Consider the following 57,547-nt stretch of genomic DNA (forward strand, 5'->3'; position numbering starts at 1 on the left):
GCATCTTGTGGATCGCCCTTGTGGTGAACGCCGCGATGTTCGTGATCGAAATCGGCGCCGGTCTCGCCTCGGGATCGCAAGCGTTGATGGCCGATGCGCTCGACTTTCTGGGCGATGCGGCAAATTATGCGATCAGTCTGGGCGTCGCGGGCATGGCGCTTGCCTGGCGCGCGCGTGCCGCGCTGGTCAAGGGCTGGACGCTGGTCGCCTTCGGCGCGTTCGTACTGGTCAGCACCGTGTGGGCGGTCTGGAATGGAGACCCTCCGCAAGCCGAAGTCATGGGTATGGTCGGGATTGCGGCGCTGATCGCCAATGCCGTCGTCGCGCTGCTGCTGTTTCGGTATCGCAGCGGCGACGCCAATATGCGGTCGGTTTGGATATGCTCGCGCAACGACGTGATCGGCAACGCCGCCGTCGTCCTGGCCGCGATCGGCGTGTTTGGGACCGGCACGGCGTGGCCCGATCTGATCGTCGCTGCGGTGATGGCGGCGCTGGGCCTTGGCGGCGGATGGCAGATCATTCGGCAGGCGCGTGGCGAACTTGCCCATTTGCCGTCAAGCGACACGCTGGTCACACACCGGAATTGAATGCTATGGCGCGCGTCGTGATCAAGCTGTGGGCAACTCTGGTCGGTGCATTGCTCGTCCTGTCTCTCGGGATGGGATCGGTCGTGCATGCGATGGAGCCGGTCGCCTGTATCGAGGATACGGCGCCAGCCTCCGGATCTGACCATGCCAGCGAAAAGCCGGTGCCTGCCGATGACTCCAAGGGCGATCCAGCGATGCACGCTCACAATGGTTGCCACGGCCATCATCTCGCAACGCCGGAACTTGAGGCCAAGTCGGGTGAAGTGATGTTGCTGGCGTCGTTGCGATCGCTGCGCGCTATCGACTCGATGACTGCGATCGATCCCGATCGGACGTTGCGCCCTCCGATCGCCTGACGAACTTCGCGCCCGCGATCCGCTCGCGGGATGTGACCTCGTTCGTCAGGAGTTTTATCCATGTATCTTCGCTGTGCGGCCATGCTGGTCGCCGCGTCCTGCGCATCCATTGCACAGGCGCAAACCCTAACGGTCGAGCAATCGCCCGAACGGTCAACCCCGGTGTTCAACCTGCGACAGGCGCTTGCACAGGCCGAAGTCGCCGCCCCGGCGCGTGCCGAGGCAGAAGCGGGGCTGCGGGCCGCGCAAGCGTCCCGTACAGGTGCCGCCCTTCGCCCCAATCCACGCGCTTTTGCCGATGTGGAGAATTTCATCGGCAGCGGAAGCTATTCGGGGCTGGGCGAAACAGAAGTCACGATCGGTGTCGAACTGCCGATCGAACGCGGGGGCAAACGGTCGGCACGGATCGCGCTTGCCAACGCCCAAGGCATTACCGCCAGGATCGCCGCCGCCATCGCTATCGCCGATTTGCGGGCCGAAGTGACGCAGGCCTATGCCGATGCCGCTGCCGCCGACCAGCGCCTTGCGAACGCCATTCGCCAGCGGGAGATCGCATCGGAAGGATTGCGGGCCGCTCAGGTTCGGGTCCGCGCCGGCCGGGCATCGCCGCTTGAGGCGCAGCGCGCGGAAGTGGTGAGGATCAATGCCGAAACCGACGTCGCCCAGCAGGAACGGCTGCTTTCCACCGCGCGCGACAATCTCGGACGGCTTGTCGGTCGGCCCGTTACCGACGCGCTCGACTCCGCCTGGTTCGGGCGGATCGACGCAGGCGCATCTCCGATATCGGTGCGATCCGGCGAGACGCTGGCGCTCGCAGCGGCTCAGGCCGAACTGACCACAGCGGACGCGAGGGTCAGACTGGCGGATGCGCAGCGCATTCCCGACCTCAGCATCAGCGCCGGGGCACGACATTTCCAGGGAAGCGGAGATGTCGCCGCGACAGTCGGCGTTTCGATCCCGCTGCAGTTATTCAACACCGGTCGGGCTGCACTCGACCAGGCGCGCGCCGAGAGGGATCGGGTAGCAGCGCAGCGACAGACCGCTTTGCTTCGCGCCAGCAACGACATGGCGACAGCGCAAACCTCGGTTGCCAATGCCGCCGATCGCGCATCGGCAGCCAGCGGTCCTGCGCTTGCGGCTGCCGAGGAGGCGGCGCGCATCGCGCGTATCGGGTATCGCGAAGGCAAGTTCGGCCAGCTCGATCTGCTGGAAGCCGAACGCACGCTTGCCGAAACCCGTGCTGCGGCGATCGATGCGCTTGCCGATTATCATGCCGCCCAGGCGCGGCTCGCGCGGCTCACCGCCGCCGTTCCCGAAGGATTCAACTGATATGCGTTCCGTCCGTGCAACCCGCGCGGCGCTCTCCGCGCTCGCGCTTACCCTGTCGCTTGCTGCCTGTGGCGGCGAATCCGAAACCGACAACACCGAAGCCGTCGCCGAGGAAGGCGACGACCATGACGGTGAGGAAGAAGAAGGCGCGGTCGAGATGACCGCCGAGCAGATCCAGGCGGCGGGCATCACACTGGTTGCTGCACGCGTCGGCGGATCGGCAGCTGCAATCGATGTGCCGGCGACAATCGCGGGCGACCCGCAGGCGATCCAGATCGTCTCGGCCGCCATCGGCGGTCGCCTCGTCTCGCTCAATCGCAACCTCGGCCAAGACGTTTCGCGCGGCGATGTATTGGCCGTTGTCGAAAGCCGAGAGGCCGCCGAGCTGACGGGCACGGTGGAGGCCGCACGCGCGCGACTTCGACTTGCCAACTCGAATTTGGCACGCGAACAGCGATTATTTGCTGAACGCGTATCGCCCGAGCAGGATCTGATCGCCGCCCGGACGGCGGCTACCGAAGCGCGCATCGCATTGCGCCAGGCGGAACAGGCATTGGGCGCTGCAGGCACCAGTGCCGGAGCACTCAACCGCATCGCAATCCGTTCACCGATCGCGGGCCAGATCATCGCGCGCCCGGCGATGCTCGGCCAGACCGTCGCCGCCGATGCCGAACTGTTCCGCGTCGCCAATCTTGGGCAGGTGTCGGTAGAATTCTCGCTCGATCCAGCCACCGCCGGGCAAGTGCGGCCCGGGGCGGTCGTCGAAATCTCCGCTCCCGGCAGAATCGGCACCGGGCGGGTCACCTTCGTTTCCCCCGCCCTCGACCTCGAACGGCGACTGGTGCCTGCCATCGCGACGCTCGACAATGGCGGACGCGAATGGCGGATCGGCGAAACCGTAGAGGCGTCGGTCAAGCTGGCCGATGGCGACGGCACATCGATCTCCGTGCCGCAGACCGCAATCCAGACCGTCGACGGACGAACGGTCGTATTCGTACGAACGCCGTCGGGCTTCCGCGCGGTTCCCGTAACGCTTGGCGAACGCGGCGGCGACCGTGTCGTCGTCCGCGCGGGCCTCGAAGGCAACGAGCGCATTGCCGCTGCCAACAGTTTCATCCTCAAGGCCGAGCTCGGGAAGGGCGAAGCCGAGCACGGACATTGATCATGATCGACCGTATCGTCACCTTTTCGGTGGAGCGGCGCTGGTTCGTGCTGTTCATCACCCTCCTCGCCGCGATCGGCGGGGCATTCGCACTCGGTCGGCTTCCAATCGACGCCGTACCGGACATCACCAACAACCAAGTGCAGATCAATGTACGTGCGCCATCGCTTTCGACCGAGCTGGTCGAAAAGCAGGTCGCCTTTCCGATCGAAACCGCACTCGCAGGCGTGCCGGGGCTCGAATATTCCCGCTCGCTGAGCCGGAACGGCTTTGCCCAGGTCACTGCGGTATTCACCGATTCGACCGACATCTATTTCGCGCGTCAGCAAGTGGCCGAACGCTTGCGGTCGGCGGAGGAAGATCTGCCCGAAGGTGCAGTCCCCGAAATGGGGCCGATCGCGACCGGTCTGGGCGAAGTCTATATGTGGACGGTGCGAATGGCGCATCGCCGCGATGACGCGCATCAAGCGGGAGAGCCTGGGCTTCAGCCCGATGGCAGCTACATCACGCCCGAAGGCGAACGATTGGTCGGCGAAGCGGATCAGGCGACCTATCTGCGGACCGCGCAGGACTGGATCATCGCGCCGTTGCTCAAGACGACGCCGGGCGTTGCGGGAATCGATTCGATCGGCGGCTATGCCAAGCAATTCCTGGTCGTGCCCGACGTGCAGCGATTGGCCGCGCTTGATCTCAGCCTGGGTGATCTGGCCGATGCGCTGGAGGCCAACAACACCAGCACCGGCGGGGGGATCGTCGATCGCAACGGCGAGGGTCTGTCGGTTCGCGCCGATGCTCGACTTACCGATGCCGCCGATCTTTCCCGAACCGTCATCGCCAGTCGTGAAGGCGTACCAATCCTGCTGAGTCAGGTCGCAGCGGTTCGTACCGGACAGGAAATTCGCACCGGCTCCGCCTCCGAGAATGGACGCGAGGTGGTGGTGGGAACCGCGATCATGCGAATTGGGGAGAATAGCCGAGAGGTCGCATCGGCCGTCGCCGAACGTCTTGACGAGATCAACGCGTCGCTGCCAACCGACGTTATCGTGGAGCCGGTCCTCGACCGCACCAAGCTCGTCAATTCGACAATCAAGACCGTGGCCAAGAACCTGACCGAGGGCGCGCTGCTGGTCATCGTCATCCTGTTCCTGCTGCTCGGTAACGTGCGCGCCGCGATCATTGCTGCGCTCGTCATTCCAATTACCATGTTGTTGACCGGGGCCGGAATGCTGGAAGTCGGGGTGTCGGCCAACCTGATGAGTCTCGGCGCACTGGACTTCGGCCTGATCGTCGACGGTGCAGTCATCATCGTCGAGAATGCGCTGAGGCGCATAGCTGAAGCGCAGCATCGGCGTGGGCACGTGCTCGATACCAGCGAGCGGCTGGAAATCGTCGCAAGGGCCGCTCGCGAAATGATCCGCCCATCGGTTTATGGACAGGCGATTATCATCCTCGTCTATGCACCGTTGCTCACACTGACCGGGGTCGAGGGCAAGACGTTTGCGCCGATGGCAATGACGGTGATGATGGCACTCGGCTTTGCGTTCGTCCTGTCCCTAACCTTTGTCCCTGCCGCGATTGCGATCTGGATCAGCAAGCGGGTTGATGAGAAGGAAGGACGGTTCATTGCCGCGCTGAAGCGACGCTACGAACCGGGTCTGTCCAAGGCCATGAAACGGCCCAGCTTCACGTTGGGAGTCGCAGTAGGCGCGTTGGCATTGGCCGCAGCGGCCTTCACGACCCTGGGCTCTGAATTTCTACCTCAGCTCGACGAAGGCGATCTCACCGTTCAGGCGATCCGCGTGCCCGGCACGTCGGTCGACCAGTCGCAGTCGATGCAGAGCAGGCTCGAAAAGTCGATCGCGCAGATGTCTGAGGTGGCGGTGGTGTTCTCGAAGACCGGGACAGCCGAACTCGCGGCAGACCCCATGCCGCCCAACATCAGCGATACGTTTATAATCATGAAACCGCGCTCCGAATGGCCGAACCCGAAGCTTTCCAAGGCCGATCTCGTGGCGCAACTCGAGGAGAGGCTCGAAGCCCAGCCCGGCAGTGCCTACGAGATCACACAGCCGATCCAGATGCGGTTCAACGAACTGATCTCGGGTGTGCGCGGCGACGTGGCGGTGAAAGTGTTTGGCGAGGACTTCGCAACAATGAACGCGACCGCCGAACAGATCGCCGATATCCTGCGCTCGACCGAAGGTGCCGTCGATGTGAAGGTCGAGCAGACCGAAGGCCTGCCGATCCTCGATATCCGTCCACGCCGGGCTGCGATGGCGCAGCTTGGTGTGACGGCACGCGATGTGCAGGACGTGGTTGCTGCGGCCATCGGTGGCCGAGAGGCCGGGTTGATCTTCGAGGGCGATCGGCGGTTCCCGGTGGTGATCCGGTTGGACGACAAGTCGCGCGCCGATTTCGACACGCTGGGACAAATACCGGTGCCAACGCCGTCTGGTAGCTTCGTGCCGCTCAAGAGCGTGGCGGACATCGTCGTGGTCGATGGGCCGAACCAGATCAGCCGCGAAAACGGCAAGCGGCGGATCGTCGTCCAAGCCAATGTGCGCGGCCGAGACGTGGCGAGCGTGGTCACCGATGCACAGGCGCTGATCGCACGAGATGTCCGTCTGCCCGCAGGCAGCTTCCTCGAATGGGGAGGTCAGTTCGAGAATCTCGAATCGGCGCGCGCGACCCTCGCGATCGTGGTGCCGGCCTGTTTCGCGCTGATCATCTTCCTGCTCTACGGGGCGCTGAGATCGGCCCGCGATGCTGCAATCGTGTTTACCGGCGTTCCGTTTGCGCTGGTGGGTGGGGTGTTCGCGCTCGTTTTGCGCGATATGCCGTTTTCAATTTCGGCAGCCGTCGGGTTCATCGCCCTTTCGGGCATTGCCGTTCTCAACGGACTGGTGATGGTGACCTCGATCCAGGAACTGATCCGGGATGGAATTGACCGCACCACGGCGGCGCACCAGGGCGCCATGATGCGGTTGCGACCGGTCATCATGACGGCGCTGGTGGCATCGCTCGGGTTCGTTCCGATGGCCATCGCAAGTGGCGCCGGAGCCGAAGTGCAAAAGCCATTGGCGACGGTCGTGATCGGCGGTCTGATCTCGGCCACGTTGCTGACGCTGTTCGTGTTGCCCACACTTTATGCCCGCTACGGAATGCGGGAGGAGCCGGTAACTTCGGACGGCAAGGACGCCTCGAGCGCAACGGTGCCGGCATGAGCGGCGAGATCGATGTGTCAGCGTCCGATCGACCGGAAACCAGACGCACCTTATGGCTCGTCTTGTGGTTGAACCTCGCGCTTGCGGCGGGGTTTGGCATTACCGGCACGTTTGCGGATTCCAGCGCACTGATCGCCAATGGGCTAGACAATGCGTCCGATGCGCTAGTCTATGCGATAAGCTTGTTTGCCCTCTCACGCGGTATAGCATGGAAGGTGCGGGCCGCACGCTTGTCAGGTGTGCTGTTGCTGATCTTCGCCGTCGGCGTCCTAATTGACGTTGGCCGCCGTTACTTTCAGGGCAGCGAACCGATCGGTCCAACCATGATGGCGATGGCGTTCATAGCGGCGATCGTCAATGCGGTCTGCTTGTGGCGACTTCGCCGCCTTGAACAGTCTGACGTGAACCTCCGCGCGGCGACTACCTTCAGCTTCAACGACTTTGTGTCTAATGGCGGAATCCTGATTGCCGGCCTGCTCGTATTATGGCTCGACAGCAATGTTCCCGATCTCGTCGTAGGATTGGGAACGGCAGTAATCGCTGCGGTCGGTGGTATCCGGATCATCCGGGACGCTGCGGCCTCCGCGTCAGTATGACGCACGCTGGTTCTGCCGGAGTGCTGGTAGTGCGACGGCGTTTTCACGGATTATGCTCGTTTTCCTCCTGAAGGCTCGCGAATTGGCATAAATCGAGCGATGGGTGGATGACAGCCGGTGATTGGGACGGTCGGGCCATCCGCTCGCTGCGCTGGCGACCATCGCCGTGACGGCATCCCAGCAACGGCCATCTGGTTGACCAAGATAGGACTGGCGGCTCGACCGACCGCTACAGTACGAGAGCGTTCTGATAGCTGATAATCTGCTTTCGGCCCATAAGCCGTTAGGCTGGTTTTGGCGTGGTCTGCCAGTCTGCAACGCGCCCCAGTATCAGCCGCTCACACATATCGTTCGAAAGCCCAAAAACTGCCATAAGCTGGGAGTAAGAGCTTGCGTCCGCTGTTGGGTGGGGAGTCAGCCAATGCTCCTCGTCAGTCTTCGCTGCGAAAACTGTTCGATATTTATGGAGGGCCCATGATTACAACCGTTGCAACATTGCTCTTGACGGCCTCGGCACCCGCTGTTGCGCAACCCCACTGCTCATCATTTGCCACGTTGTCGGCAGCGGATCAGAAGCAGTACGGTTCGCGCTACCGTTTCCGCGTGCGCACGAAAGGTAGGGCGGTAGCAGAAGACTGGGTTCGGACGCGGGTGTGCCCCGAGGCTCGTGCGGAAATTAAACAAAAACGGCGAGTGCCACCGACTAATAAAAATGGTCGCCCTTGCACCAAGGCGCGAACCGAGATGCGCGCCATCACGAGTGGCGGAAGCATGACGATGATCCCACACGAGGTTTGCGTCAGGTGAAAAAGCGATCTCAACAAAGGGCCGGCGGGAATTTCGGCCATTGGGTCGCGGTTGCCGTTTGACCGTTTAATTTCGGGATCGGCTGCCATGTGCGCCTAATCGGGCGCTCATCTTAGCCAGTTCAAGAAGCTGACTTCTCGGTGGGCATCGCTTCGACCGCTAGGCTGGGCGTTAAATTGGACGGCAGGTGATGGTGGCGGCTGCCACTGCTCATTAGCGCAGGCGCTTACATGCCTGTTGATCGCCGCGGCTGCGCTGATAAACCATTTGGCGCAGCTGGTTGGGGCGAACGACTAAGCGCGCGTGTGACTGCGTAATGCTGAGCAAGGTTTCAACTTTGCCTAATTGTCATTTGTTTCTTGGGGGACAACCATGCGTTTCATAAGCCTCGCGGCAATCGCAGCTGCTATCGTTCTTTTGCCATCCGCAACGGCTCTGGCTCAAAAGCCTTACCAATCCTCGGCTCGCAAAGCGCAAGCCAGTGGCACCGCCAATATCCCAGTTTGCACAAAGCGTCTCGGCACCATCGCCATTGTCGAACCCGACAATCAATGGTGGCGCGAGTTTAACCTGGGCAGCCCGGAGGCGATCCTCCGCGTCATGGTCCAGAAGTCTGGCTGCTTCACACTGGTCAACCGCGGCCGCTCAATGGGGAATCGCGCGATGGAGCGAGCGCTCGCCGATCAGGGCGAATTGCAGGAAGGTTCGAACATCGGTCGCGGACAAGTTCGCGCCGCGGATTATTTTCTGCAACCCGACATCGTTTCAAGTAACCGCAATGCGGGTGGTAATGCACTCGGAGGCGTCGTCGGCGGCCTGCTTGGCGGTCGTATCGGACGCATGGCCAGCGGGATCAATACACGGCGCAGCGAAGCCAACGTCACGTTGTCGATCGTCAATGCCCGCACCACGGAGGAGGAAGCGCTTACCGAGGGCTTTGCACGCAAAAGCGACTTGAGTTTCAATGCGAGCGGCGCGCTTTGGGGCAGCGGCGGGTTTGGCGGCGTAAGCGGGGGCGGTTACGAGAATACGGAGATCGGCCAGGTTATCGTGCTCGCGTATCTCGATGCCTATACCCAGCTTGTAACCCAGCTTGGCGGTTTGCCCACCAACGCATCGGCGGCGGCCCCGCGCGCCAAATAACGTAACCGGGGCGGAGAAGGCATCGCCAGAAATGCGGCGATGGAGCTTATGAAACGGCGTGCAGTGATCTCGGACGGGAAAACTGCGCCCGTTTCGTACTGTTTCATCCGGCTTGCTACAAATGCCGTGTAGCAAAGACAGGGGCCAAAAGCAGCTTGCCTTTGTATTCAACAGTCGCAAGTTGCGTGGATGACCTATTTGCCCAGCACCCATATCGGCAGATTCTGGCTGGTCGCGTTGCTTGCGCTGGGAGTAGTCGGCTGCGAGGATCAAACCATGGCGGTCGAACCGAATAACGGCATGAACCAGGCCGAGAGTATTACTGAGCAATCGCCTGATTCATTGATGGCGCGCGCCGAAACGCTCCAACCCGCCGAACTCTACATGCTTGCAGCCAAGCTTATGGGCGCAGGCCGCACGGACGAGGCGGTGAAGTGGTTCTATATCGGTCAGTTGCGCTATCGCTTTCACCTCGCCGCGACCCAGCCACCCCCCGGATCGAACGACCGGGTGCTGTTTTCGGCGCTTTCTGAAAGCGTCGGGCGCCCGATCAACGAATATGCGTTCGGTGATGTCGATGCAGCCGTCGCCCAAATCGATGGGGCGCTGGCATGGGACGAGGCAAACGACAACGGCTTTACCTCAAAGACGCGGTATTCGTCCGAACTCGCCGAGACCCGCAACGGCCTCCAAGCCATGCGTGACGACATGATCGCGAAGAAGGATGAGATTCGCACCATTCGTGAAAATAACGGGTTGCCTAATCGATAAGTGCTTCAACGACTGTACATGTCGGGGCCGTATCCTGGGCATGGAGGGAAGACTGAAATGCTCTGGCTGATGGCTCCGCTGATTGCGGTTACGGCACCTCAGGAAGCGCCGCCACCGTTCGTCGCAAACGATTCCAAGGCACCCGGCGCTCGACTGCATATCGGCGATACCGGAATCCGCTGCGTCCGGATGCCGTGTCCCAGCCGCGCGGTGTTCGAACCGGATGCGCAAGGCCATGCTGTGAAGGATCGCATGCTGTTCGTCGATGCGGACGGCAAAGCCTCGTTGCCGCCCCTAATTGCAAAGGATGCTGATCGCGCCGTGATCGTCGAGGCATGGGAAGACCACCAGTGCGTCGCGATCGACGGCAGGCTTATTCCCGGCGAAGAAGACCGTCCAATCCTGCGGGTCGATCGTGTGTTGGGGCCGTGCGACGGCACATCCTGAAATAGTGATGATGCGCGGCACTTGACCGCAACACTGCAGCGTCTCTTGGAGTGGCAGCTTCTAGTCTGCGCAAACTGGCACCAGGCCGAGCGTCATCCCCCGCCACCCACATTGGCAATCGGTCGGTTCTCCGCCGGGTCTTCGTGCAGACCCTGCCGTTCTTATCGCGTACTTCTCGCTTTTTCCTGTCGCCGCCCACCGCCGCGCTGCGATCAGCTTTTCCTGGTGCCGCACAAACACCATCGGCAACCAGTTTTTGGTGGAAGCGAATGCCCTGTTCGCGCACCCAAGCGTCCGCGCTCGCCTTACCGTCCGCGCGTGCCCGTCGCACATATTCGGCTTCCATGCGTTGCGCCGGGCTAGCCCCGACGGTCGGCCGCCAAAGACGAATAAGCAGCTTGTCTGGAATGCGCCCGAATGTCGATCATTCAGCAAAAGCGTTGATTGCACTGAAAGCGGCCATTAGCAGATTTAGACCAACCAGATCCTTGGCAAAGCTGAGGTCGTGAGTTCAATCCTCACCGGTCGCACCATTCTCTTATGTCGTATCAGTGACTTAGCCTTTCTATGGTGGTACTTTTTTAAATGCTCGGCCAGTCGCATTTAGGTCACCAGCGAAATCTCTAGATCGAGCGCGATGCCAACGGTAATGCGTTTTCAATGCACCAACTGGCAATTTACGACCTGGATCGGACAATCACTCGAGTGCCCACTTGGACGCCTTTTCTGATCCATAACGCACTCCGCCGCGGGCGTTGGCGGCTTGCGCTCCTTCCATTCGGAGTCGTCGCCGCGCTCTTGCATATTGCTGGCTTTTACGATCGCGGAAAGCTTAAGGAGATCATGCACCGCATTATGCTCGGTCCGCGCCTTAGCCCTCAAGCTGCTAAGCTGCGCGCGCGGTCTTACGCTGACTGGCTCGTCCCGGGCAAAGTGTATGCCGGTTCAATTGCGCAGATAGACGAGGATCGCCGCGCAGGCCGCCGCGTGATTATCGCAACAGCCTCCTATCGCTTCTACGCCGAGGAGGTCGCTGAACGGTTGGGAATTACCGAAGTCGTCGGAACCGAAGCGCTAGTTGATACCTCTGGTGCGATACTTCCAATCATAAAGGGGAGCAATTGTTATGGAGCAGTCAAGCTTTCGATGATCCAAGATTGGTTAAAGCGCGAGGGGATTGCCCGCGAGGCCGCGCACATCCGTTTCTATTCCGATCATGTATCAGACGCGCCGACGCTCGATTGGGCGGACGAGCCGTTCGCCGTCAACGCGCACGGACCGCTTTTGCTGCTTGCCGCCAGGCATGGCTGGCCTGTGCTCAATTGGGACGGCCTTGCTCCACGGAGCCCACGTTGATAGCAGTCATTCTTAGCGCCGGCAGCGGATCGCGGCTGCTTCCGCTCACCCGGCATATTCCCAAATGTCTGGTCACGCTCGGCGGTCGAGCAATTCTTGACCTTCAGCTTGATGCACTGGCACAAGCGGGGGTGCGCGAGGCGGTCGTCGTCGGCGGCTACCGGATCGATCAGGTAGCGCAGCATTTGAAGGATACGCCGCCGCCGCTCTTGGTTGAGCTGCGCTATAACCCGTTTTGGGCGGTGGCGAGCAGCATTGGCAGCGTGTGGGCGGCGCGCGAGTTCCTCGACCGTCCATTCTGCCTGATGAATGGCGACACCGTATTTGATGTCGGTGTGGTCGCCGCCGCGTTAGGCCGCGCGCAGTCTATCGGGTTGCTCGTCGAGCCGCTTATCGCGCACCAACATGACGATATGCTCGTGCGGGTCGCGGACGGCGCGGTAGCTGCGGTCGCCAAGACACTCTATCCGGAAAGCGCGACCCACCGCTCGCTCGGCCTAATCGTCGCGCCCGAACCCGGCCACGCCTACGCTGATGCGCTGTCGGCGGTGATCAGGGGTGAGGACGGCACCGCCGCCTTCCACCACGCCATCGTCGATCGGCTCGCTCGGTGGGGCCGGGTCGAGGCGATCGAGCGCGCGCCGGGCTGCTGGCGCGAAGTGGATCAACCCAAGGACATCGCTGGCTGGGAAGCGGACCATGCAGGTTGCTGAGGGGCGCGCACAGAACGAACCCGCATCAATCGCATTCCTGTTCCTAGGCGAGACGTTGCTGATCCCGCATCTCTGGCCGATCGCCGAGGCTTTGGCGGCGGAGGCTCCCGACTGCGCGATCGATCTGTGGGCAGCAACGTCGGCACACGAGGCACTGCTCGCGCAGTTTGTCGGTGAACGGTCGAGCAACGGACTGCGAGTTCGCCAGACACCCGGCTTTCGTCACGTCGGCGATGATTTCGCGGTCGGACGCAATCCACCGCTGCCGCCGAAGCTTCCGATGCTCGCGAGGTTGGCTTCGCGACTGCGCGGCACCAATGTCGCGGTCTGCGCGGAACAGACAAGCCTGTGGCTGCCGACGCTCCTTCCGATGCGCACCCGCTTCGTAAAGACCTCGCACGGCGTCGGATCGATGAGCGCTCGCGACGATCGCCGACGCCGATCGGCCGCGCTCACGCTGGTGCCAAGCGAGCGCGAGCGCCGGACATATCTTGACCGCGGAATGGACCCTGATCGCATCCGCGCCACCGGCTACGTTAAGTCGGGGTTCCGCCATCGTACTCACACGCGGCCGTTCTTTGCGAACGATCGGCCGGTGCTGCTCTATGCCCCGCATTGGCAAAGGCATCGCTCGTCTTGGTGGCAATGGGGACGGGCGCTGGTCGAACAGCTTGCGCGGCAGGATTCATGGAACGTGATCCTAGCGCCACACCAGCGCTTGGCTGAGCGCGCTAGCAACCTCCGTGCGGTGTTGGAAAGCGTGGCAGCGCTGCCGCACGTTCATGTCGATCTCGACAGCTTCGCTATGGTCGACGGCAGCTACACCGCAGCGGCAGACCTTTATCTCGGGGACACTTCCAGCCAGTTCGTCGAATTTGCGGCGCGGCCGCGACCAGCCGTGTTCCTCAATCCCGATGGCGTGGACTGGCGCGCCGACCCCTCTTACGCGATGTGGGCCTGTGGAACGGTAATAGACCGGCTTGACGGAGTATTGCCGGCGATCGCGGAGGCACCGAAGCTTGCGGACCGCTATCGCAACATCCAGGGGGCCTATGCCCAGGATTCGCTGGGTGACATGAGCGGCGCGGCGCCCGCGGTCGCGGCGGCGGCGATCGTCGATCTGCTGCAAGTGTCGCGCTGATCTTCGCTTTTAGGGAACGAGCCGCTATCGCCTCGCGGATGGCCTATCTCGACCCGAACCCGCCCAAGCCGCGCCTTATTGCGGTTGGCAGCAACTCCACCCTGATCTGGGGCATGTCCGCGGAGGAACGGGTACGGCGCATCGCTGACGCGCAGGGGCTATGCGGGGACGGCGGCACAGCAAGCGGCGTGCTGCTAGCCGATCTCGCTTTCGCGTTTGATCCTGCCTGGACTGCCCACCTCGCTGTCCGGCCCGACACCGTGCTGACGGTCGCAGGCGTTGCTGTACTCGCGCATGTCGGCGCAGAGAACGCGGAGGAGGTGCAGGCGGCGATGCTCCGTGGAGGGGCGTTGCCGACCGGCTTGGCGGAGATCCGCGCCGAGGACGAGGCGGGAATCTTCGACGAGGCGCTGCGCAAGCGTGAGCGGCCGTTCGCAATGCGGCTGGTGCCAGAAACCGTCGCAGCAATCGAGCGTGCGAGCTATGTTGGTGCGTACAAGGGCGTCACCGACCTCCTCACCAAGTATCTCTGGCCTAAATGGGCGTTCCACCTGACGCGGCTGGCCTCGCGGATCGGGATGACGCCCAATCAAGTCACCGCGATCGGGAGCGTGCTGTGCATCGTTGCAACGGTCGCGTTCTGGCATGGCTGGTTCTGGACCGGCCTTGCCACCGGACTGGCGTTCATGGTGCTCGACACCGTCGACGGCAAGCTCGCACGCTGCACCATTACGTCATCGAAGCTGGGCAATGCCTGGGACCACGGCGTCGACCTGATTCACCCGCCCTTCTGGTGGTGGGCCTGGGCAGCGGGATGTGCGCCTTATGGCCGCCCGCTCGACGATGCGACCTTCTGGGCCGTGATCGGCGCGCTACTGTTCGGTTACGTCGCGCAACGGCTCATCGAAGGCGCGTTCATCGTACGTTTTGGCATGCATATCCATGTATGGCGCCGCTTCGACAGTCGATTCCGGCTGATTACTGCGCGGCGCAATCCGAATATGGTGATCCTGTTTGCGTCATTGCTGATTGCGCGGCCCGACTGGGGCATCGTTGGGGTAGCAATATGGACGTTGTTGTCACTGGTGGTTCACCTGATCCGACTGGGTCAGGCGATGTCCGCGCAGCACCGCGGCGAAGCGATCGAGAGTTGGCTCGCCTGACTCACCTGGGTTGCGCTGGCGCGGCAGTGACCCGAAATCGATGTTAGACGAACGAGTTGGATCAAGTTGATGACGATTGCAGCATTTCCCCTCCTTCTCGCGCTGGCGGCTCCCCCGCCAGCGCAAGCGGCCGATTGCGAAGGCCAGCCCGGTCCGAGCAAGGTCAAGCTGACGCTGGTCGCAGATGGCGTCCGCAGCAGCGATGGCGAAGTGGCGTTCACCATCTATCCCGACGACCGCTCGCGATTTTTGAAGGGCGGCGCGAAGTTCGCCCGCGCGCGGGTTCCGTCGCGGGCGGGATCGACGAAGGCATGCTTTTGGCTGGAGCCGAAGGGCTATGCCGTTGCGGTCTATCACGACGCAAATCGCGACCGTGATTTCAACCGGACGCTATTCTCGGTGAAAGAAGGGTTTGCCTTCTCCAACGATCCGTCGACCACGCTTGGCATTCCGTCGTTCCGTGCAACGCGATTTGTGGTGCCAGCGGCGGGCAGCACCGTTCGGATGAAGATGCGCTATCCCGACTAACGGCGCAGCGAACGCTGATGTTCAGGAACCGCCATTTTCTTGTCATCACTGCGTCAACCACTAGTAATATCACCGTCATCGTTTACATAGTTGGCCTTGGTGAGCGCCAGCAAACTCTGCGTCGCGCCAGCAGGATGGAATGCGGCATTCGCTGTCGCGCGATATCAGGAGCCGACGCGGTTGGATCGATGTCTACAGCTTCGAACTACCCAAGGCGTTGGGACGGTCAGAGTTGACGCTCCCGGCACTCTATCATCCAGCGCACGCGGCCGGTGGCGAAGCGTTTCACCGATCGCTCCGACAGAGCCCAGCGTCGGTCTGATTTACAACGAGCGCAGCCATCACAACCGCGAGCGCGGTCAGCAACTCGGTCCGTTTCGAAATTCGATCGATGCGCGGATGCCTGCAGATCGGGGCGAACTGGACGAGATCCTCGCCGATTTTGCCGCGAGCGGTATCAAGTTATTGGTCGTCGATGGAGGTGACGGCACCGTTCGCGACGTGCTGACTGCGGCGTCGCGCGTGTTTGGCTCGGCCATGCCAGACATCGCGGTGCTGCCGTCGGGCAAGACAAACGCACTGGCAATCGATCTGGGCGTCCCGGCGGGCTGGACAGTGGAGGACGCGATCGCCGCGGCGGCACTTGGGAACAGCGCGTTACGGTCGCCGATCGAGGTGGAGACGTTTGGGCATAGCGAAGCGCCACTGCGCGGCTTCCTGCTGGGCGCAGGCGCGTTCGTGCGCGCGACGTCGCTTGCGCAGCACACACATCGCTGGGGTCTGTTTGCCGGCTTGGCGGTTGGTGTGTCGCTGATGCTAGTGCTGTGCCAGACCTTTTTCGGCTCGACGGGCAATAGTTGGCGGCGAGGTGAATCGATGACGCTTCGATTAGACAACGGCAGCGTCATCGCCGGGAAGCGTTATCTGTTTCTTGCCTCGACGCTTGAAACTTTGCCCCTGGGACTGAAGCCGTTCGGAACTGTGCGTCCGGGACTTAAGCTCCTCAGCGTCGACGCGCCGCCTCGGCGCATGTTACTGGCTGTGCCGGCGATCGTTGCCGGCTGGAGTGCGCCTTGGCTTGAACGTCTAGGCTACCATCGGCGCGACATCGATCACATGGCGGTTGAGCTACCAGGTGGCTTCATTCTCGATGGCGAAAAGTTTGCAGGCGGTTCGATGGTGCTTCGCCGGGGAGCGCCGATCCGGTTCGTTGTGCCGTGAGCGACGGCGGCCCCGCGTTAGTACAGTACATCGCCACGCGATTGGCGCATCCGGTTTTGCCACCAATCGAAACGGCGGCACTAACGATCGCCGATCGCCTGGGTGGAGTGGCAGTGCTTTTCTACGGGTCCATGCTGCGGACCGGTGAGCTTGATGGCGTAGCGGACTTTTACGTGTTGACCAAAGCCGCGCCGGAACACGGGGCAGCGGCATTGCGGGCCCGACTGCTGTGGCCAGACGTCAGCTATCACGAAGTCACAGTCGACGGCCAAACGATTCGCGCCAAGGTCGCAACGATGCCGATTGACCTTTTCGCACGCGCGGCAAGGGGGGCGACGCTCGACACAACCATCTGGGCGCGCTTCGTGCAACGAGCTGCTCTGATATGGGCAGCGACGGGCGCGGTGCAGATATGTGTGGTGGGAGCGGTCGCGGCCGCCGCGATCACGTCGGCGCGCTTCGCGGCAGTGATTGGCCCCCGTAGCGGCGCTCCAGCTGCATTCTGGAAAGCATTATTCCAGGAAACCTACCAGACCGAACTGCGCTTTGAGAAGCCTGGGCGCGAAGTTCAGATTCTCGACTTCGACGCTGAACATTACGATCGGCTGTTGCCGCTCGCCTGGGCGGCGGACGGTCTTTCTTTCGATACCTCGACAGACGGAGCGTTGTCGCCAAGGCTCGATGGTAAACGGAGCGCCTACCTGTTCGAATCTTGGCGCGCGTGCGCGGTGGCGGCCAAGCCGCTCAACGTCGCGCGGCTGGTCAAGGCAGCCTTCACCTTCGAGGGCGCGACGCGCTACGCGCTCTGGAAGATCCATCGGCACACCGGTATCCGCGTGCCAGTGACGCCGTTTCGCGAGCGACATCCGATCCTCGCCGCGCCCGGCGTATTATGGCGCGTGTGGCTAGCAACCGCGGCGCGATGAGCTTTACCGCACTGGTTCTTGCAGGTTCGCGAGGCGAGCACGACACGCTCGCGGCGTATGCCGGGACCACCGACAAGGCGCTGATTGAGATTGACGGGCGCTCGATGCTCGCGCGAGCGGCAGAAGCGCTGACGCAGGCTGGGGGAAGTCGTATTGTTGCTTCCGTCTCAAGCGACGCCGTCGCAGTGCACGCCCGCTCGCTCGGTATCGAGGTGCTAAAAGCAGCGTCGGGACCGAGCCGGAGCACAAGTGAGGCACTAGCGGCACTGGGTGCTCCGCTCCTGGTAACGACGGCCGATCATGCGCTGCTGCAGCCTGATTGGGTTACCCGTTTTCTGAACGATATCCCTGCTGAAGCCGACGTCGCGGTGTTGTTGGCCGAACGCGGCACGATCGAGCGCGAGATCCCGAAGACCCGCCGGACCTATCTGCGCTTTGCCGACGGCGACTGGTCGGGGTGCAATCTCTTCTATCTAGCTACGCCGCAGGCTGCGCGTGCCATCGCGTTGTGGGAGCGTGTCGAGGCGGACCGCAAGCGGCCTTGGCGGATCGTCTGGAGACTGGGTCCCAAACTTTTGGCACGCTATCTCACGCGTCGTTTGACCCTGGGCGACGCAGTCTCCGCGCTGGGCCGCCGCGTGGGTATTCGAGCGGCGGCGGTGGTAAGTCCTTTCGGTCTGGCTGCAGTCGATGTCGACAATCCTGACGACCTCGAGCTCGTTAGCGAGCTTCTGGAGGCGCGGGCATATCTTTGCCGAAGCGCAGAATAGCGATCCCAAGCAGTAAGGCCGTAACAGTTGATCCTACCATTACGCCGATGCTGACGCCGAGCGCGCCGATCGTTGGCAGAAGCGCAAGCGAGAGGACGAGTTGGATCGCAACCGCGGTTGTGCGCGCCGCCAGCGCCGTCCAGGCGCGGTGGACTGCGAGCAGCACGGGCTCGAACCCAACGGTTGCGAGATCGACGCACCCCGCAGCGGCAAGCCAAACCAGCCAAAGGTAAGCCGGAGCATATTCTTCGCCTCCGATCAGCACGAGCACCTCTTCGCCCAGCGCGGTCACCACCAGTAGTATGACAATGCCAGCCAGCGTCGAGACTGCAAGCACTTGGCCGAGCACTCGGCGCAGGCGCGCAGGATCGGCATTGCGGGCAAGCCGCACGATTTCAGGAAATGCAGCACGGGCAAGCAGCTGGGACAGCTTGGCCAGCGCGTTGGCGAGTTGAACCGCGAGCCGGAAGGCACCCGCTGCCGCCGGGCCAGCAAAACCTCCGACAAGAAGTAACGGAAGTTGTTTGGCCGAAAGTCCCAACGTCGAACCTGCGTTAGTGCTGAGCATGAAGCCGGCGAGACCCGGATGCTCGGCGCGCAACGACCCGTGATGCTGTGCGCGCCGAAACAAGGCAAGATCCCCTGTTCGGGCAAGGATAATCCAATAAGCGAGCGCCGTCGCCAGTTCGGCCGCTGCCCACGCGATCAGAAAGCCTGTTATATCCGGCATGACAAACGCGACAATGATTGCGCCCGCGCAGCGTACGGTAGGGGTCACGCTATCCGCCAACGCGGCGAGCCCGAACCGGTCGCGAAGGCGCAAAACGCCAACCGGAGTAGCACGAATGGTGAAAAGCTGCACCGCGACGAAGGCAAGCGTTTCGCCGGCCAGCTCAGGCGTAATGCCAATCGGCTCGCCAAACAAAGCGATGATCGCAACCGCGATCACAAATCCGGCGACGGCACTAAAGAGGTCCAAGCCCAGGCATGCCCGCACCAAACGGCGAAGCGCGTTGCCGTTGCCGCTCGCATCATGATCGATACCGTAGCGGACGATCACCTGCCACGTCTGGAATCCGACCAATGTTGCGATTGCTTGCGCCGCTCCCGAGATCAGCGCGAACCGACCAAAGTCGGCAATACCCAGTGTCCTCGCCGCGATTGCCAGATAAATCAGCGACAAGGCGGCCAGAACGCCGCGGCTCGCGAGCAGCCAGCCTAAATTGCGCGCAACCGCACGCAGCGCGCTAGGTACCGGTGACGCAGACGGGCGTACGAGATCGGATCGGTCGCGGTCGCCCATCGCGCGAGCGACTAGGCCGGGCGCAAGCGGTTGGCAAGGGAGCAGGGATGACAAGCCGATGGCCATAACGTAGTCGGTTTTGGGAGCAGTGGGAGGTGCGGTCGTCATCTGTGGAATTGCGGGCATCTATCGACGCGGCACCGGCGCGGCGGACGAAGCAACGTTGCGCGCACAGCTCACCACGATCGCGCATCGTGGGCCCCACCATGAAGGGGTGCTGGTCGACAAGGACCTTGCGATGGGCATGCGCCGGCTTAGCATCATTGATGTTGCCGGTAGCAATCAGCCAATCGATACAGCAGATGGCCGCCGCACGATCGTGTTTAATGGCGAGATCTACAACTTTCCCGCGCTACGCCGCGAGCTGGCGCTGCTTGGTCATCGCTTCGCCACTGAGGGTGATACCGAAACAATCCTGGCCGCTTGGACCGAGTGGGGCGATCGCGCTTGGAGCCGGCTCGACGGCATGTTCGCGGTTGCGATCTGGGATCACGAGCGGCGCGAACTGACGCTGGCACGCGATCCAGTCGGCATAAAACCACTCTACATCAGCGAACAAGGCGGCGTGATCGCCTTCGCATCCGAGCTGAAGGCGTTGCTCGTGGTGCCCGACCTGGATTTCGACGTCGATCCGCGCGGAGTGCAGGACTTCTTCACCTTTGGCCATGTCCGCGGGCCGCGGTCGATCTACCAACTGGTCCGTACATTGCCGCCGGGTCATTTCCTGCGCGCCGGGCCGGACGGGCCGATCACGATCAAGCCCTATTGGATGCCAGCCTACCACATCGAGCCCGGCATCGGCGAAATGGAGTGGATCGAGCGCTTCCGTGCAACCTGGCTCGAAACGGTGGAAAGCCAGATGCTCGCCGATGTCGAACTTGGCGCGTTTCTATCAGGTGGCGTCGATTCATCAGCGGTCGTCGCGGCTATGGCGCGGATTGCCAACCGCCCGATCAAGACTTTCACAATCGGATTTCCAGATCCGCGCTACGACGAATCGCCGCATGCACAGGCGGTAGCGAGACACCTTGGCTGCGATCACCGGACGCGCATGGTGGAATTGAAGGATGCAACAGATATTTTACCGGTGATCCAAGGCTGCTACGACGAACCGTTCGCCGACCCTTCCGCGGTGCCGACCTGGTATTTATCACAACTGGCGGCGAGCGAGGTGAAAGTGGCGCTGTCGGGCGACGGCGGCGACGAGCTGTTCTTTGGCTATAAGCGTCACGCGACCGAGCGGCGGATCGGACAGATGCCGGCGCAACTGCGACGGGCCGCTCGCGGCTTCGCGGCATTGCCGCCGCTTAGCCCTGCGATGCAGCGCTGGCAGAAGACCGCCTGGAGCGCAGGGCTGCCCAATGGCGCTGCCCGCTTCTTTGCCAAGACCCAAATTAGCTCGGCAGCGCTGCGTGACCGCCTGTTCGCGAGCACGCCGCTCGCCGAGAGCGGTGACGCAACTATCGCGCGTCTCTGCGCGGAATATGTGCCTGATCCAAAGGCGATTTCCGACGACACGCTTGAGCAGTTTGCGTTGTGCGATCTCGTCCACAACTTACCCGGCGCGATGCTTACAAAGATCGACCGTGCGAGTATGGCCCATTCGTTAGAGGTCCGCGTGCCGATGCTCGGGATGGCAATGATCGACCTTGCGCTCGCCATGCCTTCGTCAATGAAAATGCGCGGAACGACGGGCAAATACGTGATTCGAAAGGCGATTGCTCCATGGCTCCCGCCAGGCATCCTCGACCGCCGCAAGCAAGGCTTTCAAATGCCCTTGGGCGATTGGTTCGCTGGTGATTTTGGTCGTCATGTCGAAGGACTGTGGCGCGACAGCGGCGCGGCACAATCTAACCTAATTAACCCCCGCGCGGTCGAGATGCTGTTCGCGGAGCAGCGCACAGGAAGACGCGACCACGGACGCATGATTTATGCCATCGCGATGTTCAGCTTATGGTGGGCCGCCGATCGCGGACGAAGGAACCTAAGGGTATGATCGCTTCGCTTGTATGCAGTGCGCCGATCCTCAAGATGTGAGCGACACGCCGGAGTAACCGATGAGGGTCCGACCGCTCTCAGCGGGTTTGGAGCGCGAGGTCCTTGAATGCGGCAAGACGGACAAACTACCCCCCTTGCACTCAATACATATTTTGCCGCGATTACGGGCGGCATGTGAGCGTTCATCAACGCTAGTGCGGTCGCTGTCTCCACATTTTCGAGTAGCCCGTAGTTTGGCCGGGCGTAGGCCTCGGCCTTCCCTTTCGAGCCCCGTTCAGGTTGTTAAATAGCCTAACCCGAGATGTGAGAGCCTTTATGCATCCATCAGGTTATCGAGCATCCACCATCATCCGCGGCAATGTTGCATGATGTGACACACTTGCCGCTAATACCGTCGATGTTGTCTTGCCGGCCAGAGCACCTACTTCTGATTTAGGCGAGCGGCTATTCAGTTACAGCCTACAATGACGGGTTCAACCTAATCACCGAGCAAGCAAGTATATGCGCAAGCATGACTTCAGCCTTGCCATCGGTGGGGAGGGATCGACCATCCACACCGGCTACGACCCGCCGCGTGAGACGCGCGATGGTCTCGAAACGCATGTCGAGGCACGCAAATATGCCTGTCGCGCCGACCAGTGGTTTGCAGCTACCGCTCTCGTCCGTGGGACGCGGAGATCATCCAATCTGCAAAGGCTTTTTTTATTGAAGACACCAAAATTACAGATGAGGAAGCTGGAAGGCTTTTGCTGGTCAATGTTTTGAATTGAGAAATTCCCGCTGTGTCCGCTTTATCCTCCGGGTGTATACGAGGGATCGTTTCTTTATTGCTTCGATATCCGCAATCCCGAGCGAATTACGCATCAGCGCCAAGTTGGGCAGTGAGCTAACTGTGTGTCGGCTAACAACCAGTTGCTGCCGTTAGACGTCCTCCTGGCAGTCGCCTGAAAGCCGACCTGCAGCTAAGCCCCATTTCCTAGCCAGAACCTGCCATTCTGCAACCGGCCCACAAGCAGCCGTGCTTTACGTCAGCAGCAGGCAGCCTGCATGGCTCGCTTACGCCATACACTTGCCCGCATTGGAAGCGCAGATGTTCCTGATCGCCAAGTGGCAGTGGTAACTGGATAAGACGTCTCCTACCCGGCACCCGTCCGGATAAGGCCATTTAGCGAACTCGGCGTCAAAACCAGCCACGCTCCATCCATGCGCGTTTAAGTTTGTCCATATCACTCGATGGCGGATAGAGCCCCGGCGCTGAGCCAAGCCAATCAAGATAAGTCAGCACGTTCGCTCGATTGATCGAATCGAAATGGCGAAATCTGCCAATCTTAAATTCTGTATTTGGCAATTCGTCATTGTAACTGTTGAGTAGGATTGCGCCCGCTGCTCGGGCTGTGTCTGTGAGATGGACAAGAGCATGGTTCAACAGGTAACGATATGCGGCCGATTGACGCGGGGTCATTTGCATCAGGGATCTCCGAGGTGGGAAACGATCCTTGGCTGATCGCTACGATTAAGCCCTCGAAAGGCAAATTCGGCGCTGCCCGAGCGCCCAATTTTGACTTCGCCAAGTCTGCCATCCCGCATCTCAACCCGCGTGACGCAGCACACCGGACGGCTTTATGCATCGCCAAGACTGGCGGGGACAATCGTTACGTCGGTGCGTGCTAGCATGTTGTCAAGCGGCAGGCACCGTTGGGTCAATTTTGTAACGTCGCCGCCTTTAACACCTCAAAACTTTTAAACCCTGGGTCCACTTCCTGCCCAGTTCTTGCTGGGGTCGATGCTCAGATATCGAACGATGGCAAATTTAGACGGTGTTCGGGTTTACACTCCAGGTTGTTGGCGAAAATTACACGGGCCCCTTGTCGCCAAGCTGTGATGCCGGTAACTGCAGCCAGTCGGTGTAGCCACTGACGAACGATGACAGCCGTATCTGGCAGAAATCAGCCATTTGGCGCAGTGTAGGCAGCCTTACCTGAGGTCCCTGCCGCCCCAGCCAATTTCTTCGTCGCTAACCGCGCGCGCTTCGCAGGCTCTTGACCCTGCACGGCTCTGCGACGATGCAGAGGGCGCGTGCGCGGCCCCGTAGCTCAGCCGGATAGAGCATCAGATTCCTAATCTGGGGGCCACTGGTTCGAATCCAGTCGGGGTCACCACGCAGATGCCCAGTCAGGCGCGGCTTTTACCGCAAATGCGCGTCGAGATGCTGGTTGATGTCGAACATACTCGCGCGTGCGCTGCCGAAAACCCGACCCAGCGCCTCGTCGGCAACGATCTGGCGTTTGTCGTTGGGATCCTGCAGCCCGTTGGTGCGGATATAGTCCCATAGGCGGTTCAGCGCTTCGGCGCGGGTCATCCGCCCCGTTCCGACAATGCCCGCCAGTTCGACCGAGGGGCGCACCGTGGCGGTGCGTCGCAAAATTTCGTCCTCGCCATCCGATCGCAACATCCCTGGCCCCCCAAGGCGATCGCGACACCTCCTTGCGCGCGACTCGTAACCATCATCACCGATCGTTCGATTTCTGTCGATCAACCGGATCAAGGTTCAGACGGGCAATTCGCACGAAAAAGCGCCGCCGGGAGTTTTCCCGACGGCGCCCTTGTCGCGAACCGCCCCCGTCCGGCCGTGGGCTTAGAAGCCGAACCGTGCCTTCACGCCGTAGAAACGCGGTGCCGACGGATAGGCGGCGTAGTTGCCGGTCTGTTCGGGCACCGCAAATCCGGTGACGTGATAATATTGGTTGGTCAGGTTTTCGACGAATAATTCCAGGCTCTTCGACCGATCGGCGGTCTGTACACCGACGCGCGCGCCGACCAGCGGATATCCCTGGTTGAACAGGATCGTGCGGCCCGTCGCCGGATCGGTATTGCTCGACGGGATGTTGACTTCGCTATTGTAACGCATGTCGACGTGGATCAGCGCGTTTAGGGTCGACGTGATCGGCGGGGTCCAGGTGCCGGCGATGGTCACCGTGTGGAGCGGCTGATTCGAGATCTTGTCGCCTTCCTGCCCCTGAAGCGGGGTGCCGGTGAAGTCGTTGCTGTCATCATATTTGGCGTCGATATAGCTGTAGCCCATGCGGAAGATCAGCTCGCGCACCGGCTGGACGATCGATTCGACCTCGATCCCCTTGCTGGTGGTGCTTTCGACGTTCTGGACAACGAAATTGTTGCCGCTGAACACCAGCGACTGGAGGTCCGAGAATTTCTGATAGAAACCCGACACGTTGAGCGTGAATTCCCGTGTGATGCTGGTCTTTATACCGACTTCATAGGCATCGACGCTTTCCGAACCGAAGCGAAGGTCCGACGCACGCGGACCCGTGCCACCCAGGAGTACGGACGTGAACGTCGCCTGGTCGAGGTTGTAGCCACCCGACTTATAGCCGCGATCATAGCCGCCATAGAGCAGGATGTCGGGATTGACCTTGTACGCCAGCTTGGCAGTGCCGGTGACCTTGCTCTCGCTGAAATCGTCTTCGTAATTGCCGTTGAACTCGGTGTTTACCGCCGGGTTGCAGCTCAGCAGGAACAGGTTGTTGAACAGCGCATTGTTGGGTGCCGCACCCCGAAGCAGCGCGGCATAGGTCGCCGCGGCGGGATTGCCCGCGCGAACCTGTTCGAAGAACCCGCAGCTGCCCAGATTGTTGTTGATCGAGGCCGTGAGTTCCTTTTTCTCGTAATTCCAGCGCGCGCCCAGCGTCAGCGACAGATCGTCGGTGATGTTGATGATGTTGTGCGTGAATGCGGCAAAGGCATTGGTCTTGACGCGGAAATCGTCGTTGTTGTTGCCTTGGCCCGGTTGGGCGCCAGGCAGCGGGCTGTTGAGCAGCGCAAACAGCGGCGATCCCGGAGGCGCGATCTGCTGGAGGCGAATTGGCCCTAATCCGGGCGCGGGCGGGGGGGCCACGACCGGGTTCTGTGCCAGCAGTACCTGACCGAATAGCGGGATCGTCGGCCCCAATGTGCCGAAAAACTGTGCGCCCGTCGGCAGCAAGGCCGAGCGCGTACCCCCGTTCAGGACGGTGTCGACATAACGATTACCGTCATTGCCGATCCGCACCGTATCGCGCAGATCGTTGGTTTCGTTGAGATAGAAGCCGCCGACCAGCCAGTCGAGCGCGCCGCCGAACGCCGACCCCTGAAGCCGCAGTTCCTGGGTGAAGTTGGTCAGTTTGTTCTCGTAACCTTCGCGATACGCGCGATCGATGCCCGAGAAATCGATGTCCTGGTTCCGAAGCGCCCGCCAGTTGCGATAGGCCGTGATCGAGGTCGCGGACATTTCGCCCAAGTTGAAATTGAACTCGCCCGAAATGCCCCAGTCGCGCACCTGTTCACTGAAATCGCGGTTGGGCGATGTCGCCATCTTGCGTTCCAGCGGAAGGATGCTGGCGTTGAACGTCGTCGGCACATATTGCCCGGCGGCGTTCAGGATCGGGAAGGTGATGTTCCGGTTTGCACCCTGGTAAAGTCCGTCGAGCCCCTGTGCGCCAGCGATCAGCTCGATCGCGGGGGCCAGCGCACCCCGCACCGCGCTGACGGCACCACAGCATTGCTCGTCGGTTTCGTAATAGTCGCCAATCAGGCGGAAGGTCAGGTTTCCGGTGTCGAGCAGCGCCTGACCGCGGGCGTACCAGCGATCGACGTCGTTGAACGCGCGGTCGCTGTTCACATCCTCGATATAGCCGTCGCGCTTGCGGTATCCGCCGTCGAAACGCAGCGCGATCTGTTCGCTGACCGGGCCGGTCACCGCGCCCTTGATCTCATAGGCGTCGTAATTGCCGTAGCTGCCCTCAACATAACCGCCCAGGTCGAATTCGGGGCGCGCGGTAAAGATCGACAGCGCACCCGCCGAGGTGTTGCGACCGAACAATGTGCCCTGCGGCCCGCGCAGAATTTCGACGCGCTCCAGTTCGGGCAGTTCGGAAACCGCGACACCCGCACGGGCACGATAGACGCCGTCGATGAACACGCCGACCGCAGGCTCGAAACCGGGATTATCACCAGCGGTGGTGATGCCGCGGATATAAAGGGTGGTGCCGGTTGCCGACGACTGGCCCGTCGAGCTTTGCAGCGAGGGGGCAAGCTGTTCGAGCCCGCGAATATCCTGAACGCCGGCATTTTCGAGCAGTTCGGTGCCGACGGCGGTAATCGCGATCGGCACGTCCTGTACGGTTTCGTCACGGCGCGTCGCGGTGACGACGATGTCGTTGGCGTTGGTGAACTCGCCTTCCTGCGTTTCTGCCGGAACCGCTGCTTCTTGGGCAAAGGCGGGTGTCGCGATCGCCATCGTTAGCGCGGTCGCCGCGAGCAGATTGAATTTCTTCATGCCGGTATCCTCCCCATGATCCGCTTATCGCGCGGATTTCGACAAGGACTACGCCTGCGTTTCCGCTTGCGTCAATCGCCTAAAGCTAGGATTGCCGCGGATTATCGGGACTTGTGGCGCGCGTGCATCGACCCGATGTTGATGCTGCAACACAGCGAATTGAGTATGCCGTAGCGTCAACATGCGTGGCGACGGATCAGGGGATTGTCGATGTCGGAAAGTCTGCCCGGAACCAGCGTCACCGAAACGGTGCCATCGCCCGCATCCGATGAAATCCCTGACGAGGTGACCGACGCGATCCGCACGCTGATCCGCTGGACTGGCGACGATCCCACTCGCGAAGGTCTCGTCGATACGCCCCGTCGGGTTGCAAAGGCTTGGCGTGAATATTGCCAGGGGTATCAGGACGAACCCGCCGCCCATCTGGCGCGTGTCTTCGAAGAGGTGGGCGGCTATGACGAGATCGTGCTGCTGAAGGACATTCCGTTTCAGTCGCATTGCGAACATCACATGGCACCGATCATCGGTCGCGCGCACATCGCCTATCTGCCCAAGGATCATGTCGTCGGCATCTCGAAGCTGGCGCGCGTACTGCACGGTTTCGCGCGGCGCTTGCAGGTGCAGGAGCGGCTGACGGCGGAAGTCGCCGACTGCATCTGGAAGCATCTGAAGCCTCAGGGGGTGGCAGTGGTGATCGATGCGACCCACGCTTGCATGACGGCACGCGGTGTGTGCACCCCCGGCGTGACGATGCGGACCAGCCGGATGATGGGCGCGTTCCGCGACGACGAACGCAGCCGGTTGGAAGTCATGAAGCTGATGGGGCTGGTGTGAGCCGCCCGCTTGCGATCGTCACTGGTGGCCATCGGCGGTTGGGCGCGGCGATCGCGCGCGCGCTGGCGCTTGCGGGATATGACATCGCAATTCACGGCAGCCAGGACGCCGAGCCGGAGGCCGGGCTGGCAGAGGCGTTCGACGTCGTCGGAGCGCGCTGGACCGGGTTCGCCGCCGATTTTACCGATGGCGCTGCTCCCGCGAGGTTGATGTCGGAGGTGACCGCGCAGTTCCGACGCGCGCCGGATCTGTTGGTCAACAGTGCGTCGATCTTTGGACAGGACCGGCTTGCCGACACCGACCACGCCGCGCTCATAGAACATTATGCGGTCAATTGCGCAGCGCCGGCGCTGCTGATTCAGGCTTTTGCGGCGAGCGGCGGTGCTGGGCGCAGCATCGTCAACATTCTCGATCAACGCATCGCCCAGCCGCACGGCGACCAACTCGCCTATAGCCTGTCCAAACACGCACTGGCGGGCCTGACCCGAATCGCCGCACGCGACCTTGCTCCCGCGATCCGGGTGAATGCGGTGGCGCCGGGGCTGACGATCGTGACCGACGAGTACGACGCCGCGCAGACCGAGCGGCTGGCGGCACGAATGCCGCTCGCGCGACTGCCTCAGGCGGAGGAGGTGGCGGAAGCGGTGCTGTTCCTCGCGCAGGCTAAATCGACGACGGGGCAAACGATCTTCGTCGATGGCGGCGCGCACATGACCAGCTTCGATCGCGATTTCGTTAATCTGGAGCGGTGAGGAGCGACTCGCTTCTTTCCCGTCATCCCAGCGAAAGCTGGGATATCATACAGATAGAGCGCGTCCATGCGGCTTGAGATGCCAGCTTTCGCTGGCATGACGATTTGGGGAAACGCTCAATTCCCCCCAACCCCATTTGCCGCACTCAACACAGCCCTCACGCTTGCGGTCGCCACGTCGGCATCGATGCCCACGCCCCACACCGTCCGCCCGTCGGCTGTCCGGCATTCGACATAGGCCGCGGCCTGCGCGTCCGATCCGGTACCGATCGCATGTTCGTGATAATCGGTGACGTCGAGCGCGATTCCGCACGCCTGACCCAGCCCGTCGATTACGCTGGAGATCAGGCCGTTGCCCCGTCCAGACACGCTTTGCGCCGCACCGTCCACGCAGACATGGCCCGCGAATATCCGGTCGCCATTGGGCGCGCGGGTTTCGTCATAGGCCTCCAGCGCGAAACGCTGCGGGCCTTCGAGGGCATAGGTTTCTGCAAAGCAGCGCCAAATGTCCCCGGCGTCGAGTTCGCGGCTGGTGCGATCGGCCAGCGCCTGGACGTGACGACTGAAATCGGCCTGCATCCGCTTGGGCAGTTTCAGCCCCTTGTCCTGCTCGATCACCCAGGCGACGCCGCCCTTTCCCGATTGGGAATTAACTCGGATCACCGCTTCGTAGCTTCGCCCCAAATCGGCGGGATCGATGGGCAGATAGGGGACTTCCCAATAATCGTCGTTGCGCGTCGCTTGCGCCGCAAACCCCTTCTTGATCGCGTCCTGATGGCTACCCGAAAAGGCGGTGAAGACCAGATCGCCGGCATAGGGCGTGCGCGGATGGACGGGGAGGTTGGTGCAGTAATTCACCGTGTTCACGACCGCATCAATGTTTGATAAATCCAGTTTTGGATCAATGCCTTGCGTGTAGATGTTGAGCGCCACCGTCACCAGATCGCAATTGCCCGTCCGCTCGCCATTGCCGAGCAGGCAACCCTCCACCCGGTCGGCCCCCGCCATCATCCCCAGTTCCGCCGCCGCGACGCCAGTGCCGCGGTCATTATGCGTGTGCAGGCTGATGACGACGGCATCGCGATTGGGAATGTTGCGGCAGAAATATTCGATCTGGTCGGCATAGATGTTCGGCGTCGCGCATTCGACCGTGGCGGGCAGGTTGAAGATGATTGGACGTTCTGGGGTGGGGCGCAGCACGTCCATGACGCCCGCGCACACCTCAAGGCTGAAATCGAGTTCGGCGGTCGAAAACGTCTCAGGGGAATATTGGAAATGCCAGTCGGTATTGGGGCGCTTTGCCGCTTCATCGCGCATCACCTTGGCCCCCGTCACCGCGATCTCGCGCACTTCGTCGCGGCTCATGCCGAACACGATGCGCCGCCATGCAGGCGACACGGCGTTGTAGAGATGGACGATGGCGGCCCGCGCCCCATCCAGACTGGCGAAGCTCGTTTCGATCAGGTCGCGGCGCGATTGGGTCAGCACCTGCACCAGCACGTCGTCGGGCACCGCGCCCGATTTGACGAGGCCCGAAATGAAGTCGAATTCGGTGGCGCCCGCGCTTGGAAAGCCGACCTCGATCTCCTTCAACCCGACCTTGACCAGCAAATCGAAGAAGCGCCGCTTCTTTTCCCCATCCATCGGATCGATCAGCGCCTGGTTGCCGTCGCGCAAGTCAGTCGACAGCCAGCGTGGCGGCGCTGTGATGGTGCGCGACGGCCATTGCCGGTCGGGCAGGTTCACGGGCGGGAAGGCGCGGTATTTGGTCGATGGATCGCGGAGCATCTGTGTGATGACCTTCATGGGCTGGCGGACAAGGGCCGCTGGAACAAGGTGCCGGTGAAGTCCCCTTAGGGAAGAATGCGCGAGTGCACTCCCGTCCCTAAGGGCGGATAAGTCGCAGGCTTAGGGCTTCGTGCGCAATCATCATGTTCGATGATCGCCGTTTGCGCAGCTTTTGTCCAGCGAGACGGGCTTGGGGCCACGCAACCCATGCTTTAGCAAGCCTTGTGTCAGCGATAGAGGCTTCGGTAACCTTTTGCTGCGAAAGCTCTTTTCGAGGGTAGCTTGCCCGATGCGAGGAGTTCGAAAGCGTGATCCAGATCGTCTATATCAGCACCGCCCGCGGCGATACTCGCACGGAACGGGGCAATATCCTGATGACGTCACGCCGCAACAACGACCGCGACGGGATTTCGGGGCTGCTGTACGACGACGGGAAGCGTTTCCTTCAAGTGCTGGAAGGGGAAGTCGGGATCGTCGAGGCGGCATTCGCCCGCATCAAAACCGATCCCCGCCACCGCGCCGTGGTCATCCTGTCGCGCCGCGAGATCGAGGCGCGTGAATTCGGTGACTGGGCGATGGCATCGCTTTCGCCGGGCGTCGAGGCCAACGACGTGATGGTGCGCGTCGGGCGACTGGTCGCACGGGCGTCCGCAAACGTCCGCGCGACCTTTGAAAGCTTTGCCCAGGTCCGGGCTGCCGCCTGACCCTTATTGTTTCTCGAACGCCACGCTGATCGCCAAGTTCACGTCGTCGGGGATGTTGGGCAGCGCATAGCTGATCCCGAATTCGCTACGCTTGATAGTCGCCAGACCGTGAAAGCCGACCGTTTCCTTCTTGTTCATCGGATTGGTCCCCGCGCCTTCGAAGCGGGCCGTGATCGACAGCGGGCGGGTCTGACCCTTCAGCGTCAGATTGCCGTCGATCCGCGCACGAATGCCGTCGGGATCAAGCGTGATCGCGGTCGATCTGAAGGTCGCTTCCTCGAACCGGTTGAACTCGAAGAAATCGGCGCTCGACAGATGCTTGGTCAGCCCATCGCTGTTGGTCTTGAGCGAGCGGAGCGGGATCGTGATCTCGACCGCAGACGCCTGTAAATTGGCGGGATCGAGTTTCAGATTGCCTTTCACATCGCCAAACAGGCCGAAATAATCGTTGAAACCGAAATGGTTGACTCGCCACATCACCTGGGTGTGCGAAGGGTCGACGGCGTAGTTGCCGGCCGTCACGCGCGTCGCGTCGGGCGCACCGGGAATTGCGGCGGGGGCGGTGCCCGCCTGCTGCGCGATGACGGGCGCGGCCAACGCAGCGGTGGTGAGGCTTGCGATCAGGACGGGACGAGACAAGCGCATGGCGATTCCTTTTCGTTAACCAGAAGCACGCGCGCTGAGGACTTGCGCGCTGAGTGCCGCCGGGGGCAAAGCAGGCACAACCATGACAGAAGCCGCCACCCCCGCACAGCCCGCCGCGCCCGAAACATTCCGTTTCGTGAAGATGCGTTTCGATGAGGATGCGGGGGGCGTGTGGCTCGATTACGCGTTCGATAACGGCGCTGAATTTACCGAGACGATCGACTTCGCCGCGCGCTTGCCAGCGATCGGGACACCCGCCCGGCACGGCTTCGATGCCGCGATCCGGTCGTTGTTCGTGATGGCCGGTGTCAGTTACTACAAGGCGTGGCTTCCCCCGACGCTCGACCTGGACGGGTTACCGCTGGCCGAGGACGAGATCGCATTCTTCGCTGAAGTGTACCGCGAAGGGCTGGGCGAATTCGCGATGCGCAATGGCCTCTCGCTCGACGGACGATTGCGGTTCGTGAATGCGGGCGCGGCCGATCCCGAGCCCGCCGCGCCCGTCGATCTGCCCGACCGGTCGGCGGTGCTGATCGGCGGCGGCAAGGATTCGCTGGTCACCCTGGAGGTGTTGCGCGCATCGGGCGGCGACATCGAACTGTTCTGCGTCAATCCGCGCGAACCGATGATCGACAGTGCGACGGCCAGCGGTGTGCCGATGGCGACGGTAAAGCGAAGCCTGGACCCGCATCTGTTCGAGCTGAACGCCAGCGGATCGGTCTATAACGGCCATGTCCCGATCACCGCGATCGTCAGCTTGATCGCGGTCGCCGCCGCCTTCGTGCATGGATGGTCGAACATCGTGCTGTCCAATGAACGCTCCGCTGACGAGCCGACGGTGGACGATGTGAATCACCAATATTCCAAGAGCAGCGCGTTCGAAGCGCGCTTTGCCGATCATGTCGCGATGCACATCTCGCCCAGCCTGCGCTATTTCTCGCTGTTGCGGCCGTTATCCGAACTTCATATCGCACAATTGTTTGCGAAAACTGATCGTTACGACCGGGTATTCACCAGTTGCAACAAGGCGTTTCGCATTCTGGAGCGCACCGGCGAGCGCTGGTGTCTGGATTGCGCCAAGTGCCGCTTCACGTTCCTGATGATGGCGACCGTGATGCCGCCCGAGCGGCTGATCGGGGTGTTCGGCGCAAACCTGCTCGACAACGCGGATCAGCTTGGCGGGTATGAGGAACTGACGGCGCTGGATGGGGCGCACAAGCCTTGGGACTGTGTCGGCGAATTCCTCGAATCGCGTGCAGCGATAATGCGGATCGCCGACCATCCCGACTGGCGCGACACCGCGATCGTGCGTGCGCTCGCCCCGCGCATCGCCGCGACGCCGCCCGATGCGCTTGCGGCCTATGACGATTTCCTTACCCCGCAATGGCAGGGACGGGTGCCCGCGCAGTTTCGAAAGGCGCTCGATGGCTATCTTTGACGGTGCCCGCACGCTCGGCATCTGGGGTTATGGGCGAGAGGGGCAGGCGGTCCACCGCTTCGTCCGGGCGCAGTATTCCGGCATCGCCGTGACGGTATTGCTCGATCAGGCGGACTACGCCCTCGAATTACCCAAAGGGGTTGCGTTGCTGAATGGAGATTCGGCAGTGCACGCGATTGCGCAGGGACGATTCGACGTGATCGTCAAAAGCCCCGGCATCAGTCTGAAACGTCAGGAAATTGTGGACGCGAAGGCGGCTGGGACACGAGTCACTTCCTCGACCAATTTGTGGCTGGAGGCGAACGGCGTCGCGGGCACGATCGGCGTCACCGGGACCAAGGGCAAGAGCACGACCTCCACGCTGATCCTGCACATGCTGCGTGCTGCCGGACGGGATGCGAAGCTGCTGGGGAATGCCGGAACCGCAGCGATCGGCGAGGCGCCCGCGGTCGACCACACGATCCTGGAATTGTCGAGCTATCAGACCGCCGACCTCGACCGTGCGCCCGCGCTGGTGGTCGTCAACAACCTCTATCCCGAACATGTGCCGTGGCACGGATCGGTCGAGGCCTATTACGACGATAAGCTGCGACTGGCGACGATCGAGTGCCACGTGCCCGCGGTCCTAAACTATCGCGATGCCGAGATTCGCAAGCGGTTGGGGGAGCGGGCCAACGTCACCTGGTTCAACGATGGTCAGGGCTATACCGCAGTCGGTGCGTCGCTCAGCTATCAGGGGCGCCCCGTGTCGCTGACCGGCGCGGTGCCCAAAGGCGAGCATAACCTGTCCAATGTCGCAGCGGCGGCAACGGTCGCGTTGTTGCTCGATGCGCTGGAGGATCCTTGGTCGATTGACCTGGGCGGGTTCGCGACCTTGCCGCACCGGATGGAGGAATTCGCGGTAGGCGGGTTGACCTGTGTCGATGACAGCATCTCGACCGTGCCTCAGGCGACGATGGCGGCGCTGTCGGTCTATGCGGGGCGACCGATCCATCTGATCCTGGGCGGTAGCGAGCGAGGACAGGATCATGCCGCGCTGCCCGATGCGATCCGGGCGGCGGGCGTGGTGAGCCTGTGGTTGCTGCCCGATACCGGGCGGCGGATGGAGGCGGAGTTTGCAGGTCGGCTGGATGAGGTAACCATGACGCCTGTCGCCGACCTCGACGCGGCGGTGCGCGGCGCGTGCGAACTGGCGGACGAGGGGGATGTGCTGCTGCTGTCCCCTGCTGCGCCAAGTTTCGTGCAGTTCAGGAGTTTCGAGGAGCGTGGGGCGCAGTTCCGCGCGCTGTGCGAGCGATATGCGGATAATTCCTCCCCCGGAGGGGGAGGGGGACCGGCGTAGCCGGTGGAGGGGTAATCGCTGCAAGCGCATTGCGCGTCGCCAATACCCCTCCGTCGGCGCTACGCGCCGCCACCTCCCCCGCCGGGGGAGGATTACTTTGCTGGAAGGACGCGCGGTTCGCTGACCCGCCCGCCCGTCGGTCCCGGCAAAGCCGTGCCCTATGGGCTGGCTCTGCCGTGCCGTCCGGGCTTGCTTGGGCGCGCCGCTTCGCGCGCCCACGCGGTCGGAAGCTTGCTTCCGACCTACGGCGCTGCGCTGCGCCTAGTTCTTGTCCTTATCCACCAGCTTGTTCGCGCCGATCCACGGCATCATCCCGCGTAGCTCCGCCCCGGTCTTCTCGATCGGATGCGCTTCTGCCCGCTTGCGCGCGGCCTTTAGCTGCGGTTGGCCCGCGCGGTTTTCGAGCACGAAGTCGCGCACGAAGCGGCCCGACTGGATGTCGTCGAGCACGCGCTTCATTTCCTTTTTCGTCTCGTCGGTAATGATCCGCGGCCCGGTGACGATGTCGCCATATTCGGCGGTGTTGCTGATCGAATAGCGCATGTTGGCGATGCCGCCTTCGTAGAGCAGGTCGACAATGAGCTTGGTTTCGTGGAGGCATTCGAAATAGGCCATTTCGGGCGCGTATCCGGCTTCGACCAGCGTCTCGAACCCGGCCTGGATCAGGTGCGTGATGCCGCCGCAAAGCACCGCCTGCTCGCCGAACAAATCGGTTTCGCATTCCTCGCGGAAATTGGTTTCGATGATCCCCGAACGCCCGCCGCCGACGCCGCTGGCATAGGCGAGCGCCACGTCATGCGCATTGCCGGTCGCATCCTGATGGATCGCGATCAGGCAAGGCACGCCGCCGCCGCGCTTATATTCGCTGCGGACGGTGTGGCCCGGACCCTTGGGCGCGATCATGATGACGTCGATGTCCGCGCCGGGCTCGATCAAACCGAAATGGACGTTCAGGCCGTGCGCAAAGGCCAGTGCCGCGCCCGGTTTCATATTGTCCTTCAAATCGTCGTTCCAGATCGCGGCCTGATGTTCGTCGGGGGCGAGGATCATCAGGATATCGGCCCAGCCTGCCGCTTCCTTGTTAGACATGACCTGAAAGCCAGCGTCCTCGGCCTTTACCGCGCTGGCGGAACCCGCGCGCAGTGCGATCGCGACGTCTTTTACGCCTGAATCGCGCAAATTCTGGGCATGGGCATGACCCTGGCTGCCATAGCCGACGATCGCGATCTTCTTGTCGGAGATCAGGTTCAGGTCGGCGTCGGAATCGTAATAGACACGCATGATCGGTTCTTCCCTTTTCAATCGGATCGTCATGCCAGCGCAGGCTGGCATCTCATGCCTCGGGGGCGTCCTTGCGGTTTGAGACCTCAGCCTTCGCTGGGGTGACGGTTTTCAAAACTCAGGCCGCCTCGCTCCCGCGAGAGATGGCGACGATGCCGGTACGCGCGATTTCGACCAGGCCGACTTCGCGCATCAACTCGACGAACTTGTCGATCTTTTCCGAGCCGCCGGTGACTTCGAACACGAAGCTGGTGGTCGTCGCATCGACCACGCGGGCGCGGTAGACATCGGCCAGCCGCAGCGCTTCGATCCGGTGTTCCCCACGGCCTGCGACCTTCACCATGGCCAGCTCGCGCTCGACATGTGGACCGGCGGTCGTCAGGTCGGTGACCTTGTGGACCGGCACCAGCCGTTCGAGCTGGGCCAGGATCTGTTCCATCACATGCGCCGATGCGGAGGTGACGATGGTGATCCGGCTGACGGATTGGTCCGCGGTGATCTCGCTCACCGTCAGGCTTTCGATGTTATAGCCGCGCGCGGTGAACAGCCCGGCGATGCGCGCCAATATGCCCGGTTCGTTGTCGACAATCACGGCCAGCGTGTGACGCTCGGCCTTTTCCTGTGTAATGTGCATGTCTTAAACCAGCGCCTTCGCTTCGTCGTCCATCGTGCCGGAGACTTCGTTCGCCTGAAGGATCATGTCGGTGTGCGCCGCGCCGCTTGGGATCATCGGCAGGCAATTGGCGAGCTTCGCCACGCGGCAATCGACCATCACCGGGCCGTTATGCGCCAGCATCGCAGAAATGCCGTCGTCCAGTTCGCCCAGCGTGTCGATGCGAATGCCCTTCCAGTCATAGGCCTCTGCCAGCTTGACGAAATCGGGCAGGCTTTCGCTATAGCTTTCGGCATAGCGCGACGAATAGGTCAGTTCCTGCCACTGGCGGACCATCCCCATATATTCGTTGTTGAGGATGAAGACTTTGACCGGCAGCCGGTACTGGGTGGCGGTGGCCAGTTCCTGGATGTTCATCTGGATCGACGCTTCGCCGGCGATGTCGATGCACAAGCTGTTGGGGTTGCCCAGCTGCGCGCCGATCGCGGCGGGCAGGCCGTAGCCCATCGTGCCCAGGCCGCCACTGGTCAGCCATTTGTTGGGGCTTTCGAAATCGAAATGCTGGGCGGCCCACATCTGGTGCTGGCCGACTTCGGTCGAAATGATCGGTGCCTTGTCGCGCGTCGCTTCCCACAATGCGCGGATCGCGCGTTGCGGCATGATCGCATCGCCGACTTCGGGAAAGTCCAGGCATTTGGATGCACGCCAGCCATCGATCCGCCGCCACCATTCGGCCAGATCGGGCTTTGGATATTGGCGGCTTTTCCAGACGCGGACCATATCCTCGATCGCATGACCGCAATCGGCGATAATCGGCAGGTCAACGCGCACGACCTTGTTCACCGAACTGCGGTCGATATCGACATGGATCTTGCGGCTTCCGGGGCTGAACGCGTCGAGCCGTCCGGTGACACGGTCGTCGAATCGGGCGCCGAGGCAGACCACCAGATCGGCCTTGTTCATCGCCATATTGGCCTCGAACGTGCCGTGCATCCCCAGCATCCCCAGCCATTGGGGAGAGGAAGCGGGCAGGGCACCCAGACCCATCAAGGTCGAGGTGACGGGCGCACCCGTGATCCGCGCCAGTTCGCGCAGCAATTGCGATGCGCCGGGGCCGGAGTTGATGATGCCACCGCCAGTGTAGAGGATCGGGCGTTCGGCAGCCGCGATCATGTCCACCGCCGCCTCGATCAGCGAAGGATCGGCCTTCACCTGCGGGCGATAGGTCTTGTGCTGGATCGGGCCGGGTTTGGTGTATTTTGCGGTGGCGACCTGAACGTCCTTGGGGATGTCGATCACGACGGGGCCGGGGCGGCCGGACGTGGCGATATGGAACGCCTCATGGACCGTCGCGCCAAGTCGGGCGGGGTCTTTCACCAGATAATTATGCTTGGTGACATGGCGGGTGATGCCGACGGTATCGGCTTCCTGAAACGCGTCGGTGCCGATCAGCGTCGTCGGCACCTGACCGGTGATGACGACCATCGGGATCGAATCCATCAACGCATCGGCAATGCCGGTGACGGCATTCGTCGCACCCGGCCCGGACGTGACGAGCACGACGCCCGGCTTTCCGGTCGAGCGGGCATAGCCCTCCGCCGCATGGGTCGCTGCCTGTTCGTGGCGCACCAGGATGTGGCGGATCCGCTTTTGCTGGAACAGCGCATCGTAAATCGGGAGGACGGCCCCGCCCGGATAGCCGAACACAACCTCCACACCGAGGTCGCACAACGCCTCGATCAGGATGTCTGCTCCGCTTTTCTCGGCCACGACGATGCTCCTTTCGCACACGCAATATCAGAACTGGAACGGCGCGCCTAATGGCATAAAAACTGCGCGTCAACCTTTACAAGTGGAATCTTGTTTCAAAAGTTTCACGCAAAGTAATTGAATCTGTCTCATTGGTTCGATGCCAATTGGCGGGAGGCTGGTTGCGGAACCAAGTATATTGGCGTTTGGCGTATTGACGGGTGGCAGTGCGCGCTGCCGCGATCGCTTCGTCGCGGGTGAGTCTTCCTGCGATCATAGCCGCGATTTCGCGCACGCCGATCGCACGCATGACCGGAGCATTGGCGGGAATGTCGCCGCGTGCCAGCAATGCCCGAACCTCGTCGATTGCGCCTTCATCGAACATTGCCGCCAGCCGCCGGTCGCAGCGATCGAACAGCCAGTCGCGCGGCGGCAGCAGGATCATCGGCAACAGCGCGATGTCGCTGGCGATCCCCCCGATCCGCGTCGCCTGCCAGCCGGTCAGCGTGCGCCCGGTCGACCGCACGACTTCGAGGGCGCGCGCGACGCGAGTGGTGTCGGCGGGGTTGAGGCGCGCAGCGGCGTCCGCGTCTTCGCGGGCGAGGGCGGCATGTGCATCGCCGACCGGAAGCGCGCGGACCGCCGCTCGCACCGCGGGGTCGATGTCGGGCACCGGTGCGATGCCGTCGAGCAAGGTGCGAAGATAGAGGCCGGTGCCCCCCACAAGAATGGGCAAGCGTCCTGCGGCATGCGCGTCGGCGATCGCGGCCTGCGCTTCGGCGGCCCAGCGCGCAGCATTATGGTCCTCCGCGCCGTCGATATGCCCGAACAGCGCTTGCGGCGCGCGGGCTTCCTCCTCGGCAGAGGGCCGCGCCGACAGGATGCGCAGGTCGCGGTACACCTGTGCGCTGTCGGCATTGATGACCGTGCCGCGGTGGCGTTCCGCCAGCGTCACCGCCAGCGCGGACTTGCCGCTGGCGGTCGGGCCTGCGATGAGCGCCACCCTGGGCAAATCCGGAGAACCGATCATGTTCATCGCCACGTTGATTGCAGACGGCGGGCTTGACGAGAACCTCCTATCTGAGGTCGCTCATCAGTTTGACGTCGATTGCACGGCGGGAAAACTCCTAGAATATGCAATGATTGACGAGGGTGAAGCTGGCGACATCATCTTCAGCCCAGCTGCCAGCTTTGCTCCCAACGATGCTGCTTCGTTGGCGATGGCGATCCGAGAGCAAGCGGAGGCGATCGCCAAAGGCGGTTTTGGCCGTGACATGACATGGGATGTCATCGTCCAGCCAGCACGGGGCCGCGAAAAGCAACTGATCGTCGCCGATATGGATTCGACGATGATCACCGTCGAGTGCATCGACGAACTCGCCGACTATGCCGGGATCAAGGACCAGATCGCCGAGGTTACCGAAGCGGCGATGCGCGGCGAACTCGATTTCGCGGCCGCGCTCGATGCGCGGGTCGCGTTGCTGAAAGGGCTCGAGGAATCGGCGATCGATCGCTGCCTGGCCGAACGCGTGCGCGACAGTATTGGGGCGAGTACGCTCATTCGAACCATGCGCTCGCGCGGTGCGCGCAGCGTGCTCGTCTCTGGCGGATTTACGCGCTTTGCCGAACCCGTGGGCGCTCGCATTGGCTTCGACCGGGTGATTGCCAACACGTTGACGATCGAGGAGGCGCGCCTGACCGGTGCGGTCGGCAAACCGATCGTCGATGCCGCGACCAAACGGTCGACACTGCTGGCCGAAGCCGAAGCGCTGGGCATACCCCTGTCCGCGACGATGGCGATCGGCGACGGTGCCAATGATCTGGCAATGATCGGTGAAGCAGGGCTGGGCGTCGCCTATCGTGCGAAACCGGTGGTCGCGGCGGCGGCGGGCGCACGGCTCGATCACGCACCGCTCACAGCTTTGCTCCACGCGCAGGGGATTGCGCGTCGGGACTGGATTGAAGCCTAACCACCATCGTCACCCCGGCCGCAGTGCCGGGGTCCACCAAGTCGCTCACGCAGAGCGTGAAGTGACCCGTCTTGTGCGCCGCCGGGTGAATCCCGGCACTGCGGTCGGGGCGACGGGTGGGTTTGAGGCGAGGGTTGTCGTTACTTACGAACCGCGATGCATGGCTTCACTGCACCGCACGCCCTGTTGGCTTCGCCCTGCGACGCGAACGGGCCGACCTGAAGCCGGGTGATCGCCCCCGCCTTCACATAATAGGGCTGGCGACCGGGGAAGCGGCTGCCGACCCTTGCCCACAAGCTGCGCGCGTTGCCCGCATCGCCGAACGCGCCCAGCTGTACGCGCCAGCCGCCGTCGCGGATCGCGGGTTGGGGGGCAGGTTGCGTCGCGGGTTTGGCTGGCGTTGGGACGGGATTGGCGGCTGCGGTGGCGACCGGCGCGGTGGGCTGCGGCGTCGTCCGAGGCGCAGGCGTTTCGTTGATCGCGATCAGCGACGGCTGGGCCTTGCCGCTTTCATATTGGCGGGCCAGCGCCACGCCCTTTTGCTTGTCGGCGACCGAAATATATTGATCCATCTGGGTCAGCGTCTTCGACGCCTGGGGCAGGCCCGACGACGCCGCGCGGCTGACCAAAGCATAGGCGCGGACCCAGTCCTTTGCGACGGCATCGCCGTTGAAGAACATCGTCCCCAACACGAACTGCGCCCGCGGTTCGCCGCGGATGGCGGACTTGTCGAGCCATTCGGCGGCCTCGACCTTCTTGCCCAGCTCGAACAGCGCGAGGCCGTAATTGTCGCCTGCCTGGACATGGCCCTGTTTGGCGGCGCGGGCGTAGAGGTCGGCGGCGCGCATCAGGTCGATCGGTACGCCGCGCCCCAGCTTGTACGCTTGCGCCAGATTGAACTGGGCATCGGCATCGCCGCGTTCGGCCGGGCCTTTCCACTGGCCGACGGCGCGGTCGTACTCACCCTTAGACCAGGCATCGACGCCTGCCTTCACCTCGACGGCGTCCTGCGCAAAAGCGGGGGTGGCAAGGATCAGGGCAAGCGCAGCAAGTGCCGCCGGGCGCTGATGGGTCATGTGGTTCATCCCTCTATCGGACGCGTAAAGCCATAAGGACCGATTAACCATGCGATTGCAAAGAAATGATTAGCGCCGCGGGCAATGCGTCCGAAATGGATAGGGATCGGGCGATTTACCATTTCTTATGAACCCGCGTGTCATTCGTCCTTTCGAGAGAACCATGAATTCGGGGGATCAATGCGCGTTCTGGCGATGGCATCACAGAAGGGTGGTTCGGGAAAGACCACGCTTTCAGGGCATCTGGCCGTACAGGCACAGCGCGCAGGCGCTGGACCCGTCGTCCTGATCGACATCGATCCGCAAGGGTCGCTGGCAGATTGGTGGAACGAGCGGGAGGCTGATTATCCGGCCTTCGCCCAGACAACGGTCGCGCGGCTTGCCGCGGACCTCGAGGTGTTGCGCCAACAGGGCTTCCGCCTGGCGGTGCTCGACACGCCACCTGCCATCACCATGGCGATCCAGAGTGTGATCGCGGTGTCGGAACTGATCGTTGTGCCCACGCGGCCCAGCCCACACGATCTGCGCGCTGTCGGCGCCACGGTCGATCTGTGCGAACGTGCAGGCAAGCCGCTGATCTTCGTGGTCAATGGCGCGACGCCCAAGGCAAAAATCACCAGCGAAGCCGCGGTCGCGCTGTCGCAGCACGGCACGGTCGCTCCGGTAACGCTTCACCACCGCACCGATTTCGCCGCGTCGATGATCGACGGGCGCACGGTGATGGAGGTCGATCCCAATGGCAAATCGGCGGCGGAAGTCACCGCGCTATGGGGTTATATCTCCGACCGGCTGGAAAAGAATTTCCGCCGTACCGTGTTCGCGGCACCCGCCGCGATGACCGGTTACGCCAGCGTCCGTCCCGCCGGTGGCTTCGGCCGCCGCGTGGTGAGCTGAGGGAGGCCGCGACATGAGCATCATGGGTAACGCCAAACCGTTCGCTTCGCTCTCCTCCGGCCTGTTGGCGCGCAAGGGGCAGGCGAAACCGGCCATGCGGCCGCAGGGGTTTCTGGGGATGTCGCCGGTTCCGACCGACGATCTTGGCTGGAACGACATGGGGTATGACGCGGGCTATGACGGCCATCCGCCGATGGAAGCGGTCGCCGCTCCCGTTCAGGCAGAAGTCCCGCAAGTCGTCCGCCAGCGCGAAATGCTGGGCGAGCGCTTTCCCGCCGAGCCGGTCGAGGAAGCGCCCGTCGCCGCAGCCACCATGCCCGAATCAGTCGTCGAGCCCGCCTTCGAGCCGATCGTGGAAGTCGCGGCACCGGTCGCTGTGCGCCCGGTCAGCGATGGCACGCTGAAGCGTCTGGGGCGCGAAACCAAGGCGAAGAAGGGTGCGAAAGCCGCGTTCACGCTTCGCCTCGACACCGAACGCCATCTGCGCCTGCGCCTGGCGTCGGCGGTAACCAATCGTTCGGCGCAGAACATCGTGTCCGACGCGCTCGATGCGTATCTGGGCGAACTCACCGAACTGGACGGACTGGTCGAACGCGTACCGGGCCGCCGGGTTCGCTGAATACGAATTGAGGAAAAGAACATGGCTAGCCGCACCATCCTGATCGCCGGTCTTTCGACGCTCGCCATGTGCGGGGTCGCCATCGGTGGCTTCACCAGCGTTTCCGCAATTGCCAATTCGGCCGAAGAATCGGCGATGACCAAGCGGGCGGAAAAGGCGGCGGCGGATGCGCGCAAGGCGCTGGCCAAGGGACAGGCGGAACGCGCGATCGGTCATGCCGAAGATGCGGTGCTGGCGATGCCGGGTGTGGCCGAACATCGCGTGCTGCTGGGCAAATCCTATCTGGCCGCGGGGCGCTTCTTGTCGGCAGGCCAAGCGTTCGACGATGCATTGACGATCGATCCGGTCAATGGCGGTGCGGCGCTGAACCTTTCGCTGGCCAAGACCGCGCTGGGCGACTGGGCAGGCGCGCGGCGCACGCTCGACAAGTTCGAAACCGTGATTGCGCCGGGCGACCGTGGGCTGGCACTTGCGCTGGCGGGCGATCCCGACGGTGCCGTCCAGCTTTTGGGCGCAGTCGCACGCGAAGAAAATGCGACGCCGACGGTGCGCCAGAATCTGGCGCTTGCGCTGGCGCTGTCCGACCGCTGGCAGGAAGCGCGCGCGGTCGCGGCGATCGATCTGTCGCCCGCCGATGTCGATCAGCGCATCATGCAATGGGCGGCCTTTTCGCGGCCCAGCGCGGCATCCGATCAGGTCGCGTCGTTGTTGGGCGTCAAGGCGGTCGAGGATGTCGGTCAGCCGGTACAACTTGCGTTGAAGGGCAGTGCGCCGCAAATGGCCGAAGCCGCACCCGCGCCCGAGCAACCCAATTTCATGGACATGACGATTGAAGCGCCGGTCGCGGTGGCCGAAACGGCTCCCTTCATGGCCGAGCCCGACGTTCCGGCACCGGTGGCGGTCGCGGTCGCCCAGGCAGAGGCACCCGTGCCGGCCGCAGCGGGCAACCCGGTCTTCGCGGTGGCGCGGATCATGTTCGCCGAGCGGCAAGAAATCGTCCAGGCGCTGCCCGCCAATTACCGCGAGCGCGCGGCGTCGCCGGTTCGTGTGGCGGCAAAACCGGTCGTTCCGACCCGCGCGGTCGAACGCGATTTCGACGGCGGCGATTATTATGTTCAGCTTGGTGCCTATGACAGCGCCGGTGTCGCGCAGGATGCCTGGGGCCGGATGAGCCGCCGCGTATCGGCGCTCGGCAAGCTGCGCCCGCAAACGGCGCAGGCCAACGTCGGTGGCGTCGAATATCACCGGCTCGCCGTCGGCGGCCTCGCCCGCAGCGATGCCAACGCGCTGTGCCGTCAGGTCCAGGCCAGCGGCACGCGCTGTTTCGTAAGGACGCATGCGGGCGACCGGGTGGCAAGCTGGGCACGCGGCGTTCAGGTCGCCTCCCGGTAGATCGAGCCGCGACCTCGGCTGAGCGCTTCGTTCAGCCGATGGTTATGCCCACCACGCGCCAGCCGCCGCCTTCGCGGTCCAGCGTGATGGTTTCGACCGCTTCTGCCTTGTTGGCGAAGCTGGTTCGGAATTTGACCACCTCATATCCACGCGGCGGGGCGGGCAGGTTTTCCTGACTGACGAATGTGCGCGAGATCACCGCGCCGAGCGGTACGCGCACCTTTTCGGAAACCGTGGCCCAGACCTCCGCGGTGTTCAACTCGCGGAACGCGATACCCGTTGCCTGGTAGCTTTCATCCCATTGCCCCTGGTCCACCAAGGTCAGAAACCGACGCGCTGCATCCACGACTTCGGAGTTCGGCTGGGTGTCGGAGACGGGGGATACCACGGGGGGCGCAGTGCCGGTCTGAGGCAATGCGGCCAGCGCCAGCAGTCCTAGAATCAGCGTCATGAGAAGCACTCCGATAAGCATATGGGGATGGCGAGACGCCCATCCTGCGCCGCCGATCGGCGCGCTCCCCTCATTCCCCTTGGCCGAGGTTACGTCTGCCCCGATTTCCGTGTCCCCGAATGAATCGGGGTTCGGCGAGCCCGGATTTTCGCCCTCGACCTCGAGCAGCAGGCGGGCGGCTTGGCGGCTGCTCGACACCGCCATCTTGCGTCGCGCATCACGCAGGCGTTCGTTGATCGTGTGAACCGATAGACCCAGGCTGCGCGCCGTCGATTTTGCATCGTGGCCGCGGACGATCAGACGAAGCGTCTGCTTCTCCTTTTCGGTCAGCGCCAGGATGGCCTCGTTCATCGGCATGCTCATATCCGACTTGGCCTTATGTCCGGGGCATCGTCGCAGCTACCCCGAAAAATTCGTATCCTCAACGCGCCGGGCACCAGGAAGTAAAGCGGCCCAGCGATTAGCGCTGCAACACGCCGCCCTTCATCAAATGCGTGACCTTGCCCTGTACGGGCAACCCGTCAAACGGCGTGTTCGCGGCCAAGCCGGGAAGCGTGTCGCCGTCGATCTTCCACGGCGCACCCATATCGACGATCATAAGGTCGGCAGGCGCACTCACCGCGAGCGTGCCATAGTCCAGCCTCAGCAACTTTGCCGGATTGGCCGACAGCATCGCCATCAGCCGCTCGATCGACACCAGTTCGTCGCGCACCAGCCCCAGCGACAGCGCGAGCATTGTCGCCGCCCCCGCCGCACCGGGCAGCGAATCGGCGAAAGGCAGGCGCTTTTCTTCCGGCCCGCGTGGATCGTGCGAGGATGCGATGACGTCGATCGTGCCGTCGGCGACGCCTGCACGCGTCGCTTGCCGATCGCTTTCCGAACGAAGCGGCGGCGACAGATGGGCGAAGGTGCGGAAGTCGCTCATCGCGATGTCCGAGAGATAGAGGTGCGCGGGCGTTGTTCCGCAGGTGACGCGCACGCCGCGCGCCTTCGCCTTGCGGATCAGGTCGATCGATTGCGCGGTCGAGACGATGCGGAAATGGATCGCGGCTTGCGTGTCTTCCGCCAGCATCAGGTCGCGGGCCACGGCCAGTGCTTCGGCGACCGGGGGAGCCGCCGGCAAGCCGAGCCGGGTCGCGGCCTCTCCTGCGGTCGCGACCGCGCCCGCCGTCAGTCCGCAATCTTCGGCATGGGCGATGACCGTCAGGTTCAGGTCGCGGGCATAGGCCAGCACCTTGCGCATCACCGCCGAGTTCGCGATTCGGCCCCGCCCTGTAGAGACGGCGCGCGCGCCTGCGTCCTTCAAAATTGCCATTTCGGCTAAGTCGATGCCCGCCAGTCCGCGCGTCGCCGCCGCGATCGGATGGATCCACAGATCGGGCTTGCCCATCGCCGCGGCACGCTGGACGATGCCGGGATCGTCCAGCACCGGCGACTGATCGGGCATCAGGCCCAATCGCACGATACCGCCCGCCCGGCATGCCGCCGCATCCGGTTTGAAGACGCCGAGGTCGAGGATCGCAGGCGCGACGACATGGCCGCGCGCATCGATCGTCTTCGTATCGGCGGGGGCTTCGACGTCACCGATCGCGGCGATCCTGCCATCCTCGATCAGCAGCGACCCTTGCGACACGCCGTTCGCCGGACACACCAGCCGCGCGTTGGTGAGGAGCGCTTTCATGCCCAGCCCTCCACGCCGCGCTCGGCGCGCGTCAGCACGTCGAGGCACGCCATCCGCACTGCGACGCCATTGGCGACCTGTTCGTTGATCGCCGATCGACCCGGCATGTCGGCGACCTCGGAGGTGATTTCGATCCCGCGGTTCATCGGCCCCGGATGCATGACCAGCGCGTCGGGCTTGGCACGCTTCAACCGCTCGGCGGTCAGCCCGTAACGGAGGTGATATTCGCGCGTGGAGGGGATGAACGCCCCCGTCATGCGTTCATTCTGAAGTCGCAACATCATCACGACATCGGCACCCTCAAGCGCGGCATCGAAATCTGAAAACGCCTCGACCCCCATGCGGTCGGTGCCCTCGGGCATCAGCGTCGCAGGTGCGACGACGCGCACCTCGGCGGCAAGCGCAGTCAGCGCCAAGATGTTCGACCGCGCGACCCGGCTGTGCATCAGGTCGCCGCAGATCACCACGCGCTGCCCCGCAATGCTCCCTCGACGGCGACGGATCGTCAGCGCGTCGAGCAACGCTTGCGTCGGATGCTCGTGCCAGCCATCGCCCGCGTTCAGCACCGGGCAGTCCACCTTGTCCGCGATCAATTGCACCGCGCCCGACGATCCGTGGCGGATGACGATCACATCGGCGCGCATCGCGTTCAGCGTCATCGCCGTGTCGATCAGCGTCTCACCCTTCTTCACGCTCGATTGCGCGGCGTGCATGTTGACGACGTCGGCGCCTAGCCGCTTGCCCGCAATCTCGAAGCTCAGCAGCGTGCGCGTCGAGTTCTCGAAGAACGCGTTGATCTGGGTAAGCCCGTCCAGCCGGTGATCGCTGGGGCGCCGTTCGCGCATCGGTTCGATCCAGCGCTCCGCTTCGTCGAGCAGGAACATGATCTGATGCGGTTCGAGTCCCGAGATGCCGGTCAGATGCCGGTGCGGAAACGCCGCGCGGCCGGGAAGCTGCGCTGCGGGGCTGTGATCGGATGCTTGCATTAAAGTCGCGGCCTAAACCGGGTGGGGGCGGGTGGCAAGCGGTGTCCGCTCATCCCGCGCACAGCGCATCGATCGCGGCTTGCAGGATGTGGGCGGCGGCCATGTTGTCGATCTTCTCCGCGCGTTTCGCCCGGCTCATATCCTGTTCGATCATCACACGTTCGACCGCGACCGTCGACCAGCGTTCGTCCCACAACAGGATTGGCAGGCCCAGATCATCGACATTGCGCGCGAACGCCCGGGTTGACTGCGTGCGGGGTGAATCGCTGCCGTCCATGTTGAGGGGCAGGCCGATGACCAATCCCTTGACGCTTTGGGCGGCGATCAGCGCCTGGATCGCCACCTTGTCCTTCGTAAATTTGGTGCGCCGGATCAGTTCGGCAGGCGAAGCGAATGCCCAGCCTGCATCGCACAGTGCGGTCCCGATCGTTTTCGTCCCGACATCCAGCCCCAGCAACCGCCCGCCACCCGGCAATATCTCGCGATAGTCGATGGCGCTGGCGGTAATCATCGCGCGCCGAAGGCAGCCACGCGGCGGGCGACATCGGCACGGATGTTCGACCAGAACAGGCTATAGTCATAGACGTGGTAATTATTGCCCGGCAGCACGTATGGCCCCATTTCCGGCCCCTCACCGATCAGCAGCAATCCGCGATTGTCGCAGCGCGCGGGCGCAAGGCCGGGGACGATCTCGGCGCTGGTCAGGTCGTCGGACGGCTTCTGACCGCCCAGATTGGCCTCGGCAGGCGCGGCATCGTCGGCGCGACCGGTCAGCGGGTTCGTGCAAATCAATTGCGTATTGGCGCGCGGGGTACCCGCATAGCCCGTGGTGCCATCGAAATTCTCGTAGATCAGCGACGGGTCGGCGGGCTCGCCGAAGCTTTGCCACGACGCGATGCAGTTCGCCTGATCCTCGGTCCGGCACTCGGCCAGTCCCAGCGCGGGCAGGTCGGCGGTCTCCGACACCGGCCAACCGACAACATAGGCGGCGACCACGCGTTCGGCGAGCGGGGTGTTGGCAACCCGCTCGGCCAGCAACCGCGTCAGGTGCAGCCCGCCCTGGCTATGTCCGGCGAGCACGATCGGCCGGTCGCCGACTTCCTCCAGAAACTGGTCGAATGCGGCGGACACGTCGCGATAAGCTAGGGCGAGCGCCTGATTGGCGCTTTCCTCGCTGGTCAGGAATGCGCCGAAGGTCGCCTGGCGATAGCGCGGTGCCCAGACCGCACCGACGCCGTTGAAGGCGGACGCCTGCCCGCGCAGGAACAGCGACGCGCGACCATTGGTCTCGGCGTCGTCGAGCGCCGCGTTCCAGCGCTCCTTGCCCAGATAGGAGGTCGGATGGATGAAAAAGGTCGCAACTTCTCCGTCCGCCACCGGTGCGACGCCAGGCGGTGCCCAAAGCGCCGGATTGTTGCCCAGATCGGGGCGCGCCAGCCACATCTTGGGGTCGGCATAGGCATTCTGCGCCATTGCCGGTTCGGGCGTGAATTCGGTCGTCGGCACGAACGCGACCCGGCTCAACTCGGTGCTGAACATGCGCAGCGCGAACAGGGCAGCGATGGCCAGCACGATCAATATGGCGATGATGTAGAGAAACTTGCGGGCCAACAGGCGCTCCGGTGAACTGAAACGGGGAGGGGAAGTGTCGGGTCTTAGCCGTGCAAGACCGCTTTGCGAACCCTTGCGCGAATAGGATTGCAGGGAAAGGCCACGCTCTGCTAGCCGCAGGCGCATGTCCGTCGATATCCAAACCGTCAAGAAAGTGGCGAGCCTGGCCCGCATCGCGATCAGCGATGACGATGCCCAGCGCCTGGCCCCCGAACTCAGCAACATCCTCGGCTGGATCGAGCAATTAGGGGAGGTCGATACCTCGTCTGTGCAACCGATGACCGCCGTCATTCCCAACACGCTGCGGCTGCGCGACGATGTCGTGACCGATGGCGGCGTGCGTGACGATGTGCTCGCCAATGCCCCCCAGGCCGAACACGGCTTTTTCGCCGTGCCCAAGGTGATCGAATAATGACCGACCTGACCGATCTCGGCATCGCCGCCATTCGCGATGGCGTGCGCGAAGGCAGTTTCTCCGCACGCGAAGTCGCCGACGCGTTCATCGTCAAGGTAGCGGCCGCCAAGGAACTCAACGCGTTTCTGGTGGAAACGCCGGACCACGCACTGGCTGCGGCAAAGGCGGCGGACGCAGCACGCGCGGCGGGCGAGACGCTGAAGCCGCTGGCGGGCGTCCCCATCGGCATGAAGGATCTGTTCTGTACCAAGGGCGTGCAGACCACCGCGGCGAGCCACATCCTCGAAGGCTTCACGCCCACTTATGAGTCCACCGTCTCGCAGAATCTGTGGGATGCGGGCGCGGGGATGTTGGGCAAGCTCAACATGGACCAGTTCGCGATGGGTTCGTCGAACGAGACGAGCGCGTTCGGCAACGTGATTTCGCCCTGGCGGCGCAGCGATGGCGGCAACGCACCGCTCGCGCCCGGCGGGTCGTCGGGCGGGTCGTCGGCGGCGGTCGCCGCGCGGCTTTGCCCAGGGGCCACCGGCACCGACACCGGCGGTTCGATCCGTCAGCCCGCGGCATTTGTCGGCATCTCCGGCATCAAGCCGACCTATGGCCGCTGCTCGCGCTGGGGGACGGTAGCGTTCGCATCGTCGCTCGATCAGGCCGGGCCGATGGCACGCGACGTGCGCGACTGTGCGATCATGCTCGAGGCGATGGCCGGATTCGATCCCAAGGACGGCACTTCGCTTCAACTCGACGTTCCCAACTGGGAAGCCGCGCTCAACCCCAGTCTGGCGGGCAAGAAGATCGGTATCCCCAAGGAGTACCGCGTCGACAACATGCCCGCCGAGATTGACGCCCTGTGGCAGCAGGGCATCGAATGGATGCGCGACGCAGGTGCCGAAATCGTCGAGGTTTCGCTGCCCCACACCAAATATGCGCTGCCCGCCTATTATATCATCGCGCCCGCCGAGGCTTCGTCGAACCTGGCGCGCTATGACGGCGTGCGGTTCGGCCAGCGCGAATTGCCCGAAGGCGCGAACCTTCAGGACATGTACGCCGCCACCCGCGCCGCGGGATTCGGGCCGGAGGTAAAGCGCCGCATCCTGATCGGCACCTATGTGCTGTCGGCGGGCTTTTACGACGCCTATTTCACCCAGGCATCGAAGGTCCGCACCCTGATCGCGCAGGATTTCGACAAGGCTTGGGAGCAATGTGATTACCTGCTGACCCCGACCGCACCGTCGGCGGCGTTCGCGCTTGGCGAGAAATCGGCCGATCCGCTGGCAATGTATTTGAACGACGTCTTCACCGTGCCTTCGTCTCTGGCGGGCCTCCCCGCGATGAGCGTGCCCGGCGGGCTCGACAAACAGGGCCTGCCGCTTGGCTTGCAGGTGATCGGCAAGGCGCTGGACGAACAGGGCGTGTTGAACGCGAGCCTCGCGCTCGAACAGCGCGCCGGGTTCGTGGCGAGGCCCGAGGCGTGGTGGTGAGCGAGATGACGATGACCGATTCCACATACCGCATCCAGGGCGCGACCGGCGAATGGGAGGTCGTGATCGGCCTCGAAGTCCATGCGCAGATTACCTCAAAGGCCAAGCTGTTCTCCGGCGCCTCGACCGAATTCGGCGCGGAGCCGAACAGCCAGGTCAGCCTCGTCGACGCGGCGATGCCGGGGATGCTGCCCGTGCCGAACCGCGAATGCGTGCGGCAGGCCGTACGCACCGGCATGGCGATCGACGCGCAGATCAACAAATGGTCGCGGTTCGATCGGAAGAATTATTTCTACGCCGATTTGCCGCAGGGCTATCAGATCAGCCAGCTCTATCACCCGATCGTCGGCGAAGGCGTGATCACCGTCACGCTCGACGAAAAGGATCCTAACTCCGCGACCAAGGAAATCGGCGTCGAGCGCATCCATATCGAACAGGATGCGGGCAAGCTGATGCACGATCAGCATCCGACGCGCTCCTATGTCGATCTCAACCGTTCGGGCGTCGCGCTGATGGAAATCGTCAGCCGCCCCGACATGCGCTCGCCACAGGAAGCGGGCGCCTATGTCCGCAAGCTGCGCTCGATCCTGCGCTATGTCGGATCGTGCGACGGCAATATGGAAGAAGGCTCGATGCGCGCCGACGTGAATGTCAGCGTGCGCAAGCCCGGCGACGAATTCGGCACGCGGACCGAAACCAAGAACGTGAACTCGGTCCGTTTCGTGATGGCAGTGATCGAACAGGAAGCCCAGCGTCAGGTCGATGTGCTGGAGGCGGGCGGCAAGATCGTCCAGGAAACGCGGCTCTACGATCCCGATCGCAATGAGACGCGGTCGATGCGGTCGAAGGAAGACGCGCACGACTATCGCTATTTTCCCGATCCTGATCTGTTGCCGCTCGAACTCGACGATGCGTTTCTGGAGGAATGCCGCGCTAGCCTGCCCGAACTGCCGGACGCGAAGCGCGCGCGGTATGAGGGCGAACTGGGGCTGTCGGCCTACAACGCCGCCGTCCTGACTGCCGAGCACGAAACCGCACGCTGGTTCGAGGAACTGGCGGCGGCAGGCGGCGACAAGGTGACGGCGAAGGCCGCGGCCAATTGGCTGCTGTCCGACCTGTTCGGCGCGCTCAACCGGCTGGGCAAGGGTGTCGAGGACTCGCCCGTTTCGCCGAAGCAGGGCGCGGAACTGCTCGCGCTGGTCGCCGACGGGACGATCTCGAACACGCTGGGCAAGCAGGTGTTCGAAATCATGCTCGAGACCGGTCAGGACGCGGGCACCATCGTCGAGGAACGCGGGCTGAAACAGACCAGCGACACCGGCGCGATCGAAGCCGAAATCGCCAAGGTGATGGCCGCCAACGAAGACAAGGTCGCCGAATATCGCGGCGGCAAGGATAAGCTCTTCGGCTTCTTCGTCGGCCAGACGATGAAGGCGATGGCGGGCAAGGCCAATCCCTCGGTTGTGAACGAGCTGCTGAAAAAGGCGCTGGGTTAGGAAGGACTGGTTCACGCAAAGGCGCAAAGGCGCAGAGCATCGTGATAGGGCCGCGTAGCGGCTTCAACTAATCTCACCCTTCGACGTCGCGGATAGGGAATGAAAGCCGCTACGCGGCAATTTCCTCCTCTGCGCTCTCTGGGCCTCTGCGCGAGACAAATTCCCTCCTTTTCGCGCCTTCGTGCCTTTGCGTGAACCCTCTTACTTCCTCACAGCGCCCGCAAGGCCTGAGCAGGGCGCACCGACATCAGCGGGATCGACCCCGCCAAACTAATCCCCAGCGTCAACGCCGCGCCCCCCAGCAGCGTCGCCAGCACCACGCCCCAATCGGGCGACCAGCCGAAATCGAACACCTGGACGATCACGAACCACGCTGCGGTCATGCCCAGCGCCAGGCTGACCAGCGCCAGCACGCTCGCAAGCAGCGCATATTCGACCGCCTGCGCCCCCAGCACCTGCCACCGCGTCGCGCCCAGCGTCTTCAGGATCACGCTGTCGTAACTCCGCGCCGCCCGCGACGCTGCAATCGCGCCGATCAGCACCGCGATGCCCGCAAGAATCGCGATCGATGCCGCCGCGACGATCGCCCCCGACATCTGGCCCAGCAACCCGCTCACCTGTTCGATCACCTCGCCCACCGCGATCAGAGTCGCATTGGGGAACGCGCCCAGCACTGCGCGCGAAACCGCTGAGTCGTTCGCTGGGTCCATGCTGATCGTCGCGGTCAGACTGTGCGGTGCTGCGACCAGCGTGTTGGGCGAGAACACCATGATATAGTTGAAGCCCATCGTGTCCCAATTGACCTGACGCAGCGACGCGATCCGAGCAGGGATCTCGCGTCCCAAGATGCTGACGGTCATGGTGTCGCCGATGCCGACGCCCAGCGTTTCCGCCGCTTCCTGATCGAGCGAGACGAGCGGTGGGCCGTCATAATCCGCGGCCCACCATTCACCCGCGGTCAGGTCGCTGCCCTCGGGCAGGACGTCGGAATAGGTCACGCCGCGCTCGCCGCGAAGGAACCAAGCGCCCTCTGGCAGTTCCTCCAGATCGGCGACCCGCGTGTCACCATAGGCAGTGATCGTACCGCGCAGCGAGGGGACGACGTTCAACTCCGCCTCGGGTGCCTCGGCGGTTACGATCTCGCGAAACCGGTCCTGTTCGGCGACGGGAATGTCGAGCACGAACTGGTTGGGTGCCTTGGCCGGAACCGTCCGCGCGATTTCGGCATTCAGGCTGGTCTGGATCGCCGCCAACGTGACGAACAGCGTCAGCGCCAAGCCGAGTGCGACCACCAACGGCGCAGTCTGCGCGCCGGGCCGGTGGAGATTGGTGATGGCGAGCCGCCACAACGGACTCTTGGGTCGCGGCACCCGGCGCGACAACACCCGCACGCCCCAGCCGATCGCGAATAACAGGCCGAGCACGGCGGCAGTCGCCCCCAGCACGGCGGCGGAGAATAACGGCTCGCGCGCGGTGACCAGCGCCAGTGCGACCACGCCCGCGCCCGCCAAGGCAACCAATCCGATCGTCCGGCGATCATAGCGCCCGCGCGTCTCGACCGCTCCGCGAAACAGCGCAGCAGCCGGTTCAGTTCGCGCACGCGCCAGCGGGGGCAGGGTGAAGATCAACGCGATCAGCAAGCCATAGATCGCGCTGGTGAGCAGCGGCAGCGGGTGCAGGCTGAATCCCGGCTGGATCGGCAGCACGTCGCGCGCGGCGGCGACGAGCAGCGGCGGGATCAGCGCCCCCACTGTCAGCCCAACGATGATGGCAAGCGCCGCCACCGCGCCGATCTGCGCCATATAGATGCGCTGGATGTCGCGGCTGCTCGCCCCCAGCACCTTCAACGTCGCGATGCTGTTGCGCTTGGCGGTCAGATAGGACGACACCCCGTTCGACACGCCGATCCCGGCGATGATGAGCGCGGTCAGCCCGATTAGTGTCAGGAACTGGCCCATGCGTTCGAAGAAGCGGTTGGCCCCCGGCGCGGCGCGGTCGCGGTCCTTATATTCATAGGTCTGCTCGGCGAACCGTTCCTCCATCGCTTCGCGCACTTCCGACGCGTCGGTGGTGGCGGGCAGGCGGATGCGGTATTTCGCCTGATACAGGCTGCCCGGCTGAATGAGGTCAGTGCGCCGCAGGCCCTCTACCGAGGTGATCGCAACGGGGCCGAGCGTGAAGCCTTCGCCCACCCGGTCGGGCTCGTCGACGATGAGATCGGCGATGCGGAAGGTCGCATTACCATAGCGCAACCGGTCGCCGATCCCGACCTGCAACCGATCCGCCAGAGACTGGCCGATGACCAGGGCGTCGGCGGGAAGACCACCCTCGACGCGCCCGCCAGTGACGGTCAGCGCACCGTATAGCGGATAGGCACCGTCCACGCCCTTGAGCTCGGTCAGCACTGCGTCCGGTCCGCCATCGCTTGCGGGCACGACGCGGTTGGCCATTGCTCGCATCCGCAGGGTTTCAGACAATGTGCCGTATTCACGAAGTTGGGCGAGATCGGACACGGGGATTTCGCGTTGCGAGGTCTCGACCTCGATATCGCCGCCCAGGATCATTTGCCCGCGATCGGCAAGTTCGCCGGTGATTGCCGAGGTTAGGCTGCCGATTGCGGCGAGCGTGGCGACGCCGAGGAACAGGCAGAGGAAGAGGAGGCGGAGGCCGCGGAAACGGCCCGACAGGTCGCGGCGCGCGATTTTCCACACGGCGCTCCAGCCCAAACTTCCGTTCGTTTCGAGCGAAGTCGAGAAACGCTCGCGGGCGCTCGGGTCACGTTTCTCGACTTCGCTCGAAACGAACGGGGTTTGTGAGGCGAGGGATGAGTTTGGCGTGCCCGAATCCGAACTCACGGACGCCGCTCCGACACAATATTTCCGTCACGCATCTCCACGATCCGGTCGCAGCGTTCGGCCAGTCCCGGATCATGCGTAATCATCACCAGCGTCGCGTCGCTCGCTGCCCGCCGGTCGAATAGCAATTCGATGATCGCGGACCCCGTGGAGGCATCGAGATTGCCCGTCGGCTCGTCTGCAAAGAGAATCGCCGGGCGCGGCGCGACCGCACGGGCAATGGCGACGCGCTGCTGCTCGCCGCCCGACAATTGGCTGGGATAATGGTCGATCCGGTGACCAAGGCCGACGGCCTCCAGCTCGGCGCGCGCGCGATCGAACGCATCGGGGACGCCATCCAGTTCCATCGGCACCGCGACATTTTCAAGCGCGGTCATGGTGGGCAGCAAGTGGAACGACTGAAGCACGATGCCGACCCGGCCACGCCGCGCGCGGGCCAGGCCGTCTTCGTCCAGCTTCCCCTGATCGACGCCCGCGACCAGTATCTCGCCGCCCGACGCGCGTTCCAGCCCCGACAGCACCGCCATCAGCGAAGACTTGCCCGATCCCGAAGCGCCCAGGATCGCCAGGCTCTCGCCTTGCCCCACATCCAGATCGACTCCGCGCAGGATTTCCACCCGCGCGGCTTTCGCGCCCAGCGAAAGGGTGACATTGCGCGCCTTGATCGCGATAGTCGCGCCACTAGTCATATCGTGCATCGGGAAGGATCGCTCCGTTGGATTATCTTCGTCTTGCGGGCATCGCGCTCGCGCTCCAGCTTGCGGCCTGTTCGGACGCGCCGGATACTCTGAACGCGAACGAAGCTGTCCCCACGCCTGCCGCAGCGCACAATGTGGGGGCAGATGCGCAAAATGCCAAGCTGGTCGTGGCTTTCGGCGACAGTTTATATGCCGGATATCAGTTGCCCCAGGATCAGGGTTTTGCACCCGAACTGCAACGCGCGTTGGCGGCAAGCGGTGTCAACGCCGATGTACGCAATGCGGGCGTGTCGGGGGATACGACCGCAGCCGGCCTCGCGCGGCTGAACTTCACGCTCGACGGCTACGACCGCAAGCCCGATCTGGTGGTGCTGGGGCTGGGCGGCAACGACATGCTGCGCGGGCTGAGCCCGGCGGAAACCCGCAAGAACATGGTCGCGATCCTCGACGAACTGCGTCGCCGCGAAATTCCCGCCGTGTTGACCGGCATGATCGCATCGCCGAATATGGGTGCGGACTTCGCGCGCGATTTCAACGCGATCTTCCCCGAATTGTCGGCGGAATATGATGCGCCGCTCTATCCGTTCTTCCTCGACGGGGTGATTACCGATTCGTCGCTGATGCTGCCTGATGGCATTCATCCGAACGAAGCCGGTGTCGATGCGGTGGTGGGCAAGGTCGCGCCGGTGGTGGCGGGGGCGCTGAGGGAGCAAGGATGAGGCTTAGCCAAATCGTCACCCCGGCCGGAGTGCCGGGGTCCACTCAATGGCAACCGCAGCGCTCAAAGTTAGATCCCACTCAAGCGGCTTAGTGGACCCCGGCACTCCGGCCGGGGTGACGGCGTTTTGAGCAAGGCAAAGAAACAATCGCATAGCGCTCCATTGCATCCGCGCAGTTTTCGGTTAAGGCGCACCGCATGTCCACTCGCCCGCTCACGCTCTATGAAAAAATCTGGGCCGATCATGTCGTTGGACGCCAGGGTGACGGCACGTGCCTGATCTATATCGACCGGCATCTGGTGCATGAGGTGACCAGTCCCCAGGCGTTTTCGGGGCTGCGCAGCGCGGGACGATCGGTGCGTCGTCCCGACCTGACGCTCGCGGTCCCCGACCATAATCTGCCGACGACCGCGCGGGTCGATGCGGCGGGCCGGCGTTTGCCGATCACCGACACCGCATCCGCCGACCAACTCGCGGCACTCGAACGCAACACCGCCGAATTCGGCATCGACTATATCGACGCAACTGCCGCCGAACAGGGGATCGTTCATGTCGTCGGCCCCGAACAGGGCTTCACCTTGCCCGGAACCACCCTCGTTTGCGGCGACAGCCATACCTCCGCGCACGGCGCACTTGGCGCGCTCGCCTTCGGCATCGGCACCAGCGAGGTCGAGCATGTGTTGGCGACGCAAACGCTGTTGCTGCGCCAGTCGAAGACGATGGAAATCCGCGTCGACGGTACGCTCGGCTTCGGCGTGTCGGCCAAGGACGTGGTGCTGGCGATCATCGGCAAGATCGGCGCGGCGGGCGGCACCGGGCATGTCATCGAGTTTACCGGCGAGGTGATCCGCGCGCTGTCGATCGAGGGGCGGCTGACGATCAGCAACATGTCGATCGAGGGCGGCGCGCGTGCTGGGCTGATCGCGCCGGACGAGACGACCTATGCCTATCTAAAGGGCCGTCCGATGGCGCCGTCCGGCGACGCATGGGACCGGGCGCTCGCATATTGGCGATCGCTGCCGACCGATGCGGCAGCGACCTATGACGCCGTCGTCAAACTCGACGCGACCGATATCGCGCCATCGCTGACCTGGGGCACCAGCCCCGAAGACGTGGTTCCGATCACAGGTATCGTTCCCGATCCCGACAGCTTCGCGGACGCATCGAAGCGTGTCGCGGCGCGCA

The 57,547-nt window shown here is 63.2% G+C and carries 51 protein-coding genes and 1 tRNA gene (2 of these 52 cut by a window edge); 34 read left to right on the plus strand and 18 right to left on the minus strand.

The window, feature by feature from the left end; all coding sequences use genetic code 11:
• The 17 genes from ENHY17A_RS06085 to ENHY17A_RS06165 all read left to right on the plus strand — a co-directional run.
• Window positions 1-587 carry the 3' portion of a cation transporter gene (locus ENHY17A_RS06085; RefSeq protein ID WP_159711026.1) on the plus strand. It extends 58 nt beyond the left edge of the window, so only the last 587 of its 645 coding nucleotides appear in the window; its start codon lies beyond the left edge, outside the window; the stop codon is at window positions 585-587.
• Window positions 588-592: 5 nt separating this feature from the next.
• On the plus strand, window positions 593-943 hold the full coding sequence (locus ENHY17A_RS06090) for a hypothetical protein (RefSeq protein ID WP_236547771.1): 351 nt from the start codon (window positions 593-595) through the stop codon (window positions 941-943).
• Between the two features lie 60 nt (window positions 944-1,003).
• On the plus strand, window positions 1,004-2,272 hold the full coding sequence (locus ENHY17A_RS06095) for a TolC family protein (RefSeq protein WP_159711030.1): 1,269 nt from the start codon (window positions 1,004-1,006) through the stop codon (window positions 2,270-2,272).
• A 1-nt stretch (window position 2,273) separates the two neighbouring features.
• Window positions 2,274-3,434, plus strand: a complete 1,161-nt coding sequence (locus ENHY17A_RS06100) for an efflux RND transporter periplasmic adaptor subunit (RefSeq protein ID WP_159711032.1) — start codon at window positions 2,274-2,276, stop codon at window positions 3,432-3,434.
• A 2-nt stretch (window positions 3,435-3,436) separates the two neighbouring features.
• A complete protein-coding gene (locus ENHY17A_RS06105) occupies window positions 3,437-6,658 on the plus strand; it encodes an efflux RND transporter permease subunit (protein WP_159711034.1) in 3,222 nt (1,073 codons plus the stop codon).
• On the plus strand, window positions 6,655-7,254 hold the full coding sequence (locus ENHY17A_RS06110; RefSeq protein WP_159711036.1) for a cation transporter: 600 nt from the start codon (window positions 6,655-6,657) through the stop codon (window positions 7,252-7,254). Before ENHY17A_RS06105 ends, ENHY17A_RS06110 begins: the two co-directional genes overlap by 4 nt.
• 1,179 nt (window positions 7,255-8,433) lie before the next feature.
• On the plus strand, window positions 8,434-9,204 hold the full coding sequence (locus tag ENHY17A_RS06115) for a CsgG/HfaB family protein (protein WP_159711038.1): 771 nt from the start codon (window positions 8,434-8,436) through the stop codon (window positions 9,202-9,204).
• A 189-nt stretch (window positions 9,205-9,393) separates the two neighbouring features.
• Window positions 9,394-9,975 (plus strand): hypothetical protein, encoded by a 582-nt coding sequence (locus ENHY17A_RS06120; RefSeq protein WP_159711040.1) that lies wholly within the window; start codon window positions 9,394-9,396, stop codon window positions 9,973-9,975.
• Between the two features lie 57 nt (window positions 9,976-10,032).
• The gene (locus ENHY17A_RS06125) at window positions 10,033-10,422 is read left to right on the plus strand and encodes a hypothetical protein (RefSeq protein WP_159711042.1); all 390 of its coding nucleotides are present in this window, start codon (window positions 10,033-10,035) and stop codon (window positions 10,420-10,422) included.
• A gap of 660 nt (window positions 10,423-11,082) precedes the next feature.
• Window positions 11,083-11,778, plus strand: a complete 696-nt coding sequence (locus ENHY17A_RS06130) for an HAD family hydrolase (RefSeq protein WP_159711044.1) — start codon at window positions 11,083-11,085, stop codon at window positions 11,776-11,778.
• Window positions 11,775-12,491: a phosphocholine cytidylyltransferase family protein gene (locus tag ENHY17A_RS06135; RefSeq protein WP_159711046.1), complete on the plus strand. Its 717-nt coding sequence runs from the start codon at window positions 11,775-11,777 to the stop codon at window positions 12,489-12,491. The genes ENHY17A_RS06130 and ENHY17A_RS06135 overlap by 4 nt, the downstream gene beginning before the upstream one ends.
• Entirely contained in the window at window positions 12,478-13,632 is a 1,155-nt protein-coding gene (locus ENHY17A_RS06140) for a hypothetical protein (RefSeq protein ID WP_159711048.1), read from the plus strand. Before ENHY17A_RS06135 ends, ENHY17A_RS06140 begins: the two co-directional genes overlap by 14 nt.
• Before the next feature lie 38 nt (window positions 13,633-13,670).
• Window positions 13,671-14,795 (plus strand): CDP-alcohol phosphatidyltransferase family protein, encoded by a 1,125-nt coding sequence (locus tag ENHY17A_RS06145; RefSeq protein ID WP_159711050.1) that lies wholly within the window; start codon window positions 13,671-13,673, stop codon window positions 14,793-14,795.
• 69 nt (window positions 14,796-14,864) lie between these two features.
• Window positions 14,865-15,323 (plus strand): DUF2141 domain-containing protein, encoded by a 459-nt coding sequence (locus ENHY17A_RS06150; protein ID WP_159711052.1) that lies wholly within the window; start codon window positions 14,865-14,867, stop codon window positions 15,321-15,323.
• Between the two features lie 99 nt (window positions 15,324-15,422).
• Window positions 15,423-16,544 (plus strand): diacylglycerol/lipid kinase family protein, encoded by a 1,122-nt coding sequence (locus ENHY17A_RS06155; RefSeq protein ID WP_268893989.1) that lies wholly within the window; start codon window positions 15,423-15,425, stop codon window positions 16,542-16,544.
• Entirely contained in the window at window positions 16,541-17,470 is a 930-nt protein-coding gene (locus ENHY17A_RS06160) for a hypothetical protein (protein WP_159711056.1), read from the plus strand. The genes ENHY17A_RS06155 and ENHY17A_RS06160 overlap by 4 nt, the downstream gene beginning before the upstream one ends.
• On the plus strand, window positions 17,467-18,240 hold the full coding sequence (locus tag ENHY17A_RS06165) for an NTP transferase domain-containing protein (protein ID WP_159711058.1): 774 nt from the start codon (window positions 17,467-17,469) through the stop codon (window positions 18,238-18,240). The genes ENHY17A_RS06160 and ENHY17A_RS06165 overlap by 4 nt, the downstream gene beginning before the upstream one ends.
• On the opposite strand, the gene ENHY17A_RS06170 is transcribed toward ENHY17A_RS06165, so the two are convergent.
• The gene (locus ENHY17A_RS06170) at window positions 18,191-19,543 is read right to left on the minus strand and encodes a lipopolysaccharide biosynthesis protein (protein ID WP_159711060.1); all 1,353 of its coding nucleotides are present in this window, start codon (window positions 19,541-19,543) and stop codon (window positions 18,191-18,193) included. The two genes, ENHY17A_RS06165 and ENHY17A_RS06170, sit on opposite strands and share 50 nt — an antisense overlap.
• A gap of 88 nt (window positions 19,544-19,631) precedes the next feature.
• Here ENHY17A_RS06170 and asnB point away from each other — a divergent pair, with 88 nt between their 5' ends.
• Entirely contained in the window at window positions 19,632-21,539 is a 1,908-nt protein-coding gene (gene asnB, locus ENHY17A_RS06175) for an asparagine synthase (glutamine-hydrolyzing) (RefSeq protein ID WP_236547772.1), read from the plus strand.
• Between the two features lie 503 nt (window positions 21,540-22,042).
• A complete protein-coding gene (locus ENHY17A_RS06180; RefSeq protein WP_159711062.1) occupies window positions 22,043-22,306 on the plus strand; it encodes a hypothetical protein in 264 nt (87 codons plus the stop codon).
• A 415-nt stretch (window positions 22,307-22,721) separates the two neighbouring features.
• Here ENHY17A_RS06180 and ENHY17A_RS06185 read toward each other — a convergent pair whose 3' ends face one another.
• Window positions 22,722-23,009: a DUF7673 family protein gene (locus tag ENHY17A_RS06185; RefSeq protein WP_159711064.1), complete on the minus strand. Its 288-nt coding sequence runs from the start codon at window positions 23,007-23,009 to the stop codon at window positions 22,722-22,724.
• 614 nt (window positions 23,010-23,623) lie between these two features.
• Here ENHY17A_RS06185 and ENHY17A_RS06190 point away from each other — a divergent pair.
• Window positions 23,624-23,700, plus strand: a tRNA-Arg gene (locus ENHY17A_RS06190).
• Window positions 23,701-23,726: 26 nt separating this feature from the next.
• Here the strand turns inward: ENHY17A_RS06190 and ENHY17A_RS06195 are convergent.
• Window positions 23,727-23,993 carry an SWIB/MDM2 domain-containing protein gene (locus tag ENHY17A_RS06195; RefSeq protein WP_159711066.1) on the minus strand — a complete coding sequence of 89 codons (267 nt, stop codon included), beginning with the start codon at window positions 23,991-23,993 and terminating at the stop codon, window positions 23,727-23,729.
• Between the two features lie 183 nt (window positions 23,994-24,176).
• The gene (locus ENHY17A_RS06200) at window positions 24,177-26,873 is read right to left on the minus strand and encodes a TonB-dependent receptor (protein WP_159711068.1); all 2,697 of its coding nucleotides are present in this window, start codon (window positions 26,871-26,873) and stop codon (window positions 24,177-24,179) included.
• A gap of 210 nt (window positions 26,874-27,083) precedes the next feature.
• Between ENHY17A_RS06200 and folE the strand changes: the two genes are divergently transcribed.
• On the plus strand, window positions 27,084-27,707 hold the full coding sequence (gene folE, locus ENHY17A_RS06205) for a GTP cyclohydrolase I FolE (protein ID WP_159711070.1): 624 nt from the start codon (window positions 27,084-27,086) through the stop codon (window positions 27,705-27,707).
• Window positions 27,704-28,459: an SDR family oxidoreductase gene (locus ENHY17A_RS06210; RefSeq protein WP_159711072.1), complete on the plus strand. Its 756-nt coding sequence runs from the start codon at window positions 27,704-27,706 to the stop codon at window positions 28,457-28,459. Before folE ends, ENHY17A_RS06210 begins: the two co-directional genes overlap by 4 nt.
• Window positions 28,460-28,575: 116 nt before the next feature.
• Here the strand turns inward: ENHY17A_RS06210 and leuA are convergent, their stop codons facing one another.
• Window positions 28,576-30,246 carry a 2-isopropylmalate synthase gene (leuA, locus tag ENHY17A_RS06215; protein ID WP_159714218.1) on the minus strand — a complete coding sequence of 557 codons (1,671 nt, stop codon included), beginning with the start codon at window positions 30,244-30,246 and terminating at the stop codon, window positions 28,576-28,578.
• A gap of 308 nt (window positions 30,247-30,554) precedes the next feature.
• Between leuA and ENHY17A_RS06220 the strand changes: the two genes are divergently transcribed.
• Window positions 30,555-30,950 carry a BLUF domain-containing protein gene (locus tag ENHY17A_RS06220; protein ID WP_159711074.1) on the plus strand — a complete coding sequence of 132 codons (396 nt, stop codon included), beginning with the start codon at window positions 30,555-30,557 and terminating at the stop codon, window positions 30,948-30,950.
• 3 nt (window positions 30,951-30,953) lie between these two features.
• Here ENHY17A_RS06220 and ENHY17A_RS06225 read toward each other — a convergent pair whose 3' ends face one another.
• Window positions 30,954-31,595 (minus strand): YceI family protein, encoded by a 642-nt coding sequence (locus ENHY17A_RS06225; protein ID WP_159711076.1) that lies wholly within the window; start codon window positions 31,593-31,595, stop codon window positions 30,954-30,956.
• Window positions 31,596-31,677: 82 nt separating this feature from the next.
• Between ENHY17A_RS06225 and ENHY17A_RS06230 the strand changes: the two genes are divergently transcribed.
• The gene (locus tag ENHY17A_RS06230) at window positions 31,678-33,033 is read left to right on the plus strand and encodes an endonuclease domain-containing protein (RefSeq protein ID WP_159711078.1); all 1,356 of its coding nucleotides are present in this window, start codon (window positions 31,678-31,680) and stop codon (window positions 33,031-33,033) included.
• On the plus strand, window positions 33,020-34,375 hold the full coding sequence (murD, locus tag ENHY17A_RS06235) for a UDP-N-acetylmuramoyl-L-alanine--D-glutamate ligase (protein WP_159711080.1): 1,356 nt from the start codon (window positions 33,020-33,022) through the stop codon (window positions 34,373-34,375). The genes ENHY17A_RS06230 and murD overlap by 14 nt, the downstream gene beginning before the upstream one ends.
• Before the next feature lie 261 nt (window positions 34,376-34,636).
• On the opposite strand, the gene ilvC is transcribed toward murD, so the two are convergent.
• From ilvC to miaA, 4 genes are all read right to left on the minus strand, one after another.
• Window positions 34,637-35,656, minus strand: a complete 1,020-nt coding sequence (gene ilvC, locus ENHY17A_RS06240; RefSeq protein ID WP_159711082.1) for a ketol-acid reductoisomerase — start codon at window positions 35,654-35,656, stop codon at window positions 34,637-34,639.
• Between the two features lie 118 nt (window positions 35,657-35,774).
• A complete protein-coding gene (gene ilvN / locus ENHY17A_RS06245; protein WP_159711091.1) occupies window positions 35,775-36,290 on the minus strand; it encodes an acetolactate synthase small subunit in 516 nt (171 codons plus the stop codon).
• A 3-nt stretch (window positions 36,291-36,293) separates the two neighbouring features.
• Entirely contained in the window at window positions 36,294-38,039 is a 1,746-nt protein-coding gene (locus ENHY17A_RS06250; protein WP_159711093.1) for an acetolactate synthase 3 large subunit, read from the minus strand.
• A gap of 76 nt (window positions 38,040-38,115) precedes the next feature.
• Window positions 38,116-39,048 (minus strand): tRNA (adenosine(37)-N6)-dimethylallyltransferase MiaA, encoded by a 933-nt coding sequence (gene miaA / locus ENHY17A_RS06255; RefSeq protein ID WP_443018290.1) that lies wholly within the window; start codon window positions 39,046-39,048, stop codon window positions 38,116-38,118.
• Here miaA and serB point away from each other — a divergent pair.
• Window positions 39,047-39,988, plus strand: coding sequence for a phosphoserine phosphatase SerB (serB, locus tag ENHY17A_RS06260; protein WP_159711097.1), 942 nt, complete (start codon window positions 39,047-39,049; stop codon window positions 39,986-39,988). The genes miaA and serB overlap by 2 nt on opposite strands.
• A gap of 140 nt (window positions 39,989-40,128) precedes the next feature.
• Here the strand turns inward: serB and ENHY17A_RS06265 are convergent, their stop codons facing one another.
• Window positions 40,129-41,064, minus strand: coding sequence for an SPOR domain-containing protein (locus ENHY17A_RS06265; RefSeq protein ID WP_236547774.1), 936 nt, complete (start codon window positions 41,062-41,064; stop codon window positions 40,129-40,131).
• A gap of 180 nt (window positions 41,065-41,244) precedes the next feature.
• Here ENHY17A_RS06265 and ENHY17A_RS06270 point away from each other — a divergent pair, with 180 nt between their 5' ends.
• The 3 genes from ENHY17A_RS06270 to ENHY17A_RS06280 are packed head-to-tail and all read left to right on the plus strand — an operon-like array spanning window position 41,245 to window position 43,969.
• Complete coding sequence (locus ENHY17A_RS06270; protein ID WP_159711101.1) at window positions 41,245-41,958, plus strand: ParA family protein; 714 nt, start codon at window positions 41,245-41,247, stop codon at window positions 41,956-41,958.
• 22 nt (window positions 41,959-41,980) lie between these two features.
• Window positions 41,981-42,577, plus strand: coding sequence for a hypothetical protein (locus tag ENHY17A_RS06275; protein WP_159714221.1), 597 nt, complete (start codon window positions 41,981-41,983; stop codon window positions 42,575-42,577).
• A 21-nt stretch (window positions 42,578-42,598) separates the two neighbouring features.
• Window positions 42,599-43,969, plus strand: coding sequence for an SPOR domain-containing protein (locus ENHY17A_RS06280; protein WP_159711103.1), 1,371 nt, complete (start codon window positions 42,599-42,601; stop codon window positions 43,967-43,969).
• Between the two features lie 31 nt (window positions 43,970-44,000).
• Here ENHY17A_RS06280 and ENHY17A_RS06285 read toward each other — a convergent pair whose 3' ends face one another.
• The 5 genes from ENHY17A_RS06285 to ENHY17A_RS06305 form a co-directional block, all read right to left on the minus strand.
• Entirely contained in the window at window positions 44,001-44,783 is a 783-nt protein-coding gene (locus ENHY17A_RS06285) for a helix-turn-helix domain-containing protein (protein ID WP_159711105.1), read from the minus strand.
• A gap of 97 nt (window positions 44,784-44,880) precedes the next feature.
• Entirely contained in the window at window positions 44,881-46,101 is a 1,221-nt protein-coding gene (locus ENHY17A_RS06290; RefSeq protein WP_159711107.1) for a dihydroorotase, read from the minus strand.
• Window positions 46,098-47,087, minus strand: coding sequence for an aspartate carbamoyltransferase catalytic subunit (locus ENHY17A_RS06295; protein WP_159711109.1), 990 nt, complete (start codon window positions 47,085-47,087; stop codon window positions 46,098-46,100). The genes ENHY17A_RS06290 and ENHY17A_RS06295 overlap by 4 nt, the downstream gene beginning before the upstream one ends.
• Window positions 47,088-47,136: 49 nt before the next feature.
• Window positions 47,137-47,598: a Holliday junction resolvase RuvX gene (gene ruvX / locus ENHY17A_RS06300; protein ID WP_159711111.1), complete on the minus strand. Its 462-nt coding sequence runs from the start codon at window positions 47,596-47,598 to the stop codon at window positions 47,137-47,139.
• Complete coding sequence (locus ENHY17A_RS06305; RefSeq protein WP_159711113.1) at window positions 47,595-48,698, minus strand: DUF3089 domain-containing protein; 1,104 nt, start codon at window positions 48,696-48,698, stop codon at window positions 47,595-47,597. The genes ruvX and ENHY17A_RS06305 overlap by 4 nt, the downstream gene beginning before the upstream one ends.
• A 124-nt stretch (window positions 48,699-48,822) precedes the next feature.
• On the opposite strand from ENHY17A_RS06305, the gene gatC reads away from it, so the two are divergent.
• Genes gatC through gatB form a run of 3 tightly spaced genes read left to right on the plus strand, consistent with a single transcriptional unit; the run spans window position 48,823 to window position 52,090 of the window.
• Complete coding sequence (gene gatC / locus ENHY17A_RS06310; protein WP_159711115.1) at window positions 48,823-49,110, plus strand: Asp-tRNA(Asn)/Glu-tRNA(Gln) amidotransferase subunit GatC; 288 nt, start codon at window positions 48,823-48,825, stop codon at window positions 49,108-49,110.
• Complete coding sequence (gene gatA, locus ENHY17A_RS06315; protein ID WP_159711117.1) at window positions 49,110-50,594, plus strand: Asp-tRNA(Asn)/Glu-tRNA(Gln) amidotransferase subunit GatA; 1,485 nt, start codon at window positions 49,110-49,112, stop codon at window positions 50,592-50,594. The genes gatC and gatA overlap by 1 nt, the downstream gene beginning before the upstream one ends.
• An 11-nt stretch (window positions 50,595-50,605) precedes the next feature.
• Entirely contained in the window at window positions 50,606-52,090 is a 1,485-nt protein-coding gene (gatB, locus tag ENHY17A_RS06320; RefSeq protein ID WP_159711119.1) for an Asp-tRNA(Asn)/Glu-tRNA(Gln) amidotransferase subunit GatB, read from the plus strand.
• A 209-nt stretch (window positions 52,091-52,299) separates the two neighbouring features.
• On the opposite strand, the gene ENHY17A_RS06325 is transcribed toward gatB, so the two are convergent.
• Window positions 52,300-54,801 (minus strand): ABC transporter permease, encoded by a 2,502-nt coding sequence (locus tag ENHY17A_RS06325; protein WP_236547775.1) that lies wholly within the window; start codon window positions 54,799-54,801, stop codon window positions 52,300-52,302.
• A gap of 140 nt (window positions 54,802-54,941) precedes the next feature.
• Window positions 54,942-55,643 (minus strand): ABC transporter ATP-binding protein, encoded by a 702-nt coding sequence (locus tag ENHY17A_RS06330; protein WP_159711123.1) that lies wholly within the window; start codon window positions 55,641-55,643, stop codon window positions 54,942-54,944.
• 17 nt (window positions 55,644-55,660) lie between these two features.
• Between ENHY17A_RS06330 and ENHY17A_RS06335 the strand changes: the two genes are divergently transcribed.
• Window positions 55,661-56,362, plus strand: a complete 702-nt coding sequence (locus ENHY17A_RS06335; RefSeq protein WP_159711125.1) for an arylesterase — start codon at window positions 55,661-55,663, stop codon at window positions 56,360-56,362.
• Between the two features lie 197 nt (window positions 56,363-56,559).
• Window positions 56,560-57,547 carry the 5' portion of a 3-isopropylmalate dehydratase large subunit gene (gene leuC, locus ENHY17A_RS06340; protein ID WP_159711127.1) on the plus strand. Its footprint extends 458 nt past the window's final position, so 988 of the gene's 1,446 nt are visible here — the first part of the coding sequence; the start codon lies at window positions 56,560-56,562; its stop codon lies beyond the right edge, outside the window.

The sequence above is a fragment of the Sphingomonas sp. AX6 genome (assembly GCF_902506605.1).
Lineage (GTDB): Bacteria > Pseudomonadota > Alphaproteobacteria > Sphingomonadales > Sphingomonadaceae > Sphingomonas.

What these genes read in the sequence shown, in the direction of transcription:
- ENHY17A_RS06330 (WP_159711123.1), bottom strand. Translation starts at nt 55,643, where the DNA reads ATGCACGATATGACTAGTGGCGCGACTATCGCGATCAAGGCGCGCAAT.
- ENHY17A_RS06225 (WP_159711076.1), bottom strand. Translation starts at nt 31,595, where the DNA reads ATGCGCTTGTCTCGTCCCGTCCTGATCGCAAGCCTCACCACCGCTGCG.
- ilvN (WP_159711091.1), bottom strand. Translation starts at nt 36,290, where the DNA reads ATGCACATTACACAGGAAAAGGCCGAGCGTCACACGCTGGCCGTGATT.
- ENHY17A_RS06265 (WP_236547774.1), bottom strand. Translation starts at nt 41,064, where the DNA reads ATGACCCATCAGCGCCCGGCGGCACTTGCTGCGCTTGCCCTGATCCTT.
- ruvX (WP_159711111.1), bottom strand. Translation starts at nt 47,598, where the DNA reads ATGATTACCGCCAGCGCCATCGACTATCGCGAGATATTGCCGGGTGGC.
- ENHY17A_RS06115 (WP_159711038.1), top strand. Translation starts at nt 8,434, where the DNA reads ATGCGTTTCATAAGCCTCGCGGCAATCGCAGCTGCTATCGTTCTTTTG.
- ENHY17A_RS06140 (WP_159711048.1), top strand. Translation starts at nt 12,478, where the DNA reads ATGCAGGTTGCTGAGGGGCGCGCACAGAACGAACCCGCATCAATCGCA.
- ENHY17A_RS06200 (WP_159711068.1), bottom strand. Translation starts at nt 26,873, where the DNA reads ATGAAGAAATTCAATCTGCTCGCGGCGACCGCGCTAACGATGGCGATC.
- ENHY17A_RS06275 (WP_159714221.1), top strand. Translation starts at nt 41,981, where the DNA reads ATGGGTAACGCCAAACCGTTCGCTTCGCTCTCCTCCGGCCTGTTGGCG.
- ENHY17A_RS06270 (WP_159711101.1), top strand. Translation starts at nt 41,245, where the DNA reads ATGCGCGTTCTGGCGATGGCATCACAGAAGGGTGGTTCGGGAAAGACC.
- ENHY17A_RS06120 (WP_159711040.1), top strand. Translation starts at nt 9,394, where the DNA reads ATGACCTATTTGCCCAGCACCCATATCGGCAGATTCTGGCTGGTCGCG.
- ENHY17A_RS06195 (WP_159711066.1), bottom strand. Translation starts at nt 23,993, where the DNA reads ATGTTGCGATCGGATGGCGAGGACGAAATTTTGCGACGCACCGCCACG.
- ENHY17A_RS06125 (WP_159711042.1), top strand. Translation starts at nt 10,033, where the DNA reads ATGCTCTGGCTGATGGCTCCGCTGATTGCGGTTACGGCACCTCAGGAA.
- leuA (WP_159714218.1), bottom strand. Translation starts at nt 30,246, where the DNA reads ATGCTCCGCGATCCATCGACCAAATACCGCGCCTTCCCGCCCGTGAAC.
- ENHY17A_RS06165 (WP_159711058.1), top strand. Translation starts at nt 17,467, where the DNA reads ATGAGCTTTACCGCACTGGTTCTTGCAGGTTCGCGAGGCGAGCACGAC.
- serB (WP_159711097.1), top strand. Translation starts at nt 39,047, where the DNA reads ATGTTCATCGCCACGTTGATTGCAGACGGCGGGCTTGACGAGAACCTC.
- murD (WP_159711080.1), top strand. Translation starts at nt 33,020, where the DNA reads ATGGCTATCTTTGACGGTGCCCGCACGCTCGGCATCTGGGGTTATGGG.
- ENHY17A_RS06180 (WP_159711062.1), top strand. Translation starts at nt 22,043, where the DNA reads ATGCGCAAGCATGACTTCAGCCTTGCCATCGGTGGGGAGGGATCGACC.
- folE (WP_159711070.1), top strand. Translation starts at nt 27,084, where the DNA reads ATGTCGGAAAGTCTGCCCGGAACCAGCGTCACCGAAACGGTGCCATCG.
- gatA (WP_159711117.1), top strand. Translation starts at nt 49,110, where the DNA reads ATGACCGACCTGACCGATCTCGGCATCGCCGCCATTCGCGATGGCGTG.
- ENHY17A_RS06230 (WP_159711078.1), top strand. Translation starts at nt 31,678, where the DNA reads ATGACAGAAGCCGCCACCCCCGCACAGCCCGCCGCGCCCGAAACATTC.
- ENHY17A_RS06090 (WP_236547771.1), top strand. Translation starts at nt 593, where the DNA reads ATGGCGCGCGTCGTGATCAAGCTGTGGGCAACTCTGGTCGGTGCATTG.
- ENHY17A_RS06280 (WP_159711103.1), top strand. Translation starts at nt 42,599, where the DNA reads ATGGCTAGCCGCACCATCCTGATCGCCGGTCTTTCGACGCTCGCCATG.
- ENHY17A_RS06110 (WP_159711036.1), top strand. Translation starts at nt 6,655, where the DNA reads ATGAGCGGCGAGATCGATGTGTCAGCGTCCGATCGACCGGAAACCAGA.
- ENHY17A_RS06185 (WP_159711064.1), bottom strand. Translation starts at nt 23,009, where the DNA reads ATGCAAATGACCCCGCGTCAATCGGCCGCATATCGTTACCTGTTGAAC.
- ENHY17A_RS06150 (WP_159711052.1), top strand. Translation starts at nt 14,865, where the DNA reads ATGACGATTGCAGCATTTCCCCTCCTTCTCGCGCTGGCGGCTCCCCCG.
- ENHY17A_RS06285 (WP_159711105.1), bottom strand. Translation starts at nt 44,783, where the DNA reads ATGAGCATGCCGATGAACGAGGCCATCCTGGCGCTGACCGAAAAGGAG.
- ilvC (WP_159711082.1), bottom strand. Translation starts at nt 35,656, where the DNA reads ATGCGTGTCTATTACGATTCCGACGCCGACCTGAACCTGATCTCCGAC.
- ENHY17A_RS06290 (WP_159711107.1), bottom strand. Translation starts at nt 46,101, where the DNA reads ATGAAAGCGCTCCTCACCAACGCGCGGCTGGTGTGTCCGGCGAACGGC.
- ENHY17A_RS06105 (WP_159711034.1), top strand. Translation starts at nt 3,437, where the DNA reads ATGATCGACCGTATCGTCACCTTTTCGGTGGAGCGGCGCTGGTTCGTG.
- ENHY17A_RS06295 (WP_159711109.1), bottom strand. Translation starts at nt 47,087, where the DNA reads ATGCAAGCATCCGATCACAGCCCCGCAGCGCAGCTTCCCGGCCGCGCG.
- gatB (WP_159711119.1), top strand. Translation starts at nt 50,606, where the DNA reads ATGACCGATTCCACATACCGCATCCAGGGCGCGACCGGCGAATGGGAG.
- ENHY17A_RS06130 (WP_159711044.1), top strand. Translation starts at nt 11,083, where the DNA reads ATGCACCAACTGGCAATTTACGACCTGGATCGGACAATCACTCGAGTG.
- gatC (WP_159711115.1), top strand. Translation starts at nt 48,823, where the DNA reads ATGTCCGTCGATATCCAAACCGTCAAGAAAGTGGCGAGCCTGGCCCGC.
- ENHY17A_RS06170 (WP_159711060.1), bottom strand. Translation starts at nt 19,543, where the DNA reads ATGGGCGACCGCGACCGATCCGATCTCGTACGCCCGTCTGCGTCACCG.
- ENHY17A_RS06145 (WP_159711050.1), top strand. Translation starts at nt 13,671, where the DNA reads ATGGCCTATCTCGACCCGAACCCGCCCAAGCCGCGCCTTATTGCGGTT.
- miaA (WP_443018290.1), bottom strand. Translation starts at nt 39,048, where the DNA reads ATGATCGGTTCTCCGGATTTGCCCAGGGTGGCGCTCATCGCAGGCCCG.
- ENHY17A_RS06100 (WP_159711032.1), top strand. Translation starts at nt 2,274, where the DNA reads ATGCGTTCCGTCCGTGCAACCCGCGCGGCGCTCTCCGCGCTCGCGCTT.
- ENHY17A_RS06095 (WP_159711030.1), top strand. Translation starts at nt 1,004, where the DNA reads ATGTATCTTCGCTGTGCGGCCATGCTGGTCGCCGCGTCCTGCGCATCC.